Source organism: Acinetobacter nematophilus, from assembly GCF_026344175.1.
Lineage (GTDB): Bacteria > Pseudomonadota > Gammaproteobacteria > Pseudomonadales > Moraxellaceae > Acinetobacter > Acinetobacter nematophilus.
The window spans coordinates 1-54,385 of record NZ_JAPKMY010000016.1 but is presented as its reverse complement, the minus strand read 5'-3'; the positions used below and the strand labels follow the sequence as shown (position 1 = coordinate 54,385).

The following is a 54,385-nucleotide window of genomic DNA, read 5'->3' as shown; positions in this document are numbered from 1 at the left end:
AACATTTACCATGACATAGAAATGAATCTGAAAGACTTGCCTTTGCAACATCAGGCTTTATATGAAAAATTTACATCACTATAGATAGTATGCTTACCTATAGAAAAATGATTATTGATGTTTTATGAATATTTATAAGCATTGAATTCCATTTTGAAGGGACTAAAAAGTTAAATGCTTTAGATGATAATTATTCTTATTTAATAGAATTTTCCATTAAAAAAAAGTTTTAGATGAGAAATTACAATATTTAACAATAGTGATGGTGTATATAATAATCATTATCAATTGAAAAGTAATTTGTTGAATATGAAAATTTTTTCCCAAACACTTCTCGTTCATTCTATTGCAGTCGTTCTTTTTGGCGGGGGCGCTATACAAACAACTTTGGCGGATACTGAAGTTTCAACTTTACCGACAATTGAAGTTGCTGCTGAAAAACAACAAGAGACAGCAACTTTTGCCAATGGGGCATTGAAAAAAAATACCAATCTAGGACCATTGGGCAATAAGCAAATCATTGATACGCCTTTTAGTATCAATAGTTATTCTGAGCAGTTGATCGAAAACCAACAAGCGAAAACGGTGGCTGAAGTCTTAAAAAACGATCCTGCAATTCGAATTACGACAAATCAGGGACATCTTAATGAAAACTTTAAAATCCGTGGTTTTGATGTCAACCATGAAGACATGAACTACAACGGATTTTTTGGTGTTGCTCCTTATGGGCGTATTCCAACAGAATTTTTAGAATCAGTGACAGTGCTAAAAGGACCAAATGCATTGGTAACAGGTGTTGCGCCCACAGGCAGTATCGGGGCTGTAGTGATTGCGAATTCTAAACGTGCAGATCGAGAACTCACTCAACTATCTGCATCTTTCCAAGATGAAGGCTACTATCAATCTGGTTTTGATATTTCACGTCGTTTTGGTGAAAACAAAGAATTTGGCGTTCGTGTAAATGGTGTTTATGGTCAGGGTGAACATATCGTTGATGGTATGGATGATCGCCATATCTCAGGCGCAGTCGCTGCGGATTACACGACAGACAAAGTCAAAATTAATTTTGATTCCTATGCCATCCATGACAATCGTAAAGGCGGTTCTCCAGCGATGATTGCAATGGGAGTTAAAGACTCCAAAGGAAATGGAGTGAACCAAGTACTATCGGCACCTGCTGGAGATTTGAATTATTTTCCACATTTAGAAGGGAATACCAAAAGTAATTTTGTGGGACTATCAGGAGAATATAAATTTACTCCAGATCTAAAAGCATTTGCCGGTATTGGTTATGTCGAGAAGCAATATGCAGGGCATTTATTTGGTACTCGCATGATTGTCACCAATCTAAATGGATCAGCAACATCACAATATTATCGTGTGGGTTCACAAGAACATAATACGGCTGCAAATGTAGGCTTTGAAGCAAACTTTGATACAGGTTTAATTAAACATACTTTAGGCTTACGTGCCGATTATCTCACACGTAAATATAATCAACATAAGGGTCAAGGTGCCACCCCTGTGACTTTCGATACCAATATCTATGATCCTTCTGATAAAGGAAATATGCCTTTAGCGAATCCTGCGATTCTACCTTTGGGGGATAATAAATATTTGAGTTATACCTTAACGGATCAACTCTCGATGTTAGACGATAAACTGCAACTCATTTTAGGCGCACGTTATCAAGATATAGATACCAAAAATCGTCAGAAAAAAACCGCTTATCGTGATGATAAGGTTTCGCCAAGTTTTGGGATTGTGGTCAAACCATTTGGTGAAAATCTTTCACTTTATGCAAGTTATGTCGAAGGTTTAGTTGAAGGATCGACTGTTGACTCAACCTTAAAAGATGTAAATGCAGGAAAGACATTTGCACCATTTCAAACTCAACAATATGAATTTGGTGCGAAATATCAGTCAGGTTCTTGGTTAAATACTTTGGCGCTTTATCAAATTGAAAAACCGAGCACGATGGTCACTACATTTAGCCAAGCAGATGCGAATGGGAACATTCAGATGACGACTGACAATGCAGAAACACGGTCTCGTGGTGTGGAATGGTCATTCTCTGGTGAAATTTATGAGGGGCTAAATCTGCTTGGAAATCTTGCTTATACAGATGCTGAATTAACCAAAGCAGCAGTGACTAAAGGTGTATCCAATCAAGGAAATACTGTTTTTGGTGTGCCTGAATGGACTGCATCATTAGGTTTAGATTATGCAATTCCTCTGCTTGATGGATTAAATGTAAATGCCCGCACAAACTATGTGGGTAAACAATATATGAATGATGCCAATACACTTGAACTCCCTGATTATACAATAGTTGATTTGGGTGCCCGTTATAAAACTAAACTTGGTGGGGTAAATACAACATTCTTATTCAATATAGACAATGTCGCCAATAAAAAATATTGGGAAGGAATGTTTAACCAAAACTATGCGGTCGTGGGGGGTGCAAGAACTTATAAAGCAGGTGTAACTTTTGACTTTTAAGCTTTAGCTGATCTTGATAAGACAAAAGCCTTTTTCATATGTGAAAGAGGCTTTTGTTTAAAAAATATTTGTAGGGAGGGATGTATCAACAGCCTCTAGATATATTTTTTCACGACGCCATCATCAAGCAATTGTTGAAAATGCTCCACTAAACTGGTTTCAATGTCACGATAGTGAATGCCTAATTCCTTGATACTTTTATCAGCATTAAAGAAGATCGGATACCCCATATTCTTTTCAATAAAGTCACGAGAATATCCAAAAACAGGTCCAATAAATTTAAACGCTTTTTTAGGCACTTGATTGCGTGGAAAAGGAAATTTCTGTCCAAAATGTTGACGTAAAATTTTTCCCATTTCCAAGAGGCTGAGGGAGCCACCACTGATAATGTAACGACCAGAAGCTTGCGGGTTAAATGCAGCCAAAATATGTGCATCTGCTACATCACGAACATCGACTATACCATTCCACATCGGTGGAACACCAAATAAGGTCATTCCATTTGCAAACTGCTCAAGCACTTCAACACTTCCAGACTGAGTGCTGGCGGTCAGTGATGGACCAAGTACGAGGGCAGGATTCACGCAAACGAGTGTCCAGCGGTCTTGCGCTTCTGCCATTTCCCATGCTTTCCGCTCAGCCATCACTTTGGAATACGGATAGGGTTGATGGGTGGTTGAACTGGTTGTATTCCAGTGAGACTCATCAAACTGATTATGTTTGGTGTTTAAGATATCGACCGCATCGCCATAGGTTGAAGCAATGCTTGAAGTCACGATAACACGTTTGACAGAATCCGTTTTATTGATACTGTTAAGAACGTTTTCTGTTCCTAAGACTGCGGGTTCAATAATATCTTTAACGGCATCTTTATAGTTGGTGACGACAAAGGGTGATGCCATATGTAATACAATTTCACAATCTTTCATCGCTTCATCGAAAGAACCATTTTCCAACAGATTGGCTTTGAACAGTTTAAGTGTTCCCGGTGTTTTTTGTGCAATTTTTTCAAGATGGGCAAAGCTTTGTTTTTTATTTAAATCGCGTACGGTTGCATGTACGGTATAACCTTGTTCCAGTAGTTTTTGGATCACCCAACTGGCGATATAGCCTGTTGCACCTGTGATGAGAATTGGGGCTGAAAGATTTCCCTGAACCATTATTTTTTTCCTTCTATTTTTAATATTCAATATCATAAATATTAAGGCGAACGTTGTCTTGAAATATTAGCACTAAAAAAACTAAAAAAGTGCTCACTTGAGTTTAGTCATTAAAATTTAATAGAAAATAAAATCATGATGGCAAATAAGAAGCATTTTTAATGGTTACAAAATAAATCATTCGCAATGTTGAAACTTATTCCACTTGAAAAGTGCAATCAAGTCTTGCAAGAGGTTATTTTATATATGAAAAATTACTTATTTGAATTGCAAATGCGTATGTTTCTCATTTTAATTTTATAAAAATCATAAACTTACACATTTTGTCTTTTGCAAATTTTATAAAACTTGTCCATACTATTGCAAAAGAAAGCGGAGTAATTGAAATGCGTGGCAATCCAGAAGTCATAGACTATCTAAATATGTTGATCGGTGGCGAACTGGCTGCTCGTGATCAATACCTCATTCATTCTCGTATGTACGAGGACTGGGGCTTAAGCAAAATTTATGAACGTATCGATCATGAAATGCAAGAAGAAGCTTCTCATGCGGATGCTTTAATCCGTCGTGTACTTTTCCTTGAAGGTACACCGAATATGAATCGAGATGATATTGTTACTGGCGAGGATGTTGTCAGCTGCCTAAAAGCTGATTTGGCGTTGGAATATCATGTGCGTGAAAAACTTGCACAGGGCGTAAAACTGTGTGAGGAAAAAGGTGACTACGTTACCCGTGATATGCTTCGTCAGCAAATGAATGACACAGAAGAAGACCATACCTATTGGTTGGAAAAACAATTGCGTTTGATTGAATTGATTGGTTTACAAAATTATATTCAGTCTCAAATGTGATATGTGCTGCAATCAAAAAGCCTTTAGATATTTTATTATCTAAAGGCTTTTTATCGCTGTTAACTTATTGGGGGACTAGACTGGCTCAATCATTTGTTTGAGCTTTATACGCTGCCTAAAGACCATTCAAACAATGCTGTTGCTTCATAAGATTATTTTTTTGAAAACTTTTGAATGTCTGCAAGGACCTGGTTTGCATGCGTTTGAGTATTTACGCTGCTGTAGTGATACACAATCGAGCCTTGAGGATCGATTAAAAAGGTTTCTCGTTTTGCAATTTTGGTAATTCCCAGATTACGTACAATCCCAAACTGGCTTGCCAATTGGTGATTGGTATCTGCAAGAATCGGGAAATTGAGCCCCAATTTTTCTGAAAACTTCTGATGAGATTTTACATCATCCAAGCTCACACCCAGCACCACAGCATTATTCTTAATGAATTGTGGATACAGTGATTTGAATTGATTGGCTTCTTGCGTACAGCCCGGTGAATCATCCTTTGGATAAAAATACAGAACAACCCATTTGCCTTTGTATTGATTGAGTTCGTGCCATTTTGAGTTTTGATCTTGTAATTTAAAACTGGGTGCAGGTTTCCCAACCCATTGCCGCTCTGATTCATAAGAAGAAAAAATTGAATTTTCAGCATGGCCGATGCGATTCAACATGCACAGTGTGGAAACGGAGAGTAATCCTATAGCTAATATTTTAAGTGGTTTCATTGTATATCCTTTGCTGCATTGAGCCTGAGTCCATACTAACAAAGTTTAGCTGCGGCGCGCGTGGAGAAATGTTGGCTTTTATTTGAAACATATCTATGAATTTTAAAGTTGTATATCATCCTCAGAACAATAGGGATGTCGGTGCAGTATTCATCCAATTGAAAAAGGATAAGCAAGCGGATGTGGAGGTCGCAGAAAAAATGAAATAGCAGACCAACGGATACAATACAGATGCTTCTCCCTGAAGATGCGCATGCAGAATCATGGTTTCATGTGGAACTGCTGATACCTGCGCTGAAGATATTTTCCAAGCGTATGAAACTTCGAGAAACAGTGCAATTTGCACTCGAGTAAATCCATCAATAATTTAAAAGTACATGGGCGAACGTGATTCCAGCAAGTGTATGGGTTGACACAGAAATTAAACAACAGTCATTAAAAATAGTGAATCTAAGATATTGATTTTAAAATACTGCTTCTGAAAGCATAATCAGGTCTGTTGTTCTATTATTTTAAGCATGCTCTAATCAACGCTTCTGATGATTTTTAATAGTGATTTGAATTGAATCAACGTATTTTGCTGATTACTGGTTGGGGCGGTGGAACAAAGCTGCTCATGACATTACAACAACGCTTAGAACAACAAGGTCATACAGTTGAGCTGATTAATATTTTTAATGCTTTAGATCAACAAGTCTTACAACACAATGTTGAAAAAGCCCAATCCTTTGATGTGATTTGCGGGTGGTCTTTAGGTGGGCAATTGGCAACCTTGTTGGTCGATCAAATTGAACGACAATATCGGCAACATAAAATATTGATCACATTGGCTTCTAATCCATGTTTTGTCGCAAATACCGAATGGCAAACGGCAATGAGTCCAACCACATTTCAAAACTTCAAACAATCGTTTGCACACGATGCAATTGCAACGCTGAAGAAATTTGGTTTTATGGTGTGTCAGGGGAGTGAAACCAGCAAAGCAGATTTTGTAAAATTGCAAAGTTTGATTCAACCACAGAATATAGAATTATTAAAACAGGGTTTATTGTGTCTAGAGTTATTAAACAATGTTGAGATCTTAAAAAATTATACTGGAAGGCAATTTCATTTGTTTGCGCAACAAGATTTTTTAGTTAGTCACAAAGTTTTCGAAAATTTTCAAAAATTCAATGCAAAGTTTTTGAATGCTGAACTATTAAAAGGCTCCCACGGACTTCCAGTTTTTCATTTTGAATTGGTAACTGACAAAATCTGCCAATATTTACAAAAAATAGAATAAATCATGGGACGAGTGGCAAATCTCGCAATTTATTTTTATTCCCTGTAGGTTTAACATCGTTACACTGTTTTTGCTGTAACTGCTTTACCTATGGATACTGGAGTAAATGGATGACCGATTTCAACACGCACATGGCTGAATTGGTAAAGAATGATCTGAGTTTTGATCGTGAACATCTTTGGCATCCTTATACGTCCATGACACAGCCTTTACCCACTTTTAAAGTCACAAAGGCTTTTGGTGCCACAATTGAGCTGGAGGATGGACGCCAGCTGATTGATGGCATGTCCTCATGGTGGTGTGCGATTCATGGTTATAACCATCCTGAATTGAATCAAGCTGTCATCGATCAACTCCAGAATATGTCTCATATCATGTTTGGTGGATTTACGCATGATCCGGCAATACAGCTGGGAAAGTTACTGCTGGAAATTACCCCACCCAGTCTCGATAAAATTTTCTTTGCAGATTCTGGTTCTGTTGCCGTTGAAGTCGCACTCAAAATGGCTGTGCAATATTGGTCTTCTCAAGGCAACTGTCTAAAAACCAATTTTGTCACGCCTCGCTCCGGTTATCATGGCGATACATGGAATGCGATGTCTGTCTGCGATCCTGTAACCGGTATGCATCAAATTTTTGGATCAAGTTTACCCAACCGTTTTTTTGTCCCTGCCCCCCAAATTGGTTTTTATGAAGAATGGAATCAACAAGATATAGCGGGGCTTGAGGAAACTTTGGCATTACATCATGCCAGTATCGCAGGTTTGATTCTTGAGCCGATTGTACAGGGTGCGGGTGGGATGCGTTTTTATCATCCTGAATATTTACGGCAAGCCAAATTGCTCTGTAAGCAATATGATGTTTTATTAATTTTTGATGAAATTGCAACAGGCTTTGGACGCACAGGAAAACTATTTGCATGGGAACATGCACAGGTCGAGCCTGACATTATGTGTATAGGTAAAGGCTTGACGGGTGGCTACATGACTCTTTCTGCGACGATCACGTCAAAGCATATCGCTGAAATGATTAGTCAAGGGGAGGCAGGTGTATTTATGCATGGTCCTACCTTTATGGCAAATCCTTTAGCCTGTGCGGTGGCGGTCAAAAGTACGCAACTGTTAATCAGTCAAGATTGGCAAAACAATATTCAACGTATCGAAGCCCAGCTCCAACGCTATCTAAAACCTTTACAATCCCTCAAACATGTTGCAGATGTACGTATATTGGGGGCCATTGGTGTGGTTGAACTTACGGTGAATGTGGATATGAAGGCATTGCAACAAGAATTTGTTCGGCGCGGCATTTGGATTCGTCCCTTTGGTAAGTTGGTTTATCTAATGCCACCTTATGTGATCCTGGACAGTGAACTCAATATTTTACTGACACAGTTGGTCGAAGTTGTCAGGGGGATGGAGCAACCTAAATGAGCCAGAGCAATATATTACTTGAATCTTATGCCCAACAATTAGATGATTTGAAGCAGCAGGGAAACTTGCGGCAATTCAGTTCAAACATTCAGCAAGGCCGTGATATTTATATTCATGATCAGCAGATGCTGAATTTAGCTTCAAATGATTATTTGGGCTTGGCTTCAGACCTTGAGCTTAGGACGCAGTTTTTTGATGAAACTCCAAATGCACAACGCCGAATGAGTTCTTCGTCTTCACGCTTGTTAACGGGGAATTTTCCAGAATATGAATTGCTTGAATATAGTTTAACTGAGGCTTTTCAAGGTCGTGCAGCGTTGCTGTTTAACAGTGGCTATCATATGAATATCGGTATTTTGCCTGCACTTGCTGACAGCAAGACACTGATTCTTGCCGATAAATTAATTCATGCCAGTATGATAGACGGCATTCGCTTGTCATCTGCAAAATATGTACGTTATCGACATAACGATCTCGAGCATTTGGCTCAGTTGTTGCATAAATACCATGACGATGATGCTTTTGAACGGATTATTGTGGTCACTGAATCCATTTTCAGTATGGATGGTGATGAAACAGACTTAACCAAATTGGTCGGAATTAAAAAGCAATTTTACAAAGTCATGTTATATGTAGACGAGGCCCATGCAATCGGTGTTCGAGGTGAGCAAGGATTGGGGTGTGCAGAGCAATATCAGGTGATCGAAGATATTGATTTTCTGGTCGGAACCTTCGGTAAGGCAATCGCATCTGTTGGTGGCTATTTAGTTTGCCACCCCGTGATTCGAGCGTTTCTGATTAATTCAATGCGTCCTTTGATTTTTAGTACGGCTCAGCCTCCGGTTTGTATGGCTTGGACGAATTTTATCTTTCAGAAAGTTCTAGGCTTCAATCAATTGCGCCAACATTTACACAATACCAGTGCGTATTTACAGCAGGCTGTGCAAAGTAAAGGCTTTGATTGCCCTTCCACATCACATATTGTTCCAGTGATTATCGGTGACTCAAGCCAAACGGTAACGAAGGCAAAAACTTTACAAGAGGCAGGGTTTTATATTATGCCTGTGCGTCCGCCGACTGTTCCGCAACAGAGTTCACGATTACGCATTTCTCTAACTGCGCAAATATCTCAAGCTGATCTAGATCAGCTGATTCCCTTATTGTAAGCAGAAAGTATTGTGAGCTGAATGTGAAATCTTTAAAACTTGATAAGTCGCAGATTGCTTTGCGATTTGCGCAGGCAGGACAGAGTTATCCAGAACAAGCAATTGTGCAAAGAAAAATTGCCCGGCACTTGTCTGATTTAATCGCTCAATATACTGTTGATCAGCATGACAAAGTATTTGAAATTGGTTGTGGTTCTGGAAATTTAACCCAACTTTTAATGCAAAAACTGCACATCAAGGATTTGATTCTGAATGATCTCTATATGGATGTGCAGCAGCATTTTAGCCAAACAAATGCGGTCAACAAACCTCAGATAAACTGGCTAATCGGTGATATCGAACAACTTGAGTTTCCCAACAATCTGAACATGATTGCTTCAAGCTCTGTACTACAGTGGGTAAATGATCTGGATGCGATTTTGGATCAGGCTTTCCGTCATTTAACCCCGCAAGCTGAATTGTGTTTTTCGAGTTTTGGTCCACATAATTTACGAGAAATTAAAAGCTTAACAGGACAGGGATTGAACTATTTATCTATCGAGGACTTACAGGCTAAGTTGCAGAAGAATGGTTTTGAAATTCTGCATTTATCTGAGCAGCTTGAACAGATGACTTTTACCCATCCCAAACAAGTGTTACAACATTTAAAAGCTACGGGTGTAACGGCAACGGCTGCATATTTCCGTTGGACAAAGCAAAGTCTTATCGATTTTTATCAGAATTACCAACAGTTTTCATATGTTGATGAGACAGGAATACTTCAGTATCGCCTGACTTATCATCCTATTTATTGTATCGCTCGGAGAATGCCATGACAGGATCAGTTTACTTTATTAGTGGAATAGATACGGGGATTGGCAAGACCTACACGACAGGATATTTGGCAAAACTGTGGAATGCACAAGGGCGCAAAACCATTACCCAAAAGTTGATTCAAACTGGTAATACCGATACTTCAGAAGATATTCAACAACATCGTGAAATTATGGGCATGGGCTGGTTTCCTGAAGATGAAAGTAAACTGACCATGCCTGAAATTTTTACTTATCCTGCATCACCACATTTGGCAACTCAAATAGATGGACGTAAAATTGATTTCCAAAAAATCGAATCTGCCACACAACAACTTGCACAAAACTATGAAGCTGTATTGTTGGAGGGTGCAGGCGGCTTGATGGTACCACTGACGACAGAACTGCTGACGATTGATTATGTCGCCAACAAAAAATTGCCTGTTATTTTGGTCAGTTCTGGACGTTTGGGGAGTATCAATCATACGATTTTAAGTTTAGAAGCGTTGAAAAGTCGTGATTTAGAGTTGTATGCGCTTGCCTATAACTTAAACGATGAATCACAGGATGAACTGATTTCAAAAGATACCGCTGAATACTTGAAAGCCTATTTGAGGAAACATTTTCCGAACAGTATCTGGATCGATATTCCAGTAATCTCATCATCAAGCACGGTATAAAATGCTTGATGGATGTATCGAAATACACATGTTTTATCTGTGTAGGTGTTTTTACTTGGAAAAACTGCAACAGAGAGGATGCTGCTGATGAGTTTTAAGATTCAAATCGAATTATTGAATGAGTCTGACCTCTCTTCCTTGGATTTTGAAAGTAATGCGTCCACTCAAATTTTAAATAGCTTTGATCAAATTGACTGGTTGCAACAAGCTGTTTGGGCGATGTTAGAGCAACATCAAGGTGACTTTCCTTTTTTTCAAGTTGAGCACATACCCAGTGGGCGTAAATTTGGTGGTCTTTTTATTGCCTACAGCCATAATCAATATAATTTTAATGTTCATGCAGAACTGTATCAAAAACAGCAAAAGTCACATTTTTTTGGTTTATTTAAATCTGAAAGCATGCCAAGCTTTGACAATGATAATCTGCCTTTTGAGGTATTCCGTGATTGTTTGGAAAAGTTTTTGCGTGGCAATGACTCTGAAATTGAACGGCTACTCAAGATAAAATATAAAAGCTATGCCCATATAGATCCATTTGGTGAATAAGGGACCTAGCAACGAGTTTGAGCGATAAACTTGATTTGCATAACTATTTGTGATTGATAATTAAAAATATTTTTATTCGGATAAGATCGCCGCTCACAGACCTTACACAAAGCATAAAGTGATAACAAATTAGTCTTTTTAAAAAATCAAAAGTCATTTATATTTCATATCAGTGGCGTAATTTATACCCAATAAACGCTGTGTAATAAAATAAACTGAAAATAATCAAGAGGTGATCCATGTCAGGATGGTATGAAATTAGTCAAGCAAAAGATGGTCAATATCGTTTTGTATTGAAAGCAGGAAATGGAGAAATTATCCTTACCAGTGAGTTGTATAAGGCAAAAGCTTCAGCCCAGAACGGTATTGCGTCTGTACAAAAAAATAGTCCTGATGATGCCCGTTATGATCGTCTCGAAGCCAAAAATGGGAAACCCTACTTCAATTTAAAAGCCGCAAATCATCAGATTATTGGTACGAGCCAATTTTATTCGGGTGATGCAGCTCGCGATAATGGGATTGAGTCTGTAAAGAAAAATGGTCCTTCTGAGAAAATTAAAGATCTAACTGAGCAAGCATAAACAACTGTTAAATTTTTCTAAAAAAGCATGTTATTTACATGCTTTTTTTATGGCAATATTGAGTTGAGAAAAAATACCATTATTTATCAAAATTGATCAATTTAATGAAATTATTTAAATAAATTTTAATTAAATTGTTAAGTTTAAGATTACAATTTTGACATAAATCTTCGAACATATTTTAAAAAGATAGAATATAAAAATATCAAGAGTATTATATTTATTAGCTTTGCAATCACCTATAAATCTTAATTGAGTTTTTATCATAAATTTATATGACTATTTTTAAGCATTTTTAAAATTTAAATATGTTATGGTCAATTTATTATCAAATTAAGTTCGTTGTATCAGTTTGGTATTATTGAGTTTTGGTAAATAATTTGCGATAGGTATGTTTGAGCATTTAATCAAATGCCTGTCGGAAAATATGTGAATTAAATGAGTATTTTTAAATATTGCTAATGTAATGAAGGATTATATCCATGGAATTAGGTAAATGTATCTAGATTATAGGAGATGTTCCATAAAATAATCATATTGGAATAATCACAAGGGATAGATTCGATTTAGATTGCGCAGTCACTTAAATAAACACCAATATAATTCACATAATATTTATTAAGTGTTAAATTGATCACAAATAAGTGAGGTTTCTCGATGAAAATAGAAATCGCTGGTAATTCACAAATTGCTGCTGAGGTTATTTCCCAAATTAAAATCTGGGATGCTGCTGTTGTTGGTAACAGTCTTGAACACCTCTTAGATCAATGCGCACAAGATGTCAGTATGTTTGATGTCAGTACTCAAATGGATGGTATTCATGCCTACAAACAGGAATGGGAAAAGTTCAGCCATTATTTTAGCGAGAATATTAAAATTGTTCGACGTAATATGAAAATATATGCATCAAATGATTTGGCCATCCTGCATTGTCATTCTAAAGTGGAAAATACGGCACTGAAAGATAAATTACAAATGCCTTGGTGTCGCACCACATTGTGTCTCCAAAAGAAAGAGGGGCAATGGTTGGTGGTACATCAACATATCTCAATGCCAATTGATATGATGACTGGCAAAGCCATTAAGTTAAAAGACAAGGCAAAATTGAGATTAGTGGTATAAATAAATTGTTGTAAAAACATGCCCTTTCTCGGGCGTTTATTTTCAGTTGAAATTAAAACATTTGAAGCGACAAAAAAGATTTTTCAGTGCTTGTGGGGTTGCTACTTGAATCATAGATCGAGTTTTGAAAAAATCATGAAAATAATCTCAAAATGTGAAAAATAATGCCAAATTCATTGTTTGAAAAATATGGTTGGTTAAAACCCTTAACTCCCCGTAACCCCCATGAGCCACATCGAGTGGCAACATCTTTAGAATTATTGTTTGATTTGATTTTTGTAGTGGCGATCGCCACAGCAGGACAGCAATTACATCACAGTATTATCGAAAACCATCTTTCACATGGTTTATTGCTTTATTTTATGGTGTTTTTCGCGCTGTGGTGGGCGTGGATGAATTTTAGCTGGTTTGCCTCGGCTTATGACAATGATGATGTGTTTTATCGCATCATGACTTTTGTACAAATCATCGGTTCCTTGGTTATGGCGGCTGGAATTCCGAGTGCTTTTCAGCAGCAAGATTTTGATGTGATTATCATTGGCTATGTCATTATGCGTCTTGGGCTGGTGACGCAATGGTTTCGAGTTGCGAAAAATGATCCTGAACGTAAGCAAACAGCCCTAAGATATGCTTTTGGCATCATTATTGTACAAATTGGATGGTTACTTTTTCATTTTTCCCCGATTAATTTTACCTTATATTTATTTGTACTTTTGGTGATTGCAGAACTCGGTGTACCAATTTTTGCCGAAGCACACACTATGACGCCGTGGCATCCACATCATATTTCAGAGCGATATGCATTGCTCACGATCATTGTGCTAGGTGAATCTATCATCGGGTGCTTTGCAGCAATTTCTGATGCTTTAAATAATCAGCTGTTAAGCCAAGAATTGATGTTTTTAACAGTTGGTGGCTTACTGATCATGTTTACGATGTGGTGGGCGTATTTTGATCACGATGTTGCCGAAAGATTAAATAGTCGCAAACGTGCATTCTCATGGGGTTATGGTCATTTTTTTATTTTCGTGAGTATTGCCGCATTGGGTGCAGGTTTGGCAGCTGCTGTTGATGTTGTAACGCATAAAGCTGAGATTTCAACGGAAATCGTGACGTATTTTATTGCGATCTCTTTAATTGTATATAGTGCTAGCCTGTGGTTATTACAGGATATTCATCATTTATCGGGTATAAAGAAATGGTTTTATCCAATTACTGCGGTGATTGTGCTGTGTATTCCTATGATATTGCATCAAACAGGATATGCGGTATTTGTGATTGCCATCATTTATGCATTACGTCTTATTTTTTCAAAATGTTATTTAGCAAGATAAGCAGTGGCTTGGATCAGGATGGGCTTAAATGGGATTTCATGATTTTTATCGAATGAGTTCACATGCTGTTATTGTTAACGAGCAGCAGCAAGTCCTCTTATTGAAGGCAAGCTATGCAGACTGTGCTTGGGGCTTACCTGGTGGAGGATTGGATCAAGGTGAAACCGTACATCAAACGCTACTTCGTGAATGTCATGAAGAACTGGGATGCGATGTGAAGATTGAATATCTATCAGGTATTTATTATCACCCAGCAGTCAACTCGCATGCCTTTATTTTTAAATGTACGTTGCCTGGTGATCAGCAGATCAATTTAAGTGAAGAACATTCTGAATATCAATGGTTTGATTTTGATCAGCTTTCCCCTGTACAAAAAATCCGGGTAGAAGATTGCTTTAACTTTAATGGTCAGGTGATCAGTCGCTCATTTTAAGGTTATGCCACTTTTTCTGAGGCAATAAAAAACAGGTCTCGAAGACCTGTTTTTTATTGCTTAGATTATTACATTATTTATCTGGAAGGGCATAAGCGACAATAGAGTCACCCATTTTAGTCCCAAATGAACCATGCCCGCCGGCCATGATTACAACATATTGTTTGCCGTTGCTTTCATAGGTCATAGGAGTCGCCTGTCCACCTGCAGGTAAACGACCTTTCCATAATTCATCACCATTGGTGACATTAATTGCACGAATATAGTCATCTTGGGTTGCACCAATGAACATGACATTACCCGCTGTTGAAATAGAGCCGCCTAACATTGGTACACCCATTTTGAACGGTGGCAATGGAATCCCAGGCATACTGTCACGGATAGTACCGATACGACGTTTCCATGCAACATCATGTGTTTTTAAATCTACACCAGCAACATAACCCCACGCAGGTTGCTTACATGGTAAGCCGAATGGTGAAAGGAAAGCACTGATTTCAACACCATAAGGAACACCATACATCGGTTGAACACCCGCTTCCGTACCTGCACCTTTCGCTGTTTGCTTACGGTTAGGGTCAGCTGGGATCAACTTACTGACAAATGGCAAGCCAATTGGATTCATCACAGCAATTTGACGATCTGGATTAAGTGATAAACCGCCCCATTCAAATACACCCAAATTACCAGGGAAAACTAAAGTACCATTTTCTGAAGGTGGAGTATAAATGCCATCATAATTTAAACGATGAAATGAGACACGGCAGATTAATTGGTCAAACATGGTTGCGCCCCACATTTGTTTATCTGTCAATTTATCTTTAGGTGCTAAGTTGAAGTCTGAGAAAGGTTGAGTTGGAGAATAGAACTCGCCTTTGGTTTGTGGACCACGTTTTACAGTTTGTGGCACTGGACGTTCATTGATCGGAACGATGGCTTGACCATTACGGCGGTCTAAAACAAAGGCATTACCCGTTTTGGTCAATACATAGATCGCAGGAACAGTCTGTCCAGTTTTATCTTTAATATCAGCCAGGGTAGGTTGAGACGGTACATCCATATCCCATAAATCATGGTGAGTGGTTTGGAAGTTCCAGACCAATTTACCTGTCGTTGCATTCAACGCTAACATTGAATTGGCATAACGCTCATGGAGTTTAGTACGGTTACCGCCCCAGATATCAGGTGTACCTACACCCGTCGGTACATAAACAAGATCAAGTTTTGCATCATAGGCAAGTGGTGCCCATGCATTTGGTGAGTTGTTGACATATTTTTGACCAGGACCCGGAATTTGGTTTGGATCTTCAGCACCTGTGTCGAATACCCAGAGCAAGGCACCAGTATTGACGTCATAACCACGAATTACACCAGACGGTTCTTGAGTAGAGTAGTTATCGGTTGTTGAACCACCAATGATAATGGTTGTACCTGTAACGACTGGCGGAGAAGTTGGAATATATCCACCTGGGTAAGGAAATGGCATATCTTTTTGCAAATCAACTTCACCGTTGTGCCCAAAGTCAGAACATGCTTTACCGGTATCCGCATTTACAGCAACGATACGACCGTCATTCACAGGTAGAATAACTTTACGTGGACATTCTGTAGACGACGATTTTTTTGCCTGTAGGCTTGTTGCAAAACCGACAGTATTATTTGCATCGTAGTAAGAAACGCCACGACAGGTTAAGTGTTGGAAGGTATTGTCAGACTTGAGTTTTGGATCAAATACCCACTTTTCCTTGCCTGTAGACGGGTCAAGAGAAACCAATCTTTGGTGTGTTGTACACAGGTACATGTTATTGCCGATTTTAATCGGAGTAACCTGGTTGGTGGTTTCACCAGAGTCATTCTCTGTTTTAGACTCGCCTGTATGATAAGTCCATGCGACTTGCAGATTTTTTACATTGTCAGAGTTGATCTGGTTCAATGGTGAATAACGTAAACCTGATTGGGTACGCCCATACGCAGGCCAATCCGCATCGGCGATTCCTTCAATTGGAGCCGGTGTCGGTTGTTTCGCTGATAACGTTCCTCGAATTTCTTGAGGGTCATTAAAGATCGAATATGCCATCACGGCAATGGTGATTGCCAATGTTCCAGAAAGCGCAATTTTAGCGCCTTTGGCATCGAAACCACGAGTAACTGCTGGAATAAGCAACCATAAACCGAACACGCCTAAAATGTCTAGACGTGGTGCAAGCGCGAAAAAGTCAGAACCAACTTCCCAAAGCCCCCAGACTACAGTACCGAGTACTAGCGCAGCGTAGACATATAAAGCAGAACTGCTCAATTTACGTAATAAAATTGCTGTTGCAATGAACAGTAGACCTGCAATGATGTAGTACCAAGACCCACCAAGTGCTGCAAGCCATACGCCACCAATAAGGAGGACCAGACCAAAAACAATTGCAATCGCAATGGTAAATGTTCTAAATCCTGAAGATGGAGTTTGCATGTTGACCACCTATCTATCTATTTAATTAATTTTGAACGCTTGATCATTCCCATAAGGTTTGATGAAGCAGAGAACTTAAAAAATCAGACTTTAAATATTTTCATGCCTTGGGAGAATATATGAGCGGGCATCAAAATATTTATCGTCTTCAAACTAAAATGCAGTTTGCAGTTTAATGCCCCCAACCCACGCATTTTCACCATTTTTATATGCGCCGACATGGCGGATATATTGTACATTTGGACGAACTGTGAGCCAGTTTGTGGCATGGACACCATAATAAAGTTCGGTGTTGTATTCTTCGTTTTGCTGACGAATCTGAATATCATTTACATCAGAATTGATACTGATGCGTGAAAAACCAATGGCGATGTCATCTTGAGGGCGGGCATCAAATGGACCTTTATAGACCAACCCAATATTTTGCATATTGTCTACAGTATTGGTCTTTGAATCATGAAAAGTGACATTGACAAAACCTGTTAAACCGCGATTTACATCACCTTGATGGGTGGTGAGTTGTTGTTTTGCAACAACCCATCCGCCTTGTTTATGATCTGTTTGGTTTGGGTTCTTGATGGTTTGGGCATCTACTGTACTGTAGTAGTAGCCTAAACGATACTCACCAGGTAAATGGGCTGCGCTGAGTTTAGGTTGCCAAACTACTTCCACTGGAATAATTGCACCGTGAGAACCATCTGTACTGAGGTTGAAACCTTTGCCCCGTTTCAGGTTTTCAGGGTTGTATTCATAAGCACCAATCTGCGCATAAAGTTCTGGGTTGAGATTGTATTTTGCTCGAATCGCCCATTGACTCACTGGCCAGTTGTACCATTGATCACCCACCCAGTTCCCTACTTGAGAGCCGCAAAGCGCAAGATTTTGAAAATCACAGTCAAAGCTGTTAAAATCCTCGCCTTCGCCAAACCGGCCCACTTTAATATCTAGATTTTGATCAAGGAATTTTTTCTTGATCCAGAAATCAGTGAGGCGCCAAGTTTGACCTCGTCCCCAAACTTCTTGAGTGGAACTGAGTTGTCCAGCAAGTGCATCTGAGGTTTGTGAAAGTGAGCGCCCATTACGTTCAGTAATGGTAATTTGCGCTTCTGTATCTTTCCAGCCCAGTACTTTCTCTAAGTCGATATGCGTACCGATTGCAAACTGATCTGCATACTCAGTACCGTGACTGGAGTGATTTTTTGAATCCAGTAATGTGGCTAACTCACCAGTATAACCAAAACTGAAGTCATAACCTTTTTGTTGCAGCTCGGTTCGCTTGCCGTTCCAGTCGCCTAGCATCCACGGACTTTGTGGATCAAATGCATCAGCTGCCTGCGTACTTTGAAAAGAACAGCATAAAGACAATAGGCTGATTGCCCCATAAAAGTAACCTTTAGATTTATTCATATTTGGTGACCTTGATAACACTTTGTAACTAATTATTTATGATACTCTCATATTTGTATAAAAATCTATTGATTTTGACTTTTAATTGTAATTTATGTAAACAGTTTATCGTATGATGATAATTCCTAAAAAATACATAATTAAAGTAAGGGTATCTTCTAGGTTAATTTATTCTATTGTTTTTGTTTGACTAAATTTATGTATGTGTTGATTGAAATCAGTATGGAAAGTAGAGGGTGCGTGTTTTTGAGTCAGTAAGAAGCAGGAATAATGAAGCATCATCAGAACACCTGTGTAATTGATTAGTTTCAAGATTACACAGGATGATCTGCTTACAATTCATACAAATTGTAAAGAAAATGACCAATTTGTAATTTTATTTAACTTGAAAGATGATGTAATTGATGTGCTGTTACCAGTCTCCTTCACCAAGTTGCTGACCGATATATTGATAACGCATCTGTGATCTTGAAAACTTGATTGGACAAGCCAATTGAGGTTCAGTTTGATCTGCATTGGCTTTTAATGGAACATGAACGATCCAACCGCGTTCTTTGGAAATTTTGGAGTTTAAAGCTTCATCCAAACTTAAAACCGGCTCCACACAAACATCCAGTTGACTAAATACATCATTCCATGCCGCAAGTGTCTGAGTTTTAATTTTTTCTCGAATCGCATGTTTAACCATTTGGCGGTCTTCAGGATCAAAAGACGTTCCTTTTTCTAATAGAATTGGCAGTTCGAGTGCTGTTGCTAAACCTGTCATGAATTGTGGTTCTAGGCTACCTATCGATAAATAACGATCATCTGCAGTTGCATAATAATCATAGAACGTGCCGCCATTCAGTTGTTCTAACTCGCGGTGCTGATGCTGACCAGCTGCCAAATTGGCTGCTGCAGCCATATTGTTGAGCCCAACCACACAATCTGTCATAGAAATATCAATGTACTGTCCAAGCCCGCTATTTTGGCGTTCGACCACAGCTGCTAGAATTCCAATCACCGCATGTAATGAGCCTCCAGCAACATCAGCGATCTGAATTCCCATCGGTGGTGGTCCACTGTCTTGACGACCACAATGTCCCGCGATTCCGGACAAAGCGATATAGTTAATATCATGCCCCGCCTTATCTTTATATGAGCCTGATTGACCATAACCCGTAATCGAGCAGTAAATCAGCCGAGGATTAATTTCAGACAAGGTTTGGTAGTCTAGACCTAAGCGTTGCATGACCCCAGGGCGGAATTGCTCGACCACAATATCGAATTCGGAAATTTTTTGCTTGACCTGCGCTATACTGGCCGGATCTTTTAAATCCAGTGTGACCGATTGTTTGTTACGGTTCAGATAACTATGTGATGTCGCTTGTCCATTTGCATAGGGAGGAAACAAACGCACCAGATCCGGACGAGTAGGTGACTCGATATGGATCACTTCTGCACCTAAGTCAGCAAGATATAAAGTTGCGAATGGGCCAGGTAATAAAGTCGAAAAATCGAGTACTTTCAATCCCTTTAAAGCGCTTGTCATAATTGTTTTTACCAATATAGTGTTGATTTTACGTCCATAATAGAAATATAAAATTAACAAAACAATGTCATGTTCAGCCATTTACCTTGATCATTTCGGCAATTTATGATGTAAAAAGGTGATCTACACTGTTGTAAATCGCCAATAAAACATTTTTTAGCGTCATTTAGGTCAATTGTTAGTGAACATCAAAGAGAGTGAAGGATTTACCATGAGTCGTGATACGATCAGTATCCATTTTGTGAATGCAGCCTTAACCGGTGTAAAACGTTTAGGAATGGACGTTGATACTTTACTTTCACATGTCGGCATAGAAGCAGAATTACTGCGTCAGCCAAAAGCACGTATTTCACCAGAGCAATATACTCGCTTTGTGAAAATGTTGTGGATGGTGACCCAAGATGAACATGTTGGATTCGATATTCAACCACGTCGTCTGGGTTCTTTTGCCATCATGTGCCAATTGATCATCCATGCAAAAACACTGGGTGACGCTTTAGAGCTTTCATCACAATTCTATAAATTATTTGGTGATGAATGGTCCGTTGCAGTTGAACGAGATAAACATGAAGCTCGTTTGGTGCCTCTGATTCCAAAAACCATGGATCCGGACCACTTCATTACTGAAAGTATGCTGATGATTTGGCATGGTCTGGCATCTTGGTTAATTGAACGTCGTATTCCTTTAGAGCGTGTACATTTTGGCTATCCACGTCCCAATCATGCCGATGAATATGATGCATTGTTCTTTGCACCTGTAATGCAGTTCGACATGCCTCGTACAGAAATTACCTTTGCTGCTGATTATTTAGACCTGCCGATTCGTCAAGACGAGGCGAGTTTAGAAGAATTCTTAAAAGCTGCCCCTGCACAACTGTTGGTGAAATTTAAAAATACCAATTCATTGACATCACGTATCCGCGAAGTGCTGAAGAGTCAAATCGGCGAGGAAATGCCGACCTTGAATGATGTTGCATCCATGCTGTATCTCTCTCCGCAAACTTTGCGACGTCGTTTAGCGGCTGAAGGTAAGAGCTATCAGGGGGTTAAAGATGCATTACGTCGTGATGCCGCAATTCATTTGTTATTAAATCCAGATTTAACCCTTGAAGATGTAGCTCAGCAAGTTGGTTTCAGTGAAACCAGTACTTTCCATCGAGCATTTAAAAAATGGACTGGGGTTACACCAGGACTATATCGCCAATTACATGGTTATCACTGATGCCTGCATGATGAAATCAAAAACTATTTTTTGATTATCCTCCGCCCAAGTTTAACTTGGGCTTTTTTATGTCCCATTATTTTGTTGAGGTTTTTTTCTAATATATGATGGGAAAGGTTTAAACAATAAGGCATTAAAAGATGATTAAACTCGGGCAGTTTGATGACATACAAGTACAAAATTTGCTTCGCATTCATTTGGCGGGCATGCATGAAAATTCACCGATTGAAAATAGTTTTGCTTTAGACCTTTTCGCCTTACAACAGCCACAGATCAGTTTTTATACCCTTTGGGATCAAGATGAGCTTTTAGCATGTGGCGCTCTTCAAGAGCTATCACCGATTCATGCTGAAGTAAAATCAATGCGGACTCATCCTCAACATTTAGCTAAAGGCGCAGCGACTACAGTCTTAAAACATCTTTTGCATATTGCACAGTTGAGAAAATATCAAAAATTGAGTCTTGAAACAGGGACACATCCTTCTTTTGAACCAGCAATTCATTTGTATAAAAAGTTTGGATTTATCAAAGGCGATGCTTTCTCAAATTATCAAGCTACCGAATTTAATCAGTTTTATCATTTAGACTTGTCTGTTACATCATTGATTGCATGATATTATTTAAAGTGGAGAGGTATCTCAATTTCAAACTTTTGAAGGGGAGAGTTTGATCAAACTTAACGCTAAATGTATGGCTAGATAAATAAATGACATGTTTAATTAGAAGAGTCCAGACCTCAGATATCGCACGTTTAATTGAAATCGAAAAATCGGCAGCACAAGCTTTTTTAAATATTCCTGAACTGGCTTGGTTGGCAGACAGCTCGCTTTTGTCTATAGATGACCACATGCGATTGATTTCCCAAGCATACGGCTTTGTTTCGATAAATCCTGAAAATAACGCCACAGGATTTTTATATGCTGAAAAACAAAACCAGGATTTATATATTATTGAATTGGATGTGGATGGTACGTTGCAAAAACAAGGAATTGGACGGCAGTTGCTTGAGTATGTTATCGATTATGCCCACAAACATGATTTTTCAAAGGTCACGTTAACGACATTTAATGATGTGGTTTGGAATCGCCCATTTTATGAGAGTCTAGGTTTTCAAAAGCTGGATGACGATGATTTACCAGATTATCTGCAAAAGAAAATTGCACATGAGGTCCAATGTGGCTTCAATCGAAAAAGTCGCTGTGCGATGAGATTGGATATTTTATCCATCTAAAGCGAATGCAAGATGAAAATAGATTGATTTGCTGGTTGTTGTTTATTCAGTATTTAACAATCAAGATGTGGTGTAGGACAGTATGTGGATGTTGATGAGAACAATTTCAGATTATACTTTTATCGACATTATTTTAGGTGTTTTTATCACTGTAGAAGATGCTGAAAAAGCTAGAACACAGTATATAACATACCGTAAAGATCATGATCCTTGGCGTAATCAAGCTTATCGCGAGTCGTCTTTAGATGATGATCTCCGTATTATTGCTATGGATGGTGATTTTCAAAATGAGGAAATTGTCTTTGAAATCAGTCAATATCTTGAGAGTTTTGGACAAATTGTAAGAACTTTAAAAGCGATAACGCCCACACAAACTGAAGCGATTGCGTATATTCAACAATTAGAAGCAGTAGAACATGATTTTCCTCAATTTGCTGAGATCGACTATTTAGAAATTGGTACATTACATTCAGACTTAAGTGAAGATCAACCAATCAGCTATCCAAGAAATGAAACTGATCTAGCCCAGACAGGCAAAAGAAAATTCAGTGATATTCTCAATATTGATTTTGTTTAGCAACATGATCGTAATTCTTATATGAGTTTTAGTATGTAATGAAGAATCTGTGGTGCTGAGACATGGGCATTCAATTCTCTTTAAATTGCAGCTTTTTTTCAATTGACAAAAAATATCAAGCGACTATTCCGTTCTCGTCATTGATCTCTCGACTTTATAAAGTACACTCGAAGCACATAACAATCTAGAAGTCATAAGAAGGAACAGCTATGAGCGAGGCTTACATCATTGATGCCATTCGCACACCACGCGGAAAAGGAAAAAAAGATGGATCACTCTATGAAGTGAAACCAATCACTTTATTGACCACATTACTCAATGAGTTGAAAGATCGCCATCAATTGGATACTTCAAAAGTTGATGACATTGTATTGGGTTGTGTGACGCCAATTGCGGATCAGGGTGGAGATATTGCCAAAACTGCCGCGATTGCAGCAGGTTGGGATAATGATGTGGCAGGCGTACAAATTAACCGCTTCTGTGCATCTGGTCTGGAAGCTGTGAATATGGCTGCTCAAAAAGTCCGTTCGGGTTGGGAAGACATTGTGGTTGCGGGTGGCGTAGAGTCGATGTCCCGTATTCCAATGGGTTCAGATGGGGGACCTTGGGCGCTTGATCCTGAAACCAACTTGAAATCACATTTTGTACCTCAAGGGATTGGTGCTGATTTAATTGCAACCCTAGATGGTTATAGCCGTTCGGATGTGGATGAGTTTGCTGCAAATTCACAACGTAAAGCAGCTGCGGCACAAACAGCAGGCTATTTTGATCGATCTGTGGTGGCTGTGAAAGACAAAGCAGGAGTGACGATTCTTGAAAAAGATGAATTTATCAAGCCACTCACTACAGCGGAAGGCTTGGCAAAGCTGAATCCAAGTTTTGAAATGATGGGCAGCATGGGTTTTGATGCAATTGCTTTACAGCAGTATCCAGAAGCGCAGAAAATTAATCATGTACATCATGCCGGAAACTCATCAGGAATCGTGGATGGGGCCGCTGTGGTGCTATTGGCATCTGAAAGAGCAGTAAAAGAACAAGGTTTAAAGCCTCGTGCCAAAGTACTGGCAACGGCTTTGGTGGGGACGGATCCCACGATTATGTTGACAGGACCCGCTCCCGCTGCACGTAAGGCATTGGCAAAAGCAGGTCTGACGATTGATGATATTGATCTATTTGAAGTCAATGAAGCTTTTGCGTCGGTTGTGATGCGCTTTATGACCGAATTGAAAGTTCCTGCTGAAAAAGTGAACGTCAATGGTGGAGCGATTGCAATGGGTCATCCTTTGGGTGCAACAGGTGCAATGATTTTAGGTACATTGTTGGATGAATTAGAGCGTCAAGGGAAAAAACGTGGTTTAGCGACCTTGTGCGTGGGTGGTGGCATGGGTATTGCGACCATTATTGAGTTGGTTTAAGGAGAAGAATAATGAGTGCAATTCAATATGAAAAAAATGCAGATGGCATTGTTATTCTAACGATGGATTCTCCGAACCAATCTGCCAACACCATGAACGCTGATTTCCGTGTGGCTTTAGAAAATGTTGTTTCAAAGCTTAAATCTGAAACTGATCTCAAAGGTGTAATTTACCGTTCTGCAAAAAAGACTTTCTTTGCAGGCGGTGATTTGGATGAATTGATCGAAGCAACACCTGAGCATGCAACTGAATTTTTTAACATGACAGCAAAACTCAAAGACGATCTACGTGCGATTGATACTTTGGGGGTACCTGTGGTTGCTGCGATTAACGGGACTGCTTTAGGCGGCGGTTGGGAAATTGCTTTAAGTTGTCACTATCGTATTGCGCTAAACGACCCCAAGATTAAATTGGGGCTACCTGAAGTAACTCTGGGCTTATTGCCAGGTGGTGGTGGTGTGGTGCGGATGGTACGTCTGCTCGGATTGCAAAATGCCTTTCCATTTCTAATGGAAGGCAAGCAGTTTGGTGTCGACAAAGCGAGATCGCTAGGCTTGGTCAATGAACTCGCTGAGAACGAGCAAGACATGCTCGACAAAGCCATTGCTTGGATCAAAGCGAATCCGAAATCACAACAGCCTTATGATGTAAAAGGCTATAAGATTCCTGGTGGAGATCCAAAAACACCAGCTGTTGCTCAAATTCTCGCGATTGCTCCTGCCATGTTAAGGGACAAAACCAAAGGATGCTATCCGGCACCAGAAGCAATCATGGCTGCCGCAGTAGAAGGTGCCCAAGTTGATGTGGATACAGCTTTCCGCATTGAAAATCGTTATTTCACTTACCTTGCAACAGGGCAAGTCGCGAAGAATATGATTGGCACATTCTGGCATGGCTTAAATGCGATTAAAGCTGGGGCGAGTCGCCCTAAAGAGATCGCAAAATGGCAGGCGACCAAGGTGGGTGTATTGGGTGCAGGCATGATGGGTGCAGGGATTGCTTATTCAACGGCAATCAAGGGCATACAGGTTGTTCTGAAAGACATATCTGTTGAAAATGCTGAAAAAGGCAAAGCATACAGTCAAAAACTTTTGGACAAACGTGTTTCTCAGGGGCGTATGACTGCTGAAAAGCGTGATCAAATTTTAAGTTTGATTACTGCAACAGCTTCTGCTGAAGATTTAAAAGGCTGTGATTTGATTATCGAAGCAGTTTTTGAGAACCAAGAATTAAAAGCCAAAGTGACTCAAGAAGCTGAACAGTTCCTGGTCGACGGTGGTGTAATGGCTTCAAATACCTCAACTTTGCCAATTACGGGATTAGCCAAAGCATCTAAGGATGCTACCCATTTTATTGGTCTGCATTTCTTTAGTCCAGTCGACAAAATGCAATTGGTGGAAATCATTAAAGGTAAGAATACTTCTGCTGAAACTTTAGCAAAAGCCTATGACTATGTGCAGCAAATTGGTAAAACGCCTATTGTTGTCAATGATAGTCGTGGTTTCTTCACCAGTCGTGTTTTTGGCACCTTTGTACAAGAGGGTTTGCGTCTGTTGCATGAAGGCGTTCATCCGGCACGTATTGAAATGGCGGCATTGAAGGCTGGTATGCCAGTGGGTCCACTTGCGATTCAGGATGAAGTCGCATTAACACTTTCTGAACATGTGGCTAAAGAAACCCGTAAAGCATTGCAAGCAGAAGGCAAGGATTTACCACTTTCAGGTGCAGATGATGTGATTGAAACGATGATTCACACTTTTGAACGTAAGGGTAAAGCAGCGGGTGCAGGTTTTTATGAGTACCCTGAGGGTGGGAAAAAACACTTGTGGGAGGGATTAAGCCATTGGAAGAAAGATGTGGATATTTCTGAGCAAGAAATGATTGATCGCTTCCTGTTTGTACAGGCACTGGATACTTTGCGTTGCTATGAAGAGCATGTATTGGAGTCTGTTGTCGATGCCAATATTGGTTCAATTTTCGGAATAGGTTTTGCACCGTGGACTGGGGGGGCGATTCAATTCCTCAACCAATATGGTCTGGAAAAAGCGCTGGCTCGCGCAAACTCATTGGAAGCAAAATATGGTGAGCGTTTTAAAGCACCACAAAAATTGATAGATCAGATGCCATCAGGGAAAATTATCTGATGGATTGAACGAATTAAAAAAATAGGGCAATTGCCCTATTTTTTATCCTCTCTTTTTTGATTAAATACTATACATTTATGACACTTTTCTTCAATATAATGCGCGTGATAATTTTTACGATTTGATATCAATCAGGTTGCTATATGTGGAAAAATAGCAATAATCAAAATATCGACTAAAGTCTAATATTTCCCTTATAAAAGGATTGGGAATTCACATGGATTTAATACAAAGTAACGGTCAGCCACGTTATGGGCGCTTTAAAGAGCTGCCCAGCAAAATTAATGTTCATGATTACGTATATAAAACACCCTATGGAAAGACACTAACAGGATGGCGCAAGCATTTAAAATATAAGAAGTTTAAATTTTGTGGTATTCAGCATGGACCGTATTCTATTGGAATTGCGATTGCGGATATTGGTTGGGCTGGACACGGTTTTATCTACATATATGATCATACAAATCAAGAGGTTTTAGAGTGGAATGCAAATACCATTTTAGGACGTGGCACTTCGCTTGATGAACAGCCTTTATATAGTCAAAGCCATTTTAGCAAGTCGCCTTTTGAATTCGAAATGCAACATGCTAACGGGGTACGCTATATCCGTGCAACACGTCATGGTGAAGAACAGTTAAAGGCACGAATATTTTGTGCTGGCACTGAACCTTTAAGCTTATGCAGTCCCAACGGGATTAATGGATGGACCTATACCCAAAAGAAAACAACATTGGCGGTTGAGGGGTTTTTTGTTAATAAGCGAAAACAAGTGATCGATTTTAATGATCAATCACTGGCATCCCTAGATGATACTTGTGGATTTTTAAGACCTGAAACGGCATGGTTTTGGTTATCCTGCAATTTTTGGGATCAACAAGGCAAACGTATTGGTTTAAACCTTGCATCAGGCGTCAATGAAAGCTTTGGGAATGAAAATTGTCTTTGGGTCAACGGGACATTGTACAGTGTTGCTGATGTATTATTTGAAAAAATAGATAGCAATCTATGGTCAGTACGTTCTCTGGATCAGAAACTTAATCTCCATATAGATACGGGATGGCGAAGATTTGAAAACTTAAATCTACGTTTGGTGGGGAGTCAGTTTAGCCAATGGCAATCACGAATCAGTGGTCACATCGAATCAGAAACAGGTGAAATCATTCAGCTTAATCAAGAGTATGGTTTGCTTGAACAGCATTATGCAAAGTGGTAAGACTCAGTTTAGAGTCAAATATTGAAGTGAGTGTTTAGGAAAAAAAAGCAACATAAGATGGGTTTGGATAAAATCTTATGTTGCTGAAAAATTAATCAGGTAGCGAAATCAGCTGAATGGTTTTAATGCTTTATCGAGCAGCCTGCCAAAACGCTTCACCTGCTTGGATTGGATCATTGGTTTCAGCCAAAGTATCGACCCAGACTTGATATTGTTGAATGACTGGATGTTGACTCGGATGAAAATCAGCTTTAAACCAATCCAGATATTGTTGACGCATGGCAGTTAGTTTTCCGGATTTACCAAAAAACCAGGGAATACCTTTAAGTGCGAATTTGGCGCGTTGCAGATGACCAAACCCATCATGTTTTAACATCACATTGGCACGGTAAAAGGTGAAGCCAAACATCTGTAGTGTCACAAAAGCCAGCGCAAACTTACGCAAAGGCTCAGAAACCTGCCCGACATCTTTCATCACATCAAATGCGACATCACGATGTTCCATTTCTTCAATTGAGTGCCAAGCAAAGAGTGCACGTACAAAGGGGTGTACATCGGCTAAAGTTTCTTTATGACTATAAAAAGTTTCTGCCATAAGTGCAGTGAGATGTTCCGCTGCAGCGGTCATGGCAATGTTGTATTGCTTAGAGCGGTGTTTGAGGATGTATTCAAAATGCTCACCCATAAATTTAACAAACTGATTCACAGGCATGCCTTGGCGTTGCATTTCCTGATTCATTTTGTCATGGGCCAGACCGTGTTGTGCTTCTTGCTTAATGAAATCTGTCACACGTTGTTGTAAATCTGGATCGGTGATTTTATCGCGAAGGGCTCGCACACTTTGGATAAAATAGCGTTCTCCCACTGGAAAAGTGAGGCTCAATGCATCGAACATACGTGTTCGAAATGGGTCATTAGCAAACCAGAAGCGAGGAACTTCATTCAATCTAAAGTCTAGATTTGTTCGGACTACAGGGTCAACTTGATGTTTTACATATGCATTCATTGTTTTATTTCTCGCAATATTGAGTTCCAAAACGGTTGGTAAATAAGCAGGTTGAGTTAAATCAAACCTATAAACCTGCTTGCCAAAATGCTTCGCCTGCCTGAATTGGGTCATTGGTGGCAGCCATGCTATCGATCCAAACTTGATATTGGCGAATCACTGGATGTTGGTTAGGATGGAAATCTTTTTTAAACCAATCCAAATATTCAGTTCTCATTGCAGAAAGAATACCTTGCTTACCCAAAAACCACGGTAAGCCTTGAGCCACCATTTTGATTCGTTCTATACGGCTGAAACCATCATGCTTTAACATGATATTGGCACGGTACAGCGTGAAGTTGAACATCATGATTGTCGTAAACGCCAAAGCGAAACGACGTAAATTATCAGGGACTTCACCTACTTGTTTCATTACATCAAAAGCCACATCCCGATGTTCCATTTCTTCTATGGAATGCCATGCCAATAAAGCTCGAACATATGGATGCGCTTCGGCTAAGGTTGCTTTGTGACGGTAAAAAGTTTCTGCCATAAGCGCGGTTAAATGTTCAGCTGCAGCTGTCATGGCGATGTTGTACTGTGGAGAGCGTTGGTTGAGTTCAAATTTAAAGATTTTCTGTAGAAGCTGAATAAATCGATCCACAGGCATACCTTGGTCTTTCATCACCTGATTCATTTTGTCATGTGCCATGCCGTGTTGAGCTTCTTGACGAATAAAGTCGGCAACCCGTTGCTGCAAATCTGGATCGGTGATTTTGTTTCGGAATAAACGAACACTTTCAATAAAGTAGCGTTCTCCATCTGGAAAGGTAAGGCTCAAAGCATCAAATAACCGGGTACGGAATGGATCTCCACCAAACCAAAAGCGAGGAACGTCTTCAAGCTTAAAATCGAGTTTGGTTCGAACGACGGGATCCACCTGATATTTAACTAATGCATTCATTTTGTTTTACTTGCATTGCTTTAGATGTTTTCAGTATGTCGGGAAATTACAGCTTTGTTTTGACAGATATTGCCAATTTTTATACATTTTATGACAGAATGAAAATTTAGAATGTCAAATTGGTTGATATGTAGAATAGAAAGAGTGCCAGCCTATGCAAGACCTTCAGATTCCGAACGGCTATTTCCATCTCTGGCAGATGTACTTGGCTGAACGAGGTGTGGATGTTGTAACACTTGATTTTTTGCAAACAGATGAAAAAAAACATTTGCTGAATATCCTGTCATTGCCTATCGATACGCAATCGGCTTATCTATTCTTTCACCAATTGATTGAAAAAACCAAACAGGCATTCGATTGCCCCCAAATTGTTTTTGAAATGGCGGAATATGTTCGACCTGAACATTTTGGGGTGCTGGGTTATATGGCATCACGAAGTACTACTGTTGCCGAAGCATTGCAAAATATTATGCGTTTTAGTCGCTTGGTGATTGATGGGGATGAAGTTATACCCATGCAGATGCAACAAAAAGGGCAATATGTTCATTTAATTTGGCCATTTCACCACGATAAATATATTTTAATCAATGAATTTACCAATGCATTGATGATGCATCTTGCACGGAAAATCGTACCCCCCAATCAATTTCCCCTGCAAGCAGTACACTTTGCTCATGCCCCTCAGATGGCGCTCTATCATTATCAAAAGTTCTATGCTTGCGAGGTGTTATTCAATCAACCTCACTATAGTTTTGTATTGCGTATGGATGGCTTGGAACTGAAAATACAACAAGCTGATCCGTCTTTGATGCAGCTTTTGGTCAAACAGGCAGAAGAAGCGATCGCAGCTAAACCTCGCTATAAAACCATTGCCCAACAATTGCATCTTATCGTGGCGGAGTATTTAAAACTCAAAGAACAAGCGCCAAAGATTGAAGATGTTGCACAGGAGCTACATATATCGACGCGTACTTTGCAACGTCAACTCAGCGAGTTGGATAGTTCTTTTAAAAAGATTGTTGAAAGTGAACGCATGAAACGATGTGAATTTTTGCTTAGCGGTGACATGCAGCTTTCTGAAATTGCAATGCGTTTAGGTTATTCGGACCAGTCCGCTTTGGCCCGAGCCTATAAAGCATATAGTGGGCAAACGTTGTTAAAAAAGAAAAAAGACTTACGGTCTTTGTAAATCCTTTGCAAAAATTAACTCAGTCAATATGATGGTGGACTAAGTTAATTTTTATTCATGTACATGATTTCTATTTTAATTTTGGAAATCTAAATGCGATAGCCAAAATTGCAAATATTGCCAAGACCCAGCAGTAATAAATGGAACCGATGAGTTCTACAGGTGAAAGTTTAGCGATTGAGCAAGCGAGTAGAAGTTGTGCACCATAGGGAATGATGCCTTGAATCACACATGAAAAAATATCCATGAATGCAGCAGCACGTTTGGGATCTACACCATATTCTTTGGCAACTTCTCTTGCCATGTCACCCGATAAAATAATTGCAACCGTATTATTGGCAACGAATAAATTAGAGAAAACCACTAAAAAACTGATGCCAATTTCGCCTGCACGTTGTCGACCTATATTAAATCGTCGAGTTGCAGCATAAATGCGTTGAATTAACCACTCTAAACCACCTTCTTTTTGCATAATGGCAGAAAGCCCACCTAAAAACATGGAAAGTAACGCAACTTCAAACATTCCCACAAATCCGTCATAAATTGCGTTATTTAATTTGAGTAAATTCAATTCCGGGTTTGCCACCAAACCGATTAAAATAGAAAGGATAATACCGATCGTTAACACTGCAAGCACATGCAAACGGGTAAAAGCCAAAAAGAAAACAGCCAGATACGGCACAATCAAGCCTAAGTTATAGCTTTTATATTCAATGAGTTGAGATTGATGGCTGGTCAAAAAATAAATTAGGATGGTGATGATTGCAGCAGGAAGTGCAATCCAAATGTTGACTCGAAATTTGTCGCGTAGTTCTACATTTAAACTTCTTGTTGCAGCAATGGTGGTATCTGAAATCATTGATAGATTATCGCCAAACATTGCTCCACTGACGACAGCTCCTATGGCATAGATGGGCGGAATTGCAGTGGCTTGCGAGAATCCAAAAGCAATCGGTGCACAAGCTGCAATAGTGCCCATTGATGTGCCCATTGCAGTTGCAATGAAGGCAGAGATCACAAACAGCATCGGCAAGACAAATGTCGGGGGGATGATGGACAAACCAAATTGAACAGTGGAGTTCACACTTCCAATGTTACTGGTCACACTCGCAAATGCACCAGCCAACATGAAAACCATAAACATGAGGATCAGGTTTGGATGACTTGCTCCATTTAAAAATGCTTCAATTGCTGAGTTTATTTTTCCTTTATACAGCAGAATGGCCAATATGATCGCAGGCAAAGCAGCGATCGGGGCTTTGACTTGATAAAAAGCAAACTCAGTACCAATGATGGTGTGGTAAATACCGCTACCTAAAAAAATGGCTAAAAATACAATAAGTGGCAATAGCGCAAGCGCACTGGCTTGTACTTTAGCCTGTGGAAATGTGGTCATAAGAGGAGATAAAAAATCAGAATCCCGCGTAGTATAAACAGCTTTTGCAATTTCTGAAAAATGATTGTGTATGCTCTAGATGTGCTTTTCTTACCCTATATTGATGATTTGTTTTTATTTTTTTAAAAATATGCGTGATTTTCATTACATTAAAAATAGGTAACTTTGATCATTGTCCTCAATTTGAAAATAGCGCTAAATGTGCACATGGGTTGTTTTATTATTTGTCATATAAAACAAGATACGTTTGAGCGACTATGTGACTCTATCCTTTGAGTAAAAAATAGCGTTACAATGCGGTGTCTTGTATTTATACATTTGGATGATGGAAGATAATAAGTCAATGAATTTTAAATTCATCTCAGTTGTCTGATCGTCTAAAAACTCCTCAAGTTTGAACAATTCAAGGAATGTACAATCCTATGTCACGTTTAGCCACTCGTTTTGCACAACTTAAATCTCAACAGCGTAAGGCTTTGGTTTCTTATGTGATGGCGGGTGATCCACAACCTCATGTAACGGTACCTCTGTTGCATCAGATGGTTGAAGCAGGCGTAGATGTTGTAGAACTTGGATTACCATTTTCCGACCCGATGGCAGATGGTCCTGTAATCGCACTTGCAGCAGAGCGTGCTCTGGCTGCCGGCACCAACACACTTGACGCTTTGAATATGGTCAAAGCATTTCGTCAAAAAGACACCACTACACCTGTGGTTTTAATGGGATATTTAAATCCTGTTGAGGTCATTGGGTATGAAAAGTTTGTGTCTTATGCCAATGAATGTGGCGTAGATGGCGTGTTGCTGGTGGACTTACCTCCAGAAGAAGCAAAAACACTAGATGACGTATTGCAAAAATACGATATGGATCAAATCTTTTTGCTTGCACCAACCTCTACAGAACAGCGTATTCAACATGTTGTGAATCAAGCCAGTGGTTTTATTTACTATGTGTCTCTAAAAGGTGTTACCGGCGCTGCAACATTGGACACGACCGAAGTTGCAACACGTATTCAAAAAATTAAAAGCTTTACCGATATTCCTGTCGGGGTGGGCTTTGGAATCAGTGATGCTGCTTCTGCTAAAGCGGTTGGTCAAGTTGCAGATGCTGTGATTGTCGGAAGTGCATTTGTCAAACCTTTTGCAAATCTTGCACCAGAACAAGCTGTTGAAGCAGCAGTGAATAAAGTCAAGGAGCTTCGAGCGGCGCTCGATGAGTTAGTATGAATCAAGAAGTGAAATCAGGGAAAATCCTCAGCGCAACTACGCCGTGGACAGATCGTAAAGTTCCAGGCATTGATATGCCTGATCAACAACAAACACTCAAAGCGACGTTTACTGAACCAACCATTGAGTGCCCTGAATGTCATGCACTCGTGACTCGTACAGCAATGTCTTTTAATGCTTATGTTTGTCCGTCATGTGATGAACATTTGAAAATGAAAGCGCGTGATCGTTTGAACTGGTTCTTTGATCAAGTGAACCATGAACTTGGTCAAGAGTTTGTTGCGAAAGATCCTCTACATTTTGTCGACAGTAGACCTTATCCAGCACGTTTGAAAGAAGCACAGGATAAAACAGGTGAAACTGAAGCATTGGTAGCCATGCAGGGGCAGTTGAAAAATATTTCAATGGTGGCCTGTGCTTTTGAGTTCGACTTTATGGCTGGATCAATGGGTACTGTTGTAGGTGATCGTTTTGTACAGGCTGCTGAAAAAGCCATCAAAGACAAGCAACCATTAATCTGTTTTGCAGCTTCTGGTGGTGCGCGCATGCAAGAAGGCATGCTGTCTCTTATGCAGATGGCACGTACTTCAGCTGCAGTTCAAAAAATGAAAGATGCACATCTACCTTATATCGTGGTGTTGACGCATCCTGTTTACGGCGGCGTTACTGCATCTTTGGCAATGTTGGGAGATGTACAGATTGCGGAACCTAAAGCCATGATTGGCTTTGCAGGTAAGCGCGTTATCGAACAAACCGTACGTGAGAAACTTGAAGAACCGTTCCAACGTGCGGAATTTTTGCTTGATCATGGGGTGGTCGATCAAATTGTTCATCGTCATGCATTACGTGATACTGTATATCGTATTGTAGCGAAACTGATGAACTTGCCTTGAACAAAGAAACAGCACCTTTAAATACTGATAAATTACAAACATGGCTCGATTATTGGAGCCATGTTCACGTTACAGGAATCGATTTAGGCTTAGAGCGTGTCCTTCCTGTTGCTGAACAACTCGGAATCCTGCATCCCGATGCGAAAGTAATCACTGTCGCTGGGACCAATGGTAAAGGATCAACCACCACAACCCTCGCCGCAATTCTAAATGCACAGGGCTTCAATGTCGGGTTATACCAATCTCCTCATATCTATCGTTTTAATGAGCGTGTTAAATTAGCGGGTCAAGAAGTTGACGATCAAACTCTGATTGATGCTTTTGTTCAGGTTGACCAAGCACGTCGCATGTGTAATCTGTCCTTGTCCTTTTTTGAAGCAACCACATTGGCTGCCTTCGTTATTTTTAAACAAAAGCAATGTGATGTCTGGGTGCTTGAAGTCGGGCTGGGCGGTCGTTTAGATGTAGTGAATGTGATTGATCCTGATGTTGCTGTGATTACCAATATTGGGCTAGATCATACAGATTGGCTGGGTGATACCATTGAAAAAATTGCTTTCGAAAAAGCAGGGATTATTCGCCCAAATATTCCTGTCGTATTTGGCGGCGTACAAACCTTACCGCAAGCGATTCAGGATAAAGCACAACAATGTGATGCAACGTTATTTGCGGTTAATCGTGATTATTTTTTTCAGTTATCTAAAGATGGTCAGTCTTGGGATTTCGCCAGTTCGGGAACAACATTAAAACTTCCTACAGGGCATCTTGCTTTAGAAAATATTTCTACTGCTGTCGCCGCAGTTTTGCTCAGTGATTTAAATGTTTCGCAACAGGCAATTGCTCAAGGCATCGAAAAGGCACAATTGGCTGGGCGTTTTGAAATTAGAAAAATACAAAAGAAAACAGTCATTTTTGATGCGGGGCATAATCCGCATGGTGTTGAATTTTTGTTAAAGCAATTGCGAAAATTCTTAGAATACAATAAACAGTACACAGAAGTTGTCTCTATTTTTTCAATGTTGTCTGACAAAGATATAGATTCTGTAGTCAAGTTGTTGAAAAATACTGTCTTAAAGTGGAAAATTGCTCCATTAACTGTGCCGCGTGCAGCATCAATGGAACAGTTGCATACAGCATTGCAGAATGAGACAGTTGAACAGTTTGATTGTGTACAAGCCGCATTTCAATCAGCGCTTGCAGAAACCAATAATAATCAGCTGATTTTGGTGTGTGGTTCGTTCCATACCTTAGAAGCGGTCTGGGAGTATTTAGAAGAATGTCAATGAATAACAAACAACGCTGGATGGGCGGTGTTGTTTTATTAAGTGGTGGTGTTCTATTGGCGGCATTACTTCTAAAAGGTAAAGAAGAAATCCACCAAAGACAGGCTGAAACACAACCTGCGGGTCAAACTCAGCCAAACAAAACTACGCCAGCGGGTGAGCCTGTGCAATTGCAACCATTGACTGTGGATGTTGCAACGGAAAAACGCCTGTTGGAAGAGCAAAAACGTGCTCGTGAAAAGGCTGTGGCTGAGCAAGAAGCTAAAGCTGCGGAGTTTTTACGGATGCAACAACAGGCAGAAGCGGATGCTGCACGCAAGGCTGCTGAAGAATATGCAGCAGCAAATGCAAGACGTGGTGCGGCGGCAGCGCAAGAGGGTGCAGATATTCCACCTGAGCTGGTGCAAGACGAGAAAGCCAAAGCGCAGCAGAAAGCCGCCGAACAGAAACAGCTTGAGCAACAAAATGCGCAGTTGAAGCAGAAAGCCGAAGCTGAAAAAAAGCTCGCTGAGCAGAAGCGACAAGCTACCGCAGAAGCAGAGCGTAAGGCCGCTGAGGAGAAAAAACGTAAGCTAGAAGAACAACAAAAAGCTGAAGATAAACGTAAAGCAGAAGCTGAAAAGAAAGCTGCCGCTGAGAAAAAACAAGCTGAAGAGAAGAAAGCAGAAGCAGAGAAAAAGCGTAAAGCTGAAGAAGCTAAAAAGAAAGCTGAGGCAGAAAAAGCACGTGATTTACTGGAAAATGGTGATAAGCAATGGATGGTGCAAGTTGCGCTTGCAGCCAATGAAGCCAATGCGGATGCCGTTGCGGCAAAACTACGTGCCAAAGGTTATAAAGTGACCAAGAGCCCAACTTCAAAAGGGATTCGTATCATGGTTGGACCATCTAAAGATCGTGAAGGCGCAGATGCGGCACGTAAGAAAATTAATGCAGATGACAGCTTGGGCATGAAGTCTGCATGGGTAATTGAATGGGTGCCTTTAGACCGCCGTTAAATGGTATGGATGGGGGTATTCAAGATGGATTCGTGAGTTGCTCACGGATCCATTTTATATTTTCAGGGGTAAAAATTTTTTCAATATTGATCCAAATTGGATGAAAGCCATAACCACCATGCTTCATTTCTTTTAGTGCATCATCGACTGACCAGTTTTCAAAAATAATGCGATACATGGCAACACTTGCCCCAGTACGATCCGACCCGTGATAACAATGAATCAGGACTTTTTTATGGTTTCTTTGTGCGATTTGAATCGTTTTCATGACTTGAAGTAAATCATCACGATCTATCGCCCAAGTATTGATTGGAACATGCACCAATTCAAAGCCATGTTGTGCCAAAACAGTTTTATCCCGATCACGGCTCCTTAAATTAATCACCACAGTGATATTATGCTCTTCTAAGGCTGGGATAATCTCTGTGCTGGGCTGTTCACTACGAAAAACTGTGTCACTGATACGATAGAAATTATAGTGTTTATTCATCACAGTGCCCCATTGTTGAGGACGTTGATGATCAGGAAGTGTTGATGTGGTGATGCAGCCTGTCAAATTTAAACTGAGGCAGACCAAGGCGGTCGAGGCAAGTAATTTCAATCTCATGATTATTTTACAAGGTATCGGTCAAGTTCAACTGGATCATGCGCACAGATTATTTCAATATGTGGCTCATTTTGGGCAAGATGTTGTATTCCAGCAAGTGTTTTTAAACGAGCTGTATTGTTCTCTGCGAACAAGCGTTCCAGCTTATCCAGTAGTGGAAGTTTATGATTTGGATCTAATTCCAAATGACTGTAATAGGCATCACCACAAAAGAAAACCCATCCATTTTGTTGTTTAATCGCTATACCACAATGACCCGTGGTATGTCCCAGTAATGGAATCAGTAAAATTTCATCATTAAATATGTGAAAACCCTGAACCTTGTGAAAATTAAACCAAGATTCTCCATTCTTGGGTTCAAGGAAGTTCCAGTGACGATGATTTTTAAATTGTTGTGGGCGATAACGTAATTTATTCATCATTGAGAGGTTCTGAGCGGCATTATATTCACTGGATAGAATATGAATCGTGGCTTGAGGAAAGTCTGAAATCCCTCCAGCATGGTCCAAGTCCAAATGACTGACTAAAATATGTTTCACATCAGAAGGCTGAAAACCGAGTTGTTGAATTTGTGCAACTGCGGTCAGTGAGAAATCAAATTGAATTGCACTCATTTTGGCGAATAATCGACCTAGACGTGCTTGAGGATGAAGATAATCTTGACTCCCAAACCCCGTATCGATGAGTACCAATCCCTTATCCGTTTCCACCAACAGACAATGACAGACCATTTTGGCATGTAAACCTTTTTGTCCATACAGTGGTGCACAGATAGGGCACATCGTTCCACAATGCAAGTGATGAATGTTGTATATCATAATGACACTTTGTTTTTAGGATTATGCTTTGTTTATAAACTGAATTAGCAAAAATACCAATCTAAAAATAGACAAAAAGTGATGAACATTTTTTGTTGAATCTGAATTTTAATATTATTCAATGAATTTACTGTTTTCGATAGCATGTTCAATGATTAAATGACATATATCTCTTAAACACGTATTTCGAGATTCAAGACGCAAGAGCAAAGATTTAATTTCCAGAACATCTAAGAAGTAAGTGAAATTGTCATTCCGTATTTTTCTATTGACCGGTATATCCTGTAATTTGACCAGAGATTCTGGCGTCCACGGCTGTTCTACAAATAGACTTTGCTGAATCTGCAATTGATGAATATTCAGTATGGCGGTAAACAGATCCATTTGATCTGACTTCTAAAAAGTTTGGAAAAAATGATCGGCGCTTATTCAAAAGCGCTGACATCACCGACACCATGACGGATAATTTCAGGATTTGTACCTGACAAGTCAACAATACTGGTTGTGGTTAAAGTACCTAAACCACTATCAATAAAAACATCAATACGTTTTTCAAGTTGTTGTTCAATATCATAAGGATCATCCATAGGTGTATCTTGACCTGGCAAAATTAATGTACTGGTCAATAAGGGTTCACCTAATTCTTTTAACAACATTTGACAGACGGGATTGCTTGGTACACGCAAACCAATGGTTTTTTTCTTTGGATGCATTAAGCGACGAGGTACTTCACTGGTTGCCGGTAAAATATAAGTGGTGACTGCGGGTGTATTGGCTTTCAGCAGGCGATACATTGCATTGTCTACTTTGGCATAGGTCGCAATATCTGATAAGTCTGCACAAATAATGGCGTATTGATGTTTAGCCCCCAGACCACGAATCTGGGCGATACGTTCCATGGCATTTTTATTTCCAATCTGGCAGCCTATGGCATAAGCAGCATCTGTTGGATAGACCACAACATCACCTGCTCGAATTCTTTCGACAGCTTGACTGATTAAACGCGGTTGAGGGTTGTCAGGATGTACTCTTAAATGCAGCATATTTATTCTCCTGATTTATTATCTATTCATATATGGTATTGAAAATAAATGGTTAAGAACACCATTATTTGTAATTTTATTTGAATCCATGAGTATTTTAATCACTGATGTTACACAGCAACGCTAAATCATATTTGTCTCTTGAATAAAATAGATACGCGGACATCATCCGCAATTGTCTGAGGCAGGGCTGCTTCTCATTTTTAAAGTATTTGTGATACTCAGAATATTTTGACAGACATGGTCGAGTAATACGATGAACAGTGATGTCGCTGCACAAGATGGTTGCCTTTACGGAGCTTTGCTCCTCATTTTGAAAAAAAACAGGTCTAACTGAAGGTTATTCCCTAAATTTAAACTTTTGGTGTAAGACTCTGCCATATGTGTCTATATTTTCAGCATGGGTAAATCCAACTCATACCAGGTGCATAATATCAGTCAATAATCTTAGATGCATGATGAGTATATTTTGAATATGGCATTCACTAAAAGCGGGGGCGATCTGGTGCTGAAGAGTGAATCCTGATTGTCAGTTACATCCTCAGCACAAGAACAAGGTGGTCAAGAGAGTTGATGAAGATGGTTGAGACAATGTACTGGATTAGTTGTCTAAATCCTTTCGATTAAATTCAGCACTTTGTAATGTTTTGCCACTTCGAGTGTATGCACAAATACATTCAATAAAGTGCTTTGCATCTCGAGGAAGCTTGCTTTCACCAGAGAAAAAGCATTGCACCTGAGCGTAAACATGGTCTTTAAATGCAGTACCATCACCACCTTCTCCAGTGAGATTATCCAGTGAGACTCGAAACTTCCGTCCAAATGCTTTAGAGAATAACCATTCTATGGCTTGAGGTTTGATTTCGACTTGTTCAAACAATGCTTGTTGTTCGGCTGTACGTCCGTCAGGCGCATACCAATAGCCTAAATCAGGCAATAATCGACGTTGTTCGCCGGCAATGGTCCAATGACTAATTTCATGTAAAGCACTATTGAAAAATCCATGTGCAAATTGAATGCGAGCGGGCTGGTCTTTTGTTGCAGGAAAATATTCAGGTTCAAAATCACCACGAACAAGCGTCACATTTAGGTGGGAAAACCAACGATTAAAGTGTAAGATAAGCCAATCTACTTGCTGGGCTTCTGTTTGTAAATTCTCCCATTGGGAGCGTTGCACATCGGTCACATTCAATGTGTTTTCAGAGGTTAAGCGGGTGTTAAACTGTAATGAAGTAGTGACTTCAGGTTGCGGCTGCAACTGATGCATGGCTTGTATTACTCAAGAGATCTGTCTAAATAAGTACAAAATTGTATCTTAATCTTTGACAGAGTACCTATGAATTTGTAGAATTGCCGCCTTAATTATGTCAGCAAATACCTTTCCGGCACAGATAGAGCCGTTTAAATGGGCTGAACAAGGCTTTACATGGTCAGGTACACTGCCATTGTCTCGCTTTGTTCGTATTTCCCGTGAAGCTGTTGGATCAATTGATGATCAATTGATCAATATAGACTGTAAGCTATCAATGGATGCGTATCATCGTATCGTATGGTTGGATGGTCATGTAGATACTAAAGTTCCGATGGAGTGCCAGCGTTGTCTGGATTCTGTTGAAATTCCTCTGGTTTCTGATTTCCATTTGGCTTTAATAGATGATGAGTCACTGATAGAGCGCTTGGATGAGGATGCTGATTTCATCGTATTAGGTGAAAGTGAAGCGACAACCAAGGGAGATTATTTAACCAATACTCCTGCGACTGTTGATTTACTTGCACTTTTAGAAGATGAATTGTTATTGTTGATGCCTTTGTCTCCTAAGCATGACGCTTGCGAACATAAGCATCAGCCAGCCGTTCAGGACATTGTTGAAGAAAAACGGGATAACCCGTTTGATGTTTTGGCAAGTTTGAAGGGTAAACTTAACTAAATTTTGTGTTATACTGTTAAGTTAAGACAACCGAATTTGTTCTGATCCATTTTTTCGATTTGTAAGGAGCCATCATGGCCGTTCAGCAAAACCGTAAAAGTCGCTCTCGCCGTGACATGCGCCGTTCACATGACGCTTTAACCGAGAATGCATTAACTGTAGACCAAACTTCAGGTGAAACTCACCGCCGTCACCATGTGACTAAAGATGGTTTCTACCGTGGTCGTCAATTATTCGCTAAAGCAGCTGATGCTGAATAATTGTTGACGCATTAGGCGTAAGCTTAGTGAAAAAATGGGAGCGAAAGCTCCCTTTTTTTGTTTTGTATATGCGTATTTTTTGTTGTATTTCGCAATTAAATAAATTTTTTTTTTCTGTAAAATTGCCGCATCGGAAACGATCAAGATTAAATAAGGGACTTTTTATATGTCTGCCAAACGACTCGAACAAGCAGCTCAAGCAACCAAAACTGCATTTTTGTTTCCAGGTCAAGGGTCACAAAAAGTAGGTATGCTTGCTGAACTTGCAGAACAGTTTAGTGGTGTACAAGAAACCTTTGCTGAAGCTTCAGATGCCATTGGTTTTGATTTATGGCACATTGCGCAAAGTGGTGAGGGTTTAGATCAAACTGCAAACACTCAACCTGTATTGTTAACAGCCAGTATTGCGCTTTGGCGCGTATGGTTGGATTTAGGTGGTGTTGCACCAAAGTATCTTGCAGGTCATTCACTGGGTGAATACAGCGCATTGGTTGCCGCAGATGCAATGACATTGGCAGATGCGGTTAAACTGGTCAATTTACGTGGTCAGTTGATGCAGTCAGCAGTGCCTCAAGGGCAAGGTGCAATGGCTGCGATTCTTGGTTTGGATGATGCAAAAGTCATTGAACTGTGTGAACAAGCCAATGTGCAAGGGCGAGGCTCAGTTGAAGCGGCAAACTACAATGCACAAGGTCAAGTTGTGATTGCCGGTGATAAGACGCTGGTGGAAGCAGTTATGGTCGCAGCAAAAGAAAACGGTGGAAAAGCGATCGCATTACCTGTATCCGTACCTTCCCATTGTTCGTTGATGAAGCCCGCTGCTGAACAGTTTGCAGAAGCTTTGGAACAAACTGCCATTGAGCTTCCAAGCATTCCTGTAATACAAAATGTCAACGCTGAAATTGCTACAGATACCACACAGTTACGTCAGGCGCTAACAGCGCAATTGTACCAATCTGTGCAGTGGACCAACACCATGCAGTTCATACAAGATCAAGGCATTCAGTATGTTGCAGAATGTGGACCGGGTAATGTACTGGCAAATTTAGCAAAACGTTTACCTAATATTGAAAAAGCATTTCCACTTGATACGCAAGCACGTATGGAAGATGCACTGAATGCTATCTTAGTGGCTGAAGGGAAAATCGCATGACACAAGAACGTAAAGTCGCATTAGTGACAGGCGCAAGCCGAGGGATTGGTGCAGCCATCGCTCAACAGTTAATTCTAGATGGTTATTTTGTGATCGGTACAGCAACATCTGAGGCAGGGGCAGAAAAACTTTCTACTGCTTTTGCTGAGCAGGGTGTTGGTGCAGTACTTGATGTACGTGATGGTACAGCGATTGATGCATTGGTATCTGACATTGAACAAAAATATGGTTCAGTGATGGTACTGGTCAATAATGCGGGTATTACCAAAGATAATTTATTATTGCGTATGTCGGAAGATGATTGGGACGATATTCTCAACATTCATCTAAAGGCTGTTTTCCGATTGTCTAAACGGGTATTGAAAGGTATGACCAAAGCTCGCTTTGGACGTATTATCAATATTAGTTCAGTGGTTGCGCATTTTGCTAACCCAGGTCAAGCCAATTATTCTGCAGCAAAAGCAGGCATTGAAGCGTTTAGTCGTAGCCTTGCAAAAGAGATGGGTAGTCGTCAGATTACCGTTAATTGCATTGCTCCAGGTTTTATCGCGACTGAAATGACTGAGCAATTAAGCGAAGACATTCGTAAAAAAATGAGTGATCAAGTTGCCTTAAGTCGTTTTGGTGAGCCAAAAGACATTGCAGATGCTGTGAGTTTCTTAGCTTCGGACAAAGCCAGTTACATTACAGGCACAGTATTACACGTAAATGGTGGTTTATACATGGCGTAATGCGATGTATAAACTTTGAAAAAAGTAAATATTCAATTAAACTATCAGGCAATTAAAAGCCGCCACAAGCAATGAGGAGAATTCCTGTGAGCGATATCGAACAACGCATTAAACAAGCTGTTGCAGAGCAATTAGGTATCAAAGCTGAAGAAATCAAAAACGAAGCATCTTTCATGGATGATTTGGGTGCTGATTCTCTAGACTTAGTAGAACTTGTTATGTCTTTCGAAAATGACTTCGACATCACTATTCCTGATGAAGATTCTAACGAAATCACGACTGTTCAATCAGCGATCGACTACGTAACTAAAAAACTTGGTTAATGTATTGATTGTATAACATGTCGTTGTTATGCGTAAAAACCACCGTAAAGGTGGTTTTTTTATGTGTGAATGTACACTAGGGGAGATTTTCTTTGAAATCTTTTATACATAAAATAATAGGTAAAGAACTTTAAAATCAAAAAAATAGTGGTTACATACCGTTACTTTTCTGTCACCAATGACAACGCTTTTTTATCGGTTTTTTAGTTATAAAAATAGAGTTTATAAATTTTTATAAAAGTTCACAGTAAAACAAGTTCCAATAAATATGGAGAACATAAATGGGTCTTTTTGATTTTGTAAAAGGTATTGGTAAAAAAAACACAGCACCTGCTGAACCACAAGCAGCGCCAGCAACACCAGCAGAACCTTCTGCACAAGAAGTTGCCAACAAACTATTAGGTTTGGTTAAAAGCCTGGGTTTATCTATAGAGGGCCTATCTGTAAGCTATAACTCTCAGACAGATTTAGCGACAGTACGCGGTCAAGTACAAAGCCAAGCAGATAAAGAGAAAATCGTGCTTGCGATTGGTAATGTAGATCATGTTGCTCAAGTAGATGATCAAATGACTGTGGCTACACCAGAACCGGAAAGTAAATTCTATACGGTGAAATCAGGTGATAACTTATCTAAGATTTCAAAAGAATTTTATGGTGATCCAAACCAGTATAATAAAATTTTTGAAGCCAATCGCCCATTATTGAAAAACGCAGATGATATTTTCCCAGGTCAGGTTTTACGTATTCCAGCCTAATTGACGGTTAATAAGTCAAAGGCACTTCGGTGCCTTTTTTATGGTTTAAACTTCAATGACATTGCCGAGATGTGCAGGGTGTTGGATTTTAAGTATGAAATAGCATAGAAAAAAGACCACATATCCAATGTGATCTTTTAAAAATCATGGCAACACATTATTTATGGATTTGTCGTTTCATTTATTTGGTTGTGGCGTAAGACGCAGATAGGGTTTAACCGCCGTATAGCCTTTTGGGAAGCGTTCTTTTAACTCTGCTTCATCTTTAAGGGATGGTACGATAACTACATCCTCCCCATCTTGCCAGTTGGCAGGTGTTGCAACTTTATAGTTATCTGTGAGTTGTAATGAATCAACCACCCGTAATATTTCATTGAAGTTGCGTCCTGTTGATGCTGGATAAGTAATAATTAAGCGGACTTTCTTATTTGGGTCAATGATAATTAAAGAACGTACAGTCAGTGTCTCACTGGCATTGGGGTGGATAAAATCATATAGCGTTGAAACTTTACGATCTTTATCTGCCAGAATTGGAAAATTAACCTGCGTGTTCTGTGTTTCATTGATGTCATTGATCCAACCGCGGTGAGATTCAACATCATCTACTGAAAGTGCGATTGCTTTAATTCCACGCTTATCAAACTCATTCTTTAATTTTGCCGTATAGCCGAGTTCTGTAGTACATACTGGTGTATAGTCCGCTGGATGCGAAAAAAGAATTCCCCAACTGTCGCCCAAATAATCATAGAAATGAATGGGACCTTCGCTGGATTCTTGTGTGAAATCTGGTGCGATGTCACCTAGTCGTAGAGTCATGATAAAAACCTCAAAATTAAGAAAAGTCATCTGTTATTTAGCCCGTCCAAAATACTATTGCGCAGTTTTTTTATAATTAAAAATAGTGTTTTTTTATTTCTTTATGAAAAAAATAGATATAAAGAGTTGGGATGTGAAAAAAACATGGAATTGCGCACAACTGCGCTGTAAATATCGGTTAAATTTGCTACATTAAGGCGCTTTAACTCATGCGTGCCGAACTGGTCGTCAGATTTTTTTGATAGGATTTGTGCAAAACCCTTGTACTTCAAATTTCTAACACCATAATATCGTCTGAGAAAAATTTATTTTACAAGATTTAGAGAGTTTATATGTTGGCAAGTCTGATCGGAGGAATCTTCGGTACTAAAAACGAGCGCGAACTAAAACGTATGCGTAAAATTGTCGATAAGATCAATGCGCTCGAGCCGACGATATCTGCACTCAGCGATGCAGACTTATCTGCAAAAACTGAAGAATTCAAACAAAGATATAAGAATGGTGAAAGCCTAGATAAATTGATGCCAGAAGCGTTTGCTGTATGTCGAGAAGCAGCAAAGCGTGTTATGGGCATGCGTCATTATGATGTGCAGCTCATTGGTGGTATTACTTTGCACGAAGGTAAAATTGCAGAGATGCGTACAGGTGAAGGTAAAACCCTCATGGGAACTTTGGCTGTCTATCTCAATGCGATTAGTGAGCAGGGTGTACATGTTATTACGGTCAATGATTATTTGGCGCAACGTGATGCTGAATTAAACCGCCCGCTTTATGAGTTCCTCGGTTTAACGGTCGGGGTGATTTATTCAATGCAATCACCGATCGAAAAGGCTGAAGCTTATCGCTCAGATATTACCTATGGGACCAATAACGAATTTGGTTTCGATTATCTTCGCGATAACATGGTTTTTTCAATGGCGGAGAAAAAGCAACGTGGTTTGATTTATGCGATTATCGATGAGGTCGATTCGATCTTGATTGATGAAGCGCGTACCCCATTGATTATCTCTGGTCAAAGTGATGATTCGTCACAATTGTATGTCGCAATCAATAGTATTCCACCCAAACTCCATGCGCAGAAAGAAGAAAAAGTCGCCGATGGTGGACATTTCTGGATTGATGAAAAACAACGTCAAGTAGAAATGACCGAAGTCGGTTATGAAACTGTAGAAGATGAATTAATCAAAATGGGTTTGTTGGCTGAAGGTGAAAGTTTGTATTCACCATCAAATCTTAATCTTGTTCATCATGTGTCAGCCGCTATTCGTGCACATTTCCTGTATCAACGCAATGTTCATTACATCGTTCATGATGGTGAAGTGATTATTGTCGATGAGAATACAGGTCGTACCATGCCAGGACGTCGTTGGTCTGAAGGTCTGCATCAGGCAGTTGAAGCGAAAGAAGGCTTGGATGTTCAACCTGAAAACCAGACTTTAGCAACTACAACTTTCCAGAACTATTTCCGTTTATACAAAAAGCTTTCAGGTATGACAGGGACCGCTGATACTGAAGCTGCGGAAATGAAAGAAATTTACGGTTTGGATGTTGTACTTATTCCGACACATCGTCCAATGATCCGAAATGACCAAAATGATTTAATTTATTTAAATCGTAATGGTAAATACAACGCGATTATTGAAGAGATTCAAAAGATCCATGAGGCGGGTGTTGCTCCAATTCTGATCGGTACTGCAACGATTGAAGCTTCAGAAATTTTATCGGATAAGTTGAAAGAAGCAGGCATTGCACATGAAGTGCTGAATGCTAAACAGCATGAACGTGAGGCGGACATTATTGCGCAAGCAGGTTCACCACGCGCTGTTACCATTGCGACAAACATGGCAGGTCGTGGTACAGATATTCTGTTGGGTGGTAACTGGAAAGCTAAACTGGCCAAAATTGAACAACCTACTGCTGAAGATGAAGCACGTCTAAAAGCAGAATGGGAACACAACAATGAAATGGTGTTGAGTTCAGGTGGTTTACATATCATCGGTTCTGAGCGTCATGAATCTCGCCGTATTGATAATCAGTTGCGTGGTCGTTCTGGTCGTCAAGGTGATCCAGGTGTTTCACGTTTCTTCTTGTCTTTAGAAGATGATTTGATGCGTATTTTCGCAGGTGATCGGGTTGTTGCAATGATGCGTGCAATGGGGCTGCAAGAGAATGAAGCCATTGAACATAAGATGGTATCGCGTTCGATTGAAAATGCGCAGCGTAAGGTTGAAGCACGTAACTTCGATATCCGTAAAAACTTATTGAAATATGATGATGTCAATAACGAACAGCGTAAGATTATTTACTCTCAACGGGATGAGATTTTAGAAGAAAGTTCACTTCAAGATTATATTGAAGAAATGCATCGCGAAGTTGTAAAAGGTTTGATTGAGACCTATATTCCACCTGAGTCTATTCACGATCAATGGGATATCGATGGGTTGGAAAATGCATTAAAAGAAGATTTAGGTATTGATCTTCCTGTTAATCGTTGGTTGGAAGAAGACCGTCGTCTTGATGAAGAAGCTTTGGTTGAGCGTATTTCAGATGAGATTGTAGAGCGTTATCGTGGTCGTCGTGAGCAAATGGGTGCTGAAACAGCAGCAACATTAGAACGTCATTTTATGTTGGGTTCCTTAGATCGTCACTGGAAAGATCATTTGGCTGCGATGGATTATCTACGTCAAGGCATTCACTTGCGTGGTTATGCGCAAAAGAATCCTGAGCAGGAATATAAGAAAGAAGCATTTAACTTATTCGTTAATATGTTAGGTGTGATTAAGTCAGATGTGGTGACGGATATTTCTCGTGTTCATATCCCAACACCGGAAGAACTTGCAGAAATGGAAGCTCAACAACAAGCACAAGCAGATGCAATGCGTCTTAATTTTGCGCATGACGATGTAGATGGCTTAAGTGCAAGCATCAACCATGATGTGGTTGATGCACAATTTGCAGATGATGTAATGATCGAACCGCCTGAAAGTCGCAATGCACCATGTCCATGTGGCTCTGGTCTGAAATATAAACAGTGTCACGGTAAAATTAATTAAGCCAACTGAAAATTAACCAAAAAGCAGAACAATTGTTCTGCTTTTTTTACAAGTTATTACCGTGAGTTAATTTTGATTGCAGGAAATATAATAAAATGGTATTAAGTTGCTCAATTGAATAGATATTCGGAAAGACAATGAAAAAACGATTACAACCTCTATTTTTTGCAGCCCTAACCCTTCCAGTATTGGCATTTGCAGATACCGCACCACAAACAACCACCGTAGAAAAAGTACAAGCAGCGACAGGTGCAGTAACAGCACAAGCAGAAGTTAAAAATGAAACAACCACAGTGATTAGCCCACGTACGGGGATTCGTTATACTTTGGGAAATACGGGTGGGCGTCCAATTGTTCTTAAAACGGCAGCAATTGCTGCAGTAACACCAGCGACAGTAAATCGAGTTGTTGCATCAAATCCAGCACTTTCAGCATCTAGTCAAGAAAAAGTAAAACAAGCGTTGTTGGCTGTGGATACTACAGCTCCAGCACAGCAATAACCAGCGATAGCAGAGTTTGAAGCCAGTAAATTTACTGGCTTTTTTATTTTATATTCAAATGAATAAGCATTTCTTATAGTAAAAATAAATAAGCTTTTTAATAAGCTCGATTTTTAGCGAGAATTCTAATAAGCTGTGGTTCTCATTTAATTCATGTGGACATTTAAAAATGGCTGTTGGTGACGTGTCTATGCCGCATATGCATGTGGTGCAAGGTGTAAAAATTGGCTCTGCTGAGGCGTATGTCCGTTATCCAAATCGACGAGATTTAGTTATTTTTGAATTTTCACAGGGCACAAATGTTGCAGGGGTGTTTACTCAAAATGCATTTTGTGCAGCGCCTGTTCATGTTTCTAAAGCGCATTTGGCACAAGCGAATCCTCGTTATCTTGTGATTAATACAGGTAATGCTAATGCGGGTACGGGAAAGTTGGGCATGCAGAATGCTCAATTGACCTGCTCAAAGCTTGCTGAATTGGTACAAGTACAAGCATTTGAAGTTCTACCATTTTCCACAGGTGTGATTGGTGAGCAATTACCGATAGAGCGTTTAACTCAGGGTTTACAGCCTGCTTTGACGAGTTTAAGGGATGATGCTTGGAACGATGCGGCAACTGGAATAATGACCACGGATACCACACCCAAAGGTGCCTCAGAGCAATTTGAGCTTGATGGTATTACTTATACCATGACTGGCATTTCTAAAGGTGCAGGTATGATTCGTCCGAATATGGCGACCATGTTGAGCTTTGTAGCAACGGATATGCCTATTGCACGGACACTTGTACAGAAAATGTTGAAAGTCAGTGCAGACCAATCATTCAACCGTATTACGGTGGATGGTGATACTTCAACCAATGATTCATGTATTTTTGCAGCGACTGGATGTGCTGGTGGTGTAGAAATCACGACGGAAGATGATGTGCGTTATACTGTGGTACTGGATGTTTTATCCCGAGTGATGAAGCGTTTGGCGCAACTGATCATCCGTGATGGCGAGGGAGCAACAAAGTTTATTACTGTTGCTGTCGAAGGTGGACATGATACCCAGGAATGTTGTGATATTGCTTATAGTATTGCGCATTCCCCACTTGTGAAAACAGCAATTTTTGCATCTGATCCAAACTGGGGGCGTATTCTTGCAGCTATAGGCTATGCTGGTGTGAAAGACTTGGAGGTCGAAAAAATACAAGTTTGGTTGGATGACGTGCAGATTTGTAAAGATGGTGGTGCTGCAGAGGATTATACAGAAGAAGCAGGTGCGCGTGTGATGTCACAAACTGAGATGACGATTCGTGTAGATCTTGGGCGAGGACAAGCCAAAGATACCGTCTATACCTGTGATTTATCCTATGACTATGTAAAAATTAATGCAGACTATCGCTCTTAAGTATTGATATTTGAATTGAGCCTCATTCGTGAGGCTTTTTTATAACAAAACATTTTTCGAGGTGAATTTATGTGCAGTAAAAAGTACAATAAATTCACAAAGGTATACCGCTAGCATGATGCCAGCGACAAGGGATGAGAAGACCTCTTATGAATGATGCGAATAATTTAATTGCCAACGAAGCAAAATCGATTGTGCAAGCGCATTTAGATCGTTTAGGTGAACCAAAGGACAATCGTTTAAGTCCTGAGCTGAAACAACACAAGTTTAATCAAATCAAGGCTGAACTGGAAAAGCAAAATGCTGTTTTAGTGGCGCATTATTACTGTGATCCAGATGTACAGGAGCTTGCAGAAGCAACGGGTGGTTGTGTTTCAGATTCCTTGGAAATGGCGCGCTTTGGTCGAGATCATGAGGCATCTACGCTCGTGGTTGCAGGAGTAAAGTTTATGGGGGAAACTTCAAAAATACTTTCTCCCGAAAAACGGGTGCTCATGCCAACATTGGAGGCAACATGCTCACTCGATTTGGGCTGTCCCGTGGACGAGTTTACTGCATTTTGTGATGCACATCCTGAGCATACAGTTGTGGTTTATGCCAATACATCAGCAGCAGTTAAAGCACGTGCAGATTGGGTCGTGACCTCAAGTTGTGCTGTTGAAATTATTGAACATTTAGACAGTCTCGGTGAGAAGATTATTTGGGCGCCAGACCAACATTTAGGGCGCTACATTCAAAAGAAAACGGGTGCTGACATGCTGCTGTGGGATGGTGCTTGTATCGTGCATGAGGAGTTTCGTGCGCGTGGTATAGACAAGATGAAAGCACTGTATCCAAATGCTGCTGTTTTGGTGCATCCTGAGTCACCAGAGTCGGTGATTGATATTGCTGATGCCGTAGGCAGTACGTCACAATTAATTAAAGCGGCTCAAACACTACCGCAAGACACCTTGATTGTGGCGACAGATCGAGGCATTTTCTATAAAATGCAACAAGCTGTACCCAATAAAACATTGATTGAAGCACCAACAGCGGGTGAAGGGGCAACATGCCGTTCGTGTGCGCATTGTCCTTGGATGGCAATGAATGAGCTCGATGGAATTTTGGCCGTTTTACAAAATGCTGATCAAGAAATATTTGTTGATCCAGCTCTAGCAGAACGTGCAAAATTGCCACTAGATCGCATGTTGAACTTCAGTGCACAACTGAAACGGTAAAAATTGTATAAAAAACATCTGAAATGCTTGATTAATATACATTTGACTTGTTTTTTTAACTTTTTTTCAAGATAGGTGTTGACGTCTTGTGGCGTCACGCCTAGAATGCACACCGTACCGCACGATGTGCGATACGCTAAAGCTGAGATGAACGGAGCATAGCACAGCCTGGTAGTGCACCTGGTTTGGGACCAGGGGGTCGTAGGTTCGAATCCTACTGCTCCGACCAATTCTTCAAGGCAAGGTAACGGTGATATCTGTATCATTGGTCATGCGCCTGTAGCTCAGTTGGATAGAGCATCCGCCTTCTAAGCGGATGGTCACAGGTTCGAATCCTGTCAGGCGCACCATATGTTGCTTGATATTATAGAGCCTAAAAAACTTAATGTGACGGTGGATGTAGCTCAGTTGGTAGAGCCCCGGATTGTGATTCCGGTTGTCGTGGGTTCGAGCCCCATCATTCACCCCAATTCCTTAAGTTTGTTGTAAAATCGGAGCATAGCACAGCCTGGTAGTGCACCTGGTTTGGGACCAGGGGGTCGTAGGTTCGAATCCTACTGCTCCGACCATTTAAGTTTAAACTTAAATATAAATTATCCGCTTAAATGCGGTTTTTTTATGCCTGAAATTTGTCTTGCTTCAATTCATATTAAAAGTGGAGACAAAAAATAGACCTCCGTAGAGATCTATTTTGAATTGAAGAAGATTAAGGAATAATAATCACGGCCACACGACGATTTTCAGCCTTATGTTCTTCAGTATCATTGGATTTAAGGGGTTGATCGGATCCTTTACCAATAATTTGAATATTTGCAGGATTAAATTTTTCTCCAATAAAAATATCAGAGACATTTTGAGCACGCTCTTTGGATAATTTTAAATTGTATTCAGGATTACCTACATTATCAGTATGACCTACAATTTTTAGTTTATCCAAGTGATATTTATTGAGTTGTTTGGCTAAGCGAATCAACTCAACTTGATGTTCTGGTTGAATATTGGATTCATTAAAGCCAAACAATAAGCGTTCAGGTAAGCCTAAGCTCCAACCTTCATCCGTCAATACAAAACCTTCTTTCTTGAGTACACGTGCTTGCTTATAGCTTAGACCACCCAGGTTCATACAGCCTGTGAGCGCTACGCAAACGAAAGCAAGAATAGAAAGACGTATATTTTTTGTAATCATAATAATCCTCTAAACATTAAGAATGATAAATAAACCAATGGTGTTGTAGCGATTTTGCTTTATACATCGCTTGATCTGCTTGAGAAATTAAATCTTCTGGGCTAGAGGCTTTACTTGAAATAGCAATCCCTAGACTGAAACTAAAATAAATCTCTTGTCCTTTATAAATTAAAGGATCTTCACAACATTTAATGAGATTTTCAGCGATGGAAATTAAATGCTCAATTTTAGAAATCGAACGTAAAATAATTGCAAACTCATCACCAGCAAGACGCGCAACAAAATCATCTTGACGAATATGGCGTCTTAAGCGTATGGCCATTTCCTTTAAAACTTCATCACCCACCAGATGTCCATATTGGTCATTAATGGCTTTAAAATTATTATTATCAATAAACAGTAAAGCTAAATTTTGACGTTGGTGAGTATCTTCAAAGAGACTGCATAAAACTTGATAAAAATAACTACGATTGGGTAGTTGGGTTAAATGATCGTGCTGAACTTGATATGAAAGCTCACTATTTTCATTTTGAAGATGAGTATGCCAAGACTGGATTTCATCAAGGAGTTGGTTGAAAACACTATTTAACTCTTGGAATTCTTTAACATCACTTTTAGGAAATCTCAAGTTATAGGCTTTTTGATTTCTTAACAGTTGTGCAATTTGAATAATTGGAGAAAATGAGCCCATGATATGACGGTAGGTGAGATTGACCGACCACCATACTGCGAAAACCATAAACAGCATCCCAAAAGCTAATCCTATAAAAATTTTAAAGATAAACATTAAAATTTCATTAGAGCTACCATAAAGAACAACTTGCCCAACGAATTGACCTTGATGTTGTACATTTAACTTAACTGCATCTTTTAAAAAAATATGGTCGAAAATATTTTGAATATAAGAGTAATGTTCAACATTTTTTAGGCTTTCTGAAACTTTATGCCCTTGCGCATCGTATACCTCAATAAGGCGAACGGAATGTTGAAAGGTATATTCATTGATAATCTGTGAAATCGCAATTTTATCTGAAAAGACAAGTGCGGGTTGAACACGCTCTGAAACAGTGCGACTAATTAATAATAGGTTCTGCTTTGCATAAGACTCAACAGTAAATACTGAAATCGTGACAAAAGTAGATGTACAAATGAATAGCGTAATCGCAAAAGTCGTAAACTGTGACTTACGAAATAATGTCTGTAAAGAGCTCGATTTAAAAAACTTATTGATCATGATCTTAATCCGAATTTTTTGCGAGTAACAAAACACGCGGATCAACATGTATTTTAGATCGAGCTAAGCTATCTAAATTAACTTTAAAAATAGTATTCCCTGTTTTGTTTGTGGACAGGCAAAAAACACTTCCTATCTCACAGTCTGTATTATTTGAACTAAATGATAAAATCGTGGAGTTTAATGATTTATCTATGAGTGTCTGTTCGGCTTGTGCGGTGATATTAGAAAAGAATACAGCATCGCAGTGGCGACTTTTTAAATCTGTTGCATGAATGGCATTTACATTAAAAGATGATTTGTTGGATTTTGCGTAATTGGAAAATTGAGTAGCATAATTTGGATTGTCTGCAACACATAATTCAGGTGAGGGTGTATTCCACTTTGCATAACTCAAAATGGATAAGGTCATCACAAAAATATTATGCGACGAGTTGGCCCAGGAATAATTGCAGCAAAAGAGCAAAATTCCTAAACAGAATGTTTTTCTATTTATAAGAAGGGCCATATTTTACTTAATTTATTTAATGATAAAATCATTTGAAATAGTTTAAAGAAAAAATCCAAATATAAATAGCTCAAAATTTAAATAAAAATTTTAAAATATGGTTAATAAAAATACAACCAAGCATTAAAATC

At 39.7% G+C, this 54,385-nt stretch carries 51 protein-coding genes and 4 tRNA genes; 38 read left to right on the top strand and 17 right to left on the bottom strand.

All coding sequences use genetic code 11. From position 1 onward, the window contains the following. The first annotated feature begins 309 nt into the window (after positions 1-309). Positions 310-2,502: a TonB-dependent receptor gene (locus tag OSH00_RS19520; protein WP_266131799.1), complete on the top strand. Its 2,193-nt coding sequence runs from the start codon at positions 310-312 to the stop codon at positions 2,500-2,502. Between the two features lie 95 nt (positions 2,503-2,597). On the opposite strand, the gene OSH00_RS19515 is transcribed toward OSH00_RS19520, so the two are convergent. Continuing rightward, positions 2,598-3,662 (bottom strand): SDR family oxidoreductase, encoded by a 1,065-nt coding sequence (locus OSH00_RS19515; RefSeq protein ID WP_266131798.1) that lies wholly within the window; start codon positions 3,660-3,662, stop codon positions 2,598-2,600. 386 nt (positions 3,663-4,048) lie between these two features. Here OSH00_RS19515 and ftn point away from each other — a divergent pair, with 386 nt between their 5' ends. Beyond that, entirely contained in the window at positions 4,049-4,513 is a 465-nt protein-coding gene (gene ftn, locus OSH00_RS19510) for a heteropolymeric bacterioferritin subunit Ftn (protein ID WP_196075985.1), read from the top strand. Positions 4,514-4,665: 152 nt separating this feature from the next. Here the strand turns inward: ftn and OSH00_RS19505 are convergent, their stop codons facing one another. Then, entirely contained in the window at positions 4,666-5,235 is a 570-nt protein-coding gene (locus OSH00_RS19505; protein ID WP_266131797.1) for a peroxiredoxin, read from the bottom strand. Positions 5,236-5,797: 562 nt separating this feature from the next. Here OSH00_RS19505 and OSH00_RS19500 point away from each other — a divergent pair. The 10 genes from OSH00_RS19500 to OSH00_RS19455 all read left to right on the top strand — a co-directional run bounded on the left by OSH00_RS19500 (position 5,798) and on the right by OSH00_RS19455 (position 14,600). Next, positions 5,798-6,517 (top strand): alpha/beta hydrolase family protein, encoded by a 720-nt coding sequence (locus tag OSH00_RS19500; protein WP_266131796.1) that lies wholly within the window; start codon positions 5,798-5,800, stop codon positions 6,515-6,517. Between the two features lie 131 nt (positions 6,518-6,648). Further along, positions 6,649-7,947 (top strand): adenosylmethionine--8-amino-7-oxononanoate transaminase, encoded by a 1,299-nt coding sequence (gene bioA / locus OSH00_RS19495; protein WP_266131801.1) that lies wholly within the window; start codon positions 6,649-6,651, stop codon positions 7,945-7,947. Beyond that, entirely contained in the window at positions 7,944-9,113 is a 1,170-nt protein-coding gene (locus tag OSH00_RS19490) for an 8-amino-7-oxononanoate synthase (protein ID WP_266131795.1), read from the top strand. The genes bioA and OSH00_RS19490 overlap by 4 nt, the downstream gene beginning before the upstream one ends. Before the next feature lie 23 nt (positions 9,114-9,136). Beyond that, on the top strand, positions 9,137-9,928 hold the full coding sequence (gene bioC / locus OSH00_RS19485; RefSeq protein ID WP_266131794.1) for a malonyl-ACP O-methyltransferase BioC: 792 nt from the start codon (positions 9,137-9,139) through the stop codon (positions 9,926-9,928). Continuing rightward, positions 9,925-10,584, top strand: a complete 660-nt coding sequence (gene bioD / locus OSH00_RS19480; protein ID WP_266131793.1) for a dethiobiotin synthase — start codon at positions 9,925-9,927, stop codon at positions 10,582-10,584. The genes bioC and bioD overlap by 4 nt, the downstream gene beginning before the upstream one ends. A gap of 87 nt (positions 10,585-10,671) precedes the next feature. Continuing rightward, positions 10,672-11,130 (top strand): hypothetical protein, encoded by a 459-nt coding sequence (locus OSH00_RS19475; RefSeq protein ID WP_266131792.1) that lies wholly within the window; start codon positions 10,672-10,674, stop codon positions 11,128-11,130. A 239-nt stretch (positions 11,131-11,369) separates the two neighbouring features. Next, positions 11,370-11,711 carry a YegP family protein gene (locus tag OSH00_RS19470; protein WP_096735098.1) on the top strand — a complete coding sequence of 114 codons (342 nt, stop codon included), beginning with the start codon at positions 11,370-11,372 and terminating at the stop codon, positions 11,709-11,711. A 657-nt stretch (positions 11,712-12,368) separates the two neighbouring features. Beyond that, entirely contained in the window at positions 12,369-12,833 is a 465-nt protein-coding gene (locus tag OSH00_RS19465) for a YybH family protein (protein WP_266131791.1), read from the top strand. A 164-nt stretch (positions 12,834-12,997) separates the two neighbouring features. Next, a complete protein-coding gene (locus OSH00_RS19460; RefSeq protein ID WP_266131790.1) occupies positions 12,998-14,167 on the top strand; it encodes a low temperature requirement protein A in 1,170 nt (389 codons plus the stop codon). A 28-nt stretch (positions 14,168-14,195) separates the two neighbouring features. After that, on the top strand, positions 14,196-14,600 hold the full coding sequence (locus tag OSH00_RS19455) for an NUDIX hydrolase (protein WP_266131789.1): 405 nt from the start codon (positions 14,196-14,198) through the stop codon (positions 14,598-14,600). A gap of 73 nt (positions 14,601-14,673) precedes the next feature. Here OSH00_RS19455 and OSH00_RS19450 read toward each other — a convergent pair whose 3' ends face one another. From OSH00_RS19450 to OSH00_RS19440, 3 genes are all read right to left on the bottom strand, one after another. Continuing rightward, complete coding sequence (locus OSH00_RS19450) at positions 14,674-17,061, bottom strand: glucose/quinate/shikimate family membrane-bound PQQ-dependent dehydrogenase (protein ID WP_266131788.1); 2,388 nt, start codon at positions 17,059-17,061, stop codon at positions 14,674-14,676. Positions 17,062-17,214: 153 nt separating this feature from the next. Continuing rightward, positions 17,215-18,468, bottom strand: a complete 1,254-nt coding sequence (locus OSH00_RS19445) for a carbohydrate porin (protein WP_266131787.1) — start codon at positions 18,466-18,468, stop codon at positions 17,215-17,217. Positions 18,469-18,880: 412 nt separating this feature from the next. Beyond that, on the bottom strand, positions 18,881-19,999 hold the full coding sequence (locus OSH00_RS19440; RefSeq protein WP_266131786.1) for a CaiB/BaiF CoA transferase family protein: 1,119 nt from the start codon (positions 19,997-19,999) through the stop codon (positions 18,881-18,883). Between the two features lie 211 nt (positions 20,000-20,210). Between OSH00_RS19440 and OSH00_RS19435 the strand changes: the two genes are divergently transcribed. From OSH00_RS19435 to OSH00_RS19405, 7 genes are all read left to right on the top strand, one after another. Beyond that, positions 20,211-21,221 carry an AraC family transcriptional regulator gene (locus OSH00_RS19435; RefSeq protein ID WP_004724010.1) on the top strand — a complete coding sequence of 337 codons (1,011 nt, stop codon included), beginning with the start codon at positions 20,211-20,213 and terminating at the stop codon, positions 21,219-21,221. Positions 21,222-21,361: 140 nt separating this feature from the next. Continuing rightward, positions 21,362-21,835, top strand: a complete 474-nt coding sequence (locus tag OSH00_RS19430) for a GNAT family N-acetyltransferase (RefSeq protein ID WP_266131785.1) — start codon at positions 21,362-21,364, stop codon at positions 21,833-21,835. Positions 21,836-21,927: 92 nt separating this feature from the next. Next, the gene (locus OSH00_RS19425) at positions 21,928-22,452 is read left to right on the top strand and encodes a GNAT family N-acetyltransferase (protein WP_266131784.1); all 525 of its coding nucleotides are present in this window, start codon (positions 21,928-21,930) and stop codon (positions 22,450-22,452) included. Between the two features lie 94 nt (positions 22,453-22,546). Continuing rightward, positions 22,547-23,029 carry a hypothetical protein gene (locus tag OSH00_RS19420; protein WP_266131783.1) on the top strand — a complete coding sequence of 161 codons (483 nt, stop codon included), beginning with the start codon at positions 22,547-22,549 and terminating at the stop codon, positions 23,027-23,029. A 209-nt stretch (positions 23,030-23,238) separates the two neighbouring features. After that, on the top strand, positions 23,239-24,444 hold the full coding sequence (locus tag OSH00_RS19415; RefSeq protein WP_196077524.1) for an acetyl-CoA C-acetyltransferase: 1,206 nt from the start codon (positions 23,239-23,241) through the stop codon (positions 24,442-24,444). An 11-nt stretch (positions 24,445-24,455) separates the two neighbouring features. Beyond that, positions 24,456-26,588 carry a 3-hydroxyacyl-CoA dehydrogenase NAD-binding domain-containing protein gene (locus OSH00_RS19410; RefSeq protein WP_266131782.1) on the top strand — a complete coding sequence of 711 codons (2,133 nt, stop codon included), beginning with the start codon at positions 24,456-24,458 and terminating at the stop codon, positions 26,586-26,588. 217 nt (positions 26,589-26,805) lie between these two features. Then, complete coding sequence (locus OSH00_RS19405) at positions 26,806-27,801, top strand: DUF2804 domain-containing protein (RefSeq protein WP_266131781.1); 996 nt, start codon at positions 26,806-26,808, stop codon at positions 27,799-27,801. 130 nt (positions 27,802-27,931) lie between these two features. On the opposite strand, the gene OSH00_RS19400 is transcribed toward OSH00_RS19405, so the two are convergent. Together OSH00_RS19400 and OSH00_RS19395 are read right to left on the bottom strand one after the other, a co-directional pair. Then, positions 27,932-28,807, bottom strand: coding sequence for a metal-dependent hydrolase (locus OSH00_RS19400; protein WP_266131800.1), 876 nt, complete (start codon positions 28,805-28,807; stop codon positions 27,932-27,934). A 67-nt stretch (positions 28,808-28,874) separates the two neighbouring features. Then, positions 28,875-29,750, bottom strand: a complete 876-nt coding sequence (locus OSH00_RS19395; protein WP_266131780.1) for a metal-dependent hydrolase — start codon at positions 29,748-29,750, stop codon at positions 28,875-28,877. A 154-nt stretch (positions 29,751-29,904) separates the two neighbouring features. On the opposite strand from OSH00_RS19395, the gene OSH00_RS19390 reads away from it, so the two are divergent. Continuing rightward, a complete protein-coding gene (locus OSH00_RS19390; RefSeq protein WP_266131779.1) occupies positions 29,905-30,939 on the top strand; it encodes an AraC family transcriptional regulator in 1,035 nt (344 codons plus the stop codon). A gap of 70 nt (positions 30,940-31,009) precedes the next feature. Here OSH00_RS19390 and OSH00_RS19385 read toward each other — a convergent pair whose 3' ends face one another. Continuing rightward, on the bottom strand, positions 31,010-32,335 hold the full coding sequence (locus OSH00_RS19385) for a Na+/H+ antiporter NhaC family protein (protein ID WP_266131778.1): 1,326 nt from the start codon (positions 32,333-32,335) through the stop codon (positions 31,010-31,012). 422 nt (positions 32,336-32,757) lie between these two features. Between OSH00_RS19385 and trpA the strand changes: the two genes are divergently transcribed. The 4 genes from trpA to OSH00_RS19365 are packed head-to-tail and all read left to right on the top strand — an operon-like array spanning position 32,758 to position 36,732. Then, the gene (gene trpA, locus OSH00_RS19380) at positions 32,758-33,561 is read left to right on the top strand and encodes a tryptophan synthase subunit alpha (protein WP_196077517.1); all 804 of its coding nucleotides are present in this window, start codon (positions 32,758-32,760) and stop codon (positions 33,559-33,561) included. Continuing rightward, on the top strand, positions 33,558-34,454 hold the full coding sequence (accD, locus tag OSH00_RS19375; protein ID WP_266131777.1) for an acetyl-CoA carboxylase, carboxyltransferase subunit beta: 897 nt from the start codon (positions 33,558-33,560) through the stop codon (positions 34,452-34,454). The genes trpA and accD overlap by 4 nt, the downstream gene beginning before the upstream one ends. Next, entirely contained in the window at positions 34,451-35,740 is a 1,290-nt protein-coding gene (gene folC, locus OSH00_RS19370; protein WP_266131776.1) for a bifunctional tetrahydrofolate synthase/dihydrofolate synthase, read from the top strand. The genes accD and folC overlap by 4 nt, the downstream gene beginning before the upstream one ends. Next, complete coding sequence (locus OSH00_RS19365) at positions 35,731-36,732, top strand: SPOR domain-containing protein (RefSeq protein ID WP_266131775.1); 1,002 nt, start codon at positions 35,731-35,733, stop codon at positions 36,730-36,732. The genes folC and OSH00_RS19365 overlap by 10 nt, the downstream gene beginning before the upstream one ends. A gap of 19 nt (positions 36,733-36,751) precedes the next feature. On the opposite strand, the gene OSH00_RS19360 is transcribed toward OSH00_RS19365, so the two are convergent. From OSH00_RS19360 to OSH00_RS19340, 5 genes are all read right to left on the bottom strand, one after another. Then, entirely contained in the window at positions 36,752-37,339 is a 588-nt protein-coding gene (locus tag OSH00_RS19360) for a dual specificity protein phosphatase family protein (RefSeq protein WP_266131774.1), read from the bottom strand. Positions 37,340-37,341: 2 nt separating this feature from the next. Next, positions 37,342-38,157 carry an MBL fold metallo-hydrolase gene (locus OSH00_RS19355; protein ID WP_266131773.1) on the bottom strand — a complete coding sequence of 272 codons (816 nt, stop codon included), beginning with the start codon at positions 38,155-38,157 and terminating at the stop codon, positions 37,342-37,344. Positions 38,158-38,271: 114 nt separating this feature from the next. Then, the gene (locus tag OSH00_RS19350) at positions 38,272-38,541 is read right to left on the bottom strand and encodes a hypothetical protein (protein ID WP_266131772.1); all 270 of its coding nucleotides are present in this window, start codon (positions 38,539-38,541) and stop codon (positions 38,272-38,274) included. Positions 38,542-38,582: 41 nt separating this feature from the next. Then, the gene (locus OSH00_RS19345; RefSeq protein ID WP_266131771.1) at positions 38,583-39,200 is read right to left on the bottom strand and encodes an L-threonylcarbamoyladenylate synthase; all 618 of its coding nucleotides are present in this window, start codon (positions 39,198-39,200) and stop codon (positions 38,583-38,585) included. A gap of 601 nt (positions 39,201-39,801) precedes the next feature. Further along, positions 39,802-40,467 carry an elongation factor P hydroxylase gene (locus OSH00_RS19340; RefSeq protein ID WP_266131770.1) on the bottom strand — a complete coding sequence of 222 codons (666 nt, stop codon included), beginning with the start codon at positions 40,465-40,467 and terminating at the stop codon, positions 39,802-39,804. A gap of 97 nt (positions 40,468-40,564) precedes the next feature. Here OSH00_RS19340 and OSH00_RS19335 point away from each other — a divergent pair, with 97 nt between their 5' ends. The 6 genes from OSH00_RS19335 (at position 40,565) to lysM (ending at position 44,350) form a co-directional block, all read left to right on the top strand. Then, entirely contained in the window at positions 40,565-41,128 is a 564-nt protein-coding gene (locus OSH00_RS19335; protein ID WP_005031131.1) for a YceD family protein, read from the top strand. Between the two features lie 74 nt (positions 41,129-41,202). Then, entirely contained in the window at positions 41,203-41,388 is a 186-nt protein-coding gene (gene rpmF / locus OSH00_RS19330; protein WP_004830240.1) for a 50S ribosomal protein L32, read from the top strand. Between the two features lie 166 nt (positions 41,389-41,554). Beyond that, entirely contained in the window at positions 41,555-42,541 is a 987-nt protein-coding gene (fabD, locus tag OSH00_RS19325) for an ACP S-malonyltransferase (protein ID WP_266131769.1), read from the top strand. Continuing rightward, the gene (fabG, locus tag OSH00_RS19320; protein ID WP_266131768.1) at positions 42,538-43,272 is read left to right on the top strand and encodes a 3-oxoacyl-ACP reductase FabG; all 735 of its coding nucleotides are present in this window, start codon (positions 42,538-42,540) and stop codon (positions 43,270-43,272) included. The genes fabD and fabG overlap by 4 nt, the downstream gene beginning before the upstream one ends. A gap of 86 nt (positions 43,273-43,358) precedes the next feature. Further along, on the top strand, positions 43,359-43,595 hold the full coding sequence (gene acpP, locus OSH00_RS19315; protein WP_004723957.1) for an acyl carrier protein: 237 nt from the start codon (positions 43,359-43,361) through the stop codon (positions 43,593-43,595). 281 nt (positions 43,596-43,876) lie between these two features. After that, on the top strand, positions 43,877-44,350 hold the full coding sequence (gene lysM, locus OSH00_RS19310; protein WP_196077506.1) for a peptidoglycan-binding protein LysM: 474 nt from the start codon (positions 43,877-43,879) through the stop codon (positions 44,348-44,350). A gap of 177 nt (positions 44,351-44,527) precedes the next feature. On the opposite strand, the gene OSH00_RS19305 is transcribed toward lysM, so the two are convergent. Next, positions 44,528-45,166, bottom strand: a complete 639-nt coding sequence (locus OSH00_RS19305) for a peroxiredoxin (RefSeq protein ID WP_266131767.1) — start codon at positions 45,164-45,166, stop codon at positions 44,528-44,530. Positions 45,167-45,498: 332 nt separating this feature from the next. Here OSH00_RS19305 and secA point away from each other — a divergent pair, with 332 nt between their 5' ends. From secA to OSH00_RS19265, 8 genes are all read left to right on the top strand, one after another. Continuing rightward, positions 45,499-48,219: a preprotein translocase subunit SecA gene (gene secA / locus OSH00_RS19300; RefSeq protein WP_266131766.1), complete on the top strand. Its 2,721-nt coding sequence runs from the start codon at positions 45,499-45,501 to the stop codon at positions 48,217-48,219. Positions 48,220-48,356: 137 nt separating this feature from the next. After that, complete coding sequence (locus OSH00_RS19295) at positions 48,357-48,719, top strand: hypothetical protein (RefSeq protein WP_266131765.1); 363 nt, start codon at positions 48,357-48,359, stop codon at positions 48,717-48,719. Positions 48,720-48,888: 169 nt separating this feature from the next. Continuing rightward, positions 48,889-50,109, top strand: a complete 1,221-nt coding sequence (argJ, locus tag OSH00_RS19290; protein WP_266131764.1) for a bifunctional glutamate N-acetyltransferase/amino-acid acetyltransferase ArgJ — start codon at positions 48,889-48,891, stop codon at positions 50,107-50,109. Positions 50,110-50,258: 149 nt separating this feature from the next. Continuing rightward, positions 50,259-51,326, top strand: coding sequence for a quinolinate synthase NadA (gene nadA / locus OSH00_RS19285; protein ID WP_196077343.1), 1,068 nt, complete (start codon positions 50,259-50,261; stop codon positions 51,324-51,326). Between the two features lie 152 nt (positions 51,327-51,478). After that, positions 51,479-51,555: transfer RNA gene (locus tag OSH00_RS19280), tRNA-Pro, on the top strand. Positions 51,556-51,599: 44 nt separating this feature from the next. After that, positions 51,600-51,676, top strand: a tRNA-Arg gene (locus OSH00_RS19275). 43 nt (positions 51,677-51,719) lie between these two features. Further along, positions 51,720-51,795, top strand: a tRNA-His gene (locus tag OSH00_RS19270). 23 nt (positions 51,796-51,818) lie between these two features. Continuing rightward, positions 51,819-51,895 (top strand) — tRNA-Pro (locus tag OSH00_RS19265). A gap of 137 nt (positions 51,896-52,032) precedes the next feature. Here the strand turns inward: OSH00_RS19265 and yfiB are convergent. Genes yfiB through yfiR form a run of 3 tightly spaced genes read right to left on the bottom strand, consistent with a single transcriptional unit; the run spans position 52,033 to position 54,254 of the window. Next, positions 52,033-52,512 (bottom strand): outer membrane lipoprotein YfiB, encoded by a 480-nt coding sequence (yfiB, locus tag OSH00_RS19260; protein ID WP_266131763.1) that lies wholly within the window; start codon positions 52,510-52,512, stop codon positions 52,033-52,035. A gap of 16 nt (positions 52,513-52,528) precedes the next feature. Then, positions 52,529-53,746, bottom strand: a complete 1,218-nt coding sequence (gene dgcN / locus OSH00_RS19255; RefSeq protein WP_266131762.1) for a diguanylate cyclase DgcN/YfiN — start codon at positions 53,744-53,746, stop codon at positions 52,529-52,531. Positions 53,747-53,750: 4 nt separating this feature from the next. Continuing rightward, positions 53,751-54,254 (bottom strand): regulatory sequestration protein YfiR, encoded by a 504-nt coding sequence (yfiR, locus tag OSH00_RS19250; protein ID WP_196077340.1) that lies wholly within the window; start codon positions 54,252-54,254, stop codon positions 53,751-53,753. Positions 54,255-54,385 lie beyond the last annotated feature (131 nt).

What these genes read in the sequence shown, in the direction of transcription:
- OSH00_RS19520 (WP_266131799.1), top strand. Translation starts at nt 310, where the DNA reads ATGAAAATTTTTTCCCAAACACTTCTCGTTCATTCTATTGCAGTCGTT.
- OSH00_RS19515 (WP_266131798.1), bottom strand. Translation starts at nt 3,662, where the DNA reads ATGGTTCAGGGAAATCTTTCAGCCCCAATTCTCATCACAGGTGCAACA.
- ftn (WP_196075985.1), top strand. Translation starts at nt 4,049, where the DNA reads ATGCGTGGCAATCCAGAAGTCATAGACTATCTAAATATGTTGATCGGT.
- OSH00_RS19505 (WP_266131797.1), bottom strand. Translation starts at nt 5,235, where the DNA reads ATGAAACCACTTAAAATATTAGCTATAGGATTACTCTCCGTTTCCACA.
- bioA (WP_266131801.1), top strand. Translation starts at nt 6,649, where the DNA reads ATGGCTGAATTGGTAAAGAATGATCTGAGTTTTGATCGTGAACATCTT.
- OSH00_RS19490 (WP_266131795.1), top strand. Translation starts at nt 7,944, where the DNA reads ATGAGCCAGAGCAATATATTACTTGAATCTTATGCCCAACAATTAGAT.
- bioD (WP_266131793.1), top strand. Translation starts at nt 9,925, where the DNA reads ATGACAGGATCAGTTTACTTTATTAGTGGAATAGATACGGGGATTGGC.
- OSH00_RS19475 (WP_266131792.1), top strand. Translation starts at nt 10,672, where the DNA reads ATGAGTTTTAAGATTCAAATCGAATTATTGAATGAGTCTGACCTCTCT.
- OSH00_RS19470 (WP_096735098.1), top strand. Translation starts at nt 11,370, where the DNA reads ATGTCAGGATGGTATGAAATTAGTCAAGCAAAAGATGGTCAATATCGT.
- OSH00_RS19465 (WP_266131791.1), top strand. Translation starts at nt 12,369, where the DNA reads ATGAAAATAGAAATCGCTGGTAATTCACAAATTGCTGCTGAGGTTATT.
- OSH00_RS19460 (WP_266131790.1), top strand. Translation starts at nt 12,998, where the DNA reads ATGCCAAATTCATTGTTTGAAAAATATGGTTGGTTAAAACCCTTAACT.
- OSH00_RS19455 (WP_266131789.1), top strand. Translation starts at nt 14,196, where the DNA reads ATGGGATTTCATGATTTTTATCGAATGAGTTCACATGCTGTTATTGTT.
- OSH00_RS19450 (WP_266131788.1), bottom strand. Translation starts at nt 17,061, where the DNA reads ATGCAAACTCCATCTTCAGGATTTAGAACATTTACCATTGCGATTGCA.
- OSH00_RS19445 (WP_266131787.1), bottom strand. Translation starts at nt 18,468, where the DNA reads ATGAATAAATCTAAAGGTTACTTTTATGGGGCAATCAGCCTATTGTCT.
- OSH00_RS19440 (WP_266131786.1), bottom strand. Translation starts at nt 19,999, where the DNA reads ATGACAAGCGCTTTAAAGGGATTGAAAGTACTCGATTTTTCGACTTTA.
- OSH00_RS19435 (WP_004724010.1), top strand. Translation starts at nt 20,211, where the DNA reads ATGAGTCGTGATACGATCAGTATCCATTTTGTGAATGCAGCCTTAACC.
- OSH00_RS19430 (WP_266131785.1), top strand. Translation starts at nt 21,362, where the DNA reads ATGATTAAACTCGGGCAGTTTGATGACATACAAGTACAAAATTTGCTT.
- OSH00_RS19425 (WP_266131784.1), top strand. Translation starts at nt 21,928, where the DNA reads ATGACATGTTTAATTAGAAGAGTCCAGACCTCAGATATCGCACGTTTA.
- OSH00_RS19420 (WP_266131783.1), top strand. Translation starts at nt 22,547, where the DNA reads ATGAGAACAATTTCAGATTATACTTTTATCGACATTATTTTAGGTGTT.
- OSH00_RS19415 (WP_196077524.1), top strand. Translation starts at nt 23,239, where the DNA reads ATGAGCGAGGCTTACATCATTGATGCCATTCGCACACCACGCGGAAAA.
- OSH00_RS19410 (WP_266131782.1), top strand. Translation starts at nt 24,456, where the DNA reads ATGAGTGCAATTCAATATGAAAAAAATGCAGATGGCATTGTTATTCTA.
- OSH00_RS19405 (WP_266131781.1), top strand. Translation starts at nt 26,806, where the DNA reads ATGGATTTAATACAAAGTAACGGTCAGCCACGTTATGGGCGCTTTAAA.
- OSH00_RS19400 (WP_266131800.1), bottom strand. Translation starts at nt 28,807, where the DNA reads ATGAATGCATATGTAAAACATCAAGTTGACCCTGTAGTCCGAACAAAT.
- OSH00_RS19395 (WP_266131780.1), bottom strand. Translation starts at nt 29,750, where the DNA reads ATGAATGCATTAGTTAAATATCAGGTGGATCCCGTCGTTCGAACCAAA.
- OSH00_RS19390 (WP_266131779.1), top strand. Translation starts at nt 29,905, where the DNA reads ATGCAAGACCTTCAGATTCCGAACGGCTATTTCCATCTCTGGCAGATG.
- OSH00_RS19385 (WP_266131778.1), bottom strand. Translation starts at nt 32,335, where the DNA reads ATGACCACATTTCCACAGGCTAAAGTACAAGCCAGTGCGCTTGCGCTA.
- trpA (WP_196077517.1), top strand. Translation starts at nt 32,758, where the DNA reads ATGTCACGTTTAGCCACTCGTTTTGCACAACTTAAATCTCAACAGCGT.
- accD (WP_266131777.1), top strand. Translation starts at nt 33,558, where the DNA reads ATGAATCAAGAAGTGAAATCAGGGAAAATCCTCAGCGCAACTACGCCG.
- OSH00_RS19365 (WP_266131775.1), top strand. Translation starts at nt 35,731, where the DNA reads ATGTCAATGAATAACAAACAACGCTGGATGGGCGGTGTTGTTTTATTA.
- OSH00_RS19360 (WP_266131774.1), bottom strand. Translation starts at nt 37,339, where the DNA reads ATGAGATTGAAATTACTTGCCTCGACCGCCTTGGTCTGCCTCAGTTTA.
- OSH00_RS19355 (WP_266131773.1), bottom strand. Translation starts at nt 38,157, where the DNA reads ATGATATACAACATTCATCACTTGCATTGTGGAACGATGTGCCCTATC.
- OSH00_RS19350 (WP_266131772.1), bottom strand. Translation starts at nt 38,541, where the DNA reads ATGGATCTGTTTACCGCCATACTGAATATTCATCAATTGCAGATTCAG.
- OSH00_RS19345 (WP_266131771.1), bottom strand. Translation starts at nt 39,200, where the DNA reads ATGCTGCATTTAAGAGTACATCCTGACAACCCTCAACCGCGTTTAATC.
- OSH00_RS19340 (WP_266131770.1), bottom strand. Translation starts at nt 40,467, where the DNA reads ATGCATCAGTTGCAGCCGCAACCTGAAGTCACTACTTCATTACAGTTT.
- OSH00_RS19335 (WP_005031131.1), top strand. Translation starts at nt 40,565, where the DNA reads ATGTCAGCAAATACCTTTCCGGCACAGATAGAGCCGTTTAAATGGGCT.
- rpmF (WP_004830240.1), top strand. Translation starts at nt 41,203, where the DNA reads ATGGCCGTTCAGCAAAACCGTAAAAGTCGCTCTCGCCGTGACATGCGC.
- fabD (WP_266131769.1), top strand. Translation starts at nt 41,555, where the DNA reads ATGTCTGCCAAACGACTCGAACAAGCAGCTCAAGCAACCAAAACTGCA.
- fabG (WP_266131768.1), top strand. Translation starts at nt 42,538, where the DNA reads ATGACACAAGAACGTAAAGTCGCATTAGTGACAGGCGCAAGCCGAGGG.
- lysM (WP_196077506.1), top strand. Translation starts at nt 43,877, where the DNA reads ATGGGTCTTTTTGATTTTGTAAAAGGTATTGGTAAAAAAAACACAGCA.
- OSH00_RS19305 (WP_266131767.1), bottom strand. Translation starts at nt 45,166, where the DNA reads ATGACTCTACGACTAGGTGACATCGCACCAGATTTCACACAAGAATCC.
- secA (WP_266131766.1), top strand. Translation starts at nt 45,499, where the DNA reads ATGTTGGCAAGTCTGATCGGAGGAATCTTCGGTACTAAAAACGAGCGC.
- OSH00_RS19295 (WP_266131765.1), top strand. Translation starts at nt 48,357, where the DNA reads ATGAAAAAACGATTACAACCTCTATTTTTTGCAGCCCTAACCCTTCCA.
- argJ (WP_266131764.1), top strand. Translation starts at nt 48,889, where the DNA reads ATGGCTGTTGGTGACGTGTCTATGCCGCATATGCATGTGGTGCAAGGT.
- nadA (WP_196077343.1), top strand. Translation starts at nt 50,259, where the DNA reads ATGAATGATGCGAATAATTTAATTGCCAACGAAGCAAAATCGATTGTG.
- yfiB (WP_266131763.1), bottom strand. Translation starts at nt 52,512, where the DNA reads ATGATTACAAAAAATATACGTCTTTCTATTCTTGCTTTCGTTTGCGTA.
- dgcN (WP_266131762.1), bottom strand. Translation starts at nt 53,746, where the DNA reads ATGATCAATAAGTTTTTTAAATCGAGCTCTTTACAGACATTATTTCGT.
- yfiR (WP_196077340.1), bottom strand. Translation starts at nt 54,254, where the DNA reads ATGGCCCTTCTTATAAATAGAAAAACATTCTGTTTAGGAATTTTGCTC.